Raw genomic sequence first — 55,674 nt, forward strand, 5'->3', positions numbered from 1 at the left:
TGCTCGCCCAGCGCCTGCCGTCCATCCTGCCGCCGCTGTCGCCGCGCGAATTGCTCGAAGTGTCGATGATCGCCTCCGTTGCCGGCGAGCTGGCCGAGGGCCGGCTGACCGACCGGCGTCCGTTCCGCGCCCCGCATCATTCGGCCTCGATGGCGGCTCTGGTCGGCGGCGGGCTGCGGGCGCGGCCGGGGGAAATCTCGCTCGCCCATCACGGCGTGCTGTTCCTCGACGAATTGCCCGAATTCTCGCCGCAGACGCTCGATGCCCTGCGCCAGCCGCTGGAAACCGGCGCCTGCATGATCGCCCGCGCCAATCATCGCGTCAGCTATCCGGCGCGCATCCAGCTCGTCGCGGCCATGAACCCGTGCCGCTGCGGCATGGCGGGCGAGCCGGGCTTCCGTTGCGCGCGCGGCGAGCGCTGCCGTACCGAATATCAGGCACGCATTTCCGGGCCGCTGCTCGACCGCATCGATCTCAGGATCGAGGTGCCGGCGATTTCTGCAACTGATCTGATCCGGCCCGGCAAATCGGAAACCAGCGCCTCCGTCGCTGCTCGGGTGGCGCGGGCCCGCGAGCTCCAGCGCGTGCGCTTCGAGGCATCGGGCGCGGACGGCGTGCTCACCAACGCCCAGTGCCCGCCGTCGCTGATCGAGACCGTTGCCGCGCCGGATCAGGCGGGGCTGGCCCTGTTGCAGGACGCCAGCGAAAAACTCGGCTTCTCCGGCCGCGCCTACCATCGCGTGCTGAAGGTGGCGCGCACGCTGGCCGACCTCGACGGCAGCGAGGACCTCGGGCGGATCCATCTGGCCGAGGCGATTTCCTACAGGATGGACAGCCAGCGTCTGGCGAATGCGGCCTGAAGCATTTTGCAGCCAGACGGAATCGTCTGGCGTTGCACAAATGCGGCTGGAAAACCAAGCTGGAGAACAGCGGCCGCGTTCGTCAGAACGCCCGCTGCTCCAGAGCATGTCGCCCGAACGTGGGAGCCGGTTTCGGGACAACGACATGCGTAAAAACAAAAGCTCAAAGCGTAGGAAACGAACCTGGAAGATCGCGACGCGCTTTAAGCGGATGAGAGGCCAGCCGTCACCGGCTGCTCGCGCTCACGCCTCTTCGATGCGCAGCATGTGGTTGTCCCAGACATGGTCGGGATCGTCGAGGGATTTGCCGTGGGTCCCGACGATGACGCCGCTGCCCGTGGTCGCCAGAAAGCCCTTGCCGTCCGGGGCGACGCCGCACACTTCGGTCAGGTCCTGTGCCGACAGCACTTTGGCTGTCGCGGCATCGATCACCGCCAGCGAATTGCCCTGCGGCGAGGTCACCGCCACGGTGCCCGACAGGGGGTTGGCGGCGACCGAGCCGACATAGTTGCGCAGGCTGTTGAGCACCTCCTGCGGCATGTCGATCAGCGCGATGCCCTTGTCGCGCGTGGCCTTGCCGACCAGCGGCGGACGGTCGGTCACCGGCCCGCGATACTGGCAGCCGAACCACACATTGCCGTCGGCGTCGGTGTCCATGTGGCGGATCGACAGCTTGTGCAGGTCGGCGGGCAGCTCGTGCTTCTCGATCAGGTCGCCGCTGATGCGGTCGACCAGCACATAGGAAGGCTGCATGGTGGCGATGTTGAGCTCGGCCCGGCCATAGTCGGGATGGGTTTCGATGCCGCCATTGGCGATGGCCAGCGTGCGTCCGTCGCCGAGCAGCAGCAATTCATGCGGGCCGACGCCGTAGGTGGGGAATTCGCCCACGCGCCGGAAGCCGGAGCGGGCGTCATAGACGCCGACCATGCCCTCGCCATTGTCGAAGTCGTTCTCGGTCGCGTAGAGCAGCGCGCCGTCCTGCGTGAACACGCCATGGCCGAAGAAGTGCCGGCCCGGCACGCTGGCAATGGCCAGCGGCTCCTCGCGGCCCTTGTGGTCGAAAACCATGGCGAAGGTGCCGGGCTGGCGCGCGAACACTACCGAGCGCCCGGAAACGGGGTCGAAGGTCACGTCATGGCCGCGATCCGGCAGATCGACCGTGTGCAGCACCTTGCCGGCTTCGGACAGCACCGCCGCGCCGTAGCTGCCGTCGCGGCGCACGAAGGCGGTGGCGAAAACGGCATCCGCCGCCAGCGTGCGCGCCCAGGCGGCGGGGGCAAGGGCCGCGGCGAAGCCGGCGCCTGCGGCGCGCAGGAAGTGGCGGCGGTCGATCAGTGGCGTGCGCATTGCGGTGCCTTTCCTGTTTCGGCCGTCTCCACGTGTCAGTCGCCGTCGAGCGACGAGAAACCGGCGGTCAGCCCGAACTCGCCGCTCAGCCTCACGCCGAACAGGTTGGAGAGGCTGGAGGTGACGGTGCCGTAGTAGTCGAGCTTTTCGCGCCGTGCCGGATCGGCCAGCACCTCCTCGACCGGGCCTTGCACGGAGCGTGCAGCTTCGGCGCCGTTGGTGAGCTGAATTTCGATGGATTCGGCGATCCAGCGCGCCTCCGGCGATAGGGCATCGGTAAGATGCGAGGCCCGGAACAGGCCGTGCAGGCCTTCGAGATTGGCGGCGAGCGAGGCGGTCGTGCCCTGCGAGCGCCAGTAGAGCGCCTGCTTCGGCTTGTCCTTTTCCGGGCGCGAGCCGAGGAAGCCCCTGAGCCGCACGTCGCGCACCATTTCGAGCCCGTTGATGAATACGCCCATCAGCTCGGTCACGGCTTCCGAACCGTTGCGATAGACGGGATTGTCCGGGCCGGGGCTGCCCCAGATGGCGGCGAAGCCGTCCGTCCGGTTCCAGGCGTCGCGCACCTCGGCGCTCACAGCGGCGATGTTGCCGGCCACCGCCGCGCCGAAGCTGCAGCGATAGGCCCCTTCGCTTCCGGCCAGCTGCCCGGAATCGGTGCCGAACAGCACATATTCCAGCGCCCCGAAGCCCTGCATGGCGACGCTCTTGCCGGCGATCCTGTCCGCGTCGGCGGCATCCGGGTCCTTGGCCGCAAGGGCGGCCTGCACCTGCTTGAGGCCGATGCTCTTGCGGTCCGGCCAGAACAGCAACCGCTCCAGCCGGTTGCCCTCGCGGATGGGGCCGAACATGATCAGCTCCACTTTCGACCAGCTTTGCGCGACCTGTCCGAATTCGGCGCGCGCGCTGTCGAGGGCGTCCTGCGAGGGGGTCTTGCACAGGGCCTCGACGGCCGTTTCGAGCGCGGCGGCGTGCTCCGCGAGGTCGCCATAGGCAGGGCGGACGAAGCCCTCGACCGCCTGTCCGATGACGTCGGAAGCCGGCATCGCCGCTTGGGTTGCGGCCGGTATGAAGAGGGAGAAGGCCAAGGCGAGCGCCAGGGATTTCATCTAGAGCGACTCCAGGAACTTGATCAGCGCCGCGCGGTCTTCGGCACCGGCGGCGGCAAAGCGGTCGCGCGCGCCTTGCGCCTCGCCGCCGTGCCACAATATGGCTTCGGTCAGGTTGCGGGCGCGCCCGTCATGCAGGAAGAAGGTGTGGTTGTTCACCCGTTGCGTCAGCCCGATGCCCCACAGCGGCGGCGTGCGCCACTCATGGCCGTCGGCGACGCCCACCTGCTGCCCGTCGGCGAGCCCTTCGCCCATGTCGTGCAGCAGGAAGTCGGAATAGGGCCAGATGAGCTGGAAGGCATGCGCCTTGTTCGGCGCATCGCGGCGGGTGACGAATTTGGGCGTGTGGCAGGAGGTGCAGCCCATGTCGTAGAACGCCTGCTTGCCGGCCAGGACCTCCTTGTTGTCGAGATCGCGGCGCACCGGCACGGCAAGGTTCTGCGAGTAGAAGGTCACCAGGTCCATGATCGGCTCCGGCGCCTCGGTGTCGCCGAGCCGCGCCTGCACGCCGGTCTGCATTTCGAGGCAGGTCTTCTGCGCCTCGGTGCAGTCGCCCCAATGGCGCGGCGCCTCGGGCGAGGAAATGCCGATGTCGCCGGCCAGCGCGTCGGCCGATTGCTGGCGGATGGTGGCCGCCTGGGCCTTCCAGCCGAAGCGGCCGAGCGTCGGCTTGCCGGTTGCGGGATCGGGCACGATCGCCGCCTTGCCGGAAATGCCGTCGCCGTTCGCATCGTCGGGGTCGGCATTGGCGAGGATGTCGGCGGGGTGGATCTGCTCGACGAGGCCGAGGCCGATCATCGGGTTGGCGATGCGCGGCGACAAGGTCGTGCGCTTGTCCAGCGGACCGTAGCCGAGGTCGTCGATCGCATAGCTCGGCTTGCGCAGCGAGACGGCGGTGCCGTCGCCGAGGGTGACGGGCACGTCCTCATAGGTGATGCGCATGCGCCCTTCGCTGACCAGCCCCGGCACGGCGAGGTCCTGCAACTGGGTGCCGTAGACCGGATCAGGGAAGTTCAGCACCTGGTGCGCGGCGACCGCCTGCTTCTCCTCTTCCGTCTCGGCTTCCCGGGCAAGGCGCAGGAACATGGAGGTGGCGTCGAGGCTGGCCTCCGGCGGGTGGCCGCGCCCGTCTTTGAGATGACAGCTCTGGCAGGCGCGGGCGTTGAACAGCGGTCCCAGCCCGTCCGAGGCCTGGGTGGAGGAGGGCGACGACACCCAGTTCTTGCGGAAGATGGCGTTGCCGAGCTTGAAGGTGCCTTCCTCCTCGAAGGTGATGTTGGCCGAGGAGTGCGAGAAGGAATTGGCGTTGATGCGCTTCTTCGCGGTGCCGGCGCCGCCCTGCATCAGTTCGAACTGTTCGGGCCTGGAAAAATCCGCGGTCGGCGTGGTGATCGCCCTGACGCGGGCAAGGTCCTTGGGCGTGAGGTCGTCGCGCACCGAAGGCGTGTCGGGCAGGTCGCCGGCCGTCGCCGGCGAGGCCGGCACCAGCAGCAGCGCCGCCAGGGCGCCCGCGCCCGTCCGAAGAAGCATGAGCCGCCACCCGCAGGGGGCGGCGCAGTCACACCCACCCGACGCCAGGCGAACACGCCTTGCGGCACCATGTCGTGCGGGCCCGGAGCCGGCTCCGGGATCGGAGGGATGCGGCAGGCCAGAGCCGGCCCGCCGCCGGCGGCGCAGAAAACCTAGTATGCGCCGCATTCCCGCATGTCCTATTCGGCCTCGTTGGCCGGGGCGGCGTTGAGAAGGCCGTATTTCTCTTCGCCGATCGAAGCGAGCAGGTCGAGCTGCGTCTCGAGGAAGTCGATATGCCCTTCCTCGTCCGAGAGCAGTTCCTCGAACAGCTTCATGGTGACGTAGTCGCCCAGTTCGTTGCAGATCTCGCGCGACCGCTTGTAGGAGGTGCGCGCGTCATATTCGCCGGCCAGGTCCGATTCCAGCACTTCCTTCACATTCTGGCCGATGCGCAGCGGGGCCACGGATTGAAGGTTCGGATGGCCTTCGAGGAAGATGATGCGCGCCACCAGCTTGTCGGCGTGATGCATCTCCTCGATCGATTCCTCGCGCTCTTTCTTGGCGAGCTTCTGATAACCCCAGTCTTCCAGAAGACGATAGTGCAGCCAATACTGATTGACAGCACCAAGCTCCAGGAAAAGAGCTTCGTTAAGCCGCTCGATGATTTGTGAGTCGCCTTTCATGGGTCCTGCTCCCGTATTGGATGCGCAATTCTCTTACGCGATCCAAGTGTGAAACGATGTCCACGCCGCCCGCCTCCGAGCGGACGTGGTACTCCTCGGTTACCCGAATGATCGTTTCGACCACATTTGGGAAGCAGCCGCAACAACGACCGCGCTTCTTCATATAATGATAGACTTTCGCCGGCACGATCAGCTGCCACGGATCGCTGTCCAGCAGATCGACGATTGCGTCCTCGATCTCCTTTTCGGTGATGATGTTGCAGTGGCAGATCAGCATGTCGTCTCGGCCTGGCTGAGCGGCGCGTAACAGCGCCGCCATAGCTGGAAGGGGAGGTGGGAGCGGTCCTTACTGGAAAACCTTGTCGGGAGCGTCGAGGCTGTCGGAGCCCTCGAAGGCGATGGCGTCGAGCTTCAGTGCGGCGACCACGCGTTCGATCGACTTGGTCTGGTCGACCAGCGCGTCGATGGCGGCCTGCACGGTGGCATTGCCTTCCGCGTTGCCCTCGCCGATCTGCTGGTCATAGGCCTCGCCGCCCTCGGCGCGCGCCTGGATGGCTTCCATCTTGGCCACGGTCGCATCCAGCTTGCCGGTCATCTCGGTGTCGAGCGCGGGGTCGATCCCCTTGACCATCTCGGACAGCGAGGGGCCTTCGACGGTCGAGCCGTCGATGCGCTTGTAGCTGCCCAGATAGGCTTCGCGGATGCCGGCCGCGTCGTAGAGATGCGAGATGTGGGTGTTGTCGGAGAAGCAGTCGTGCTCTTCCTCCGGATCGTGCAGCAGCAGGCCGAGCTTCATGCGCTCGCCGGCAAGCTCGCCATAGGAGAGCGAGCCCATGCCGGTGAGGATGGTCGACAGGCCGGTGTTGTCGTCGCCGTCGGTCAGCGCCTTGCGGGCCTCGCCGCCTTCCTTCCAGTTGTCGACCATTTCCTGCAGGTCCGAAACCAGCAGGGTGGAAGCCGCCTTCAGATATTCGGCGCGGCGCTCGCAATTGCCGCCGGTGCAATTGGCCTTGTCATAGTCGGTAAAGGGGCGCTCGCCGGCGCCCGGGCCGGTGCCGTTGAGGTCCTGGCCCCACAGCAGGAATTCGATGGCGTGATAGCCGGTGGCCACATTGGCCTCGATGTCGCCGGCTTCCTGCAGCGTGCCGGACAGGAATTCCGGCGTCAGCTTGGAGGCGTCGACTTCCTGGCCGTCGATCTCGATCTTGGTGTTGGCGATCACATTGGCGGTATAGAGGGTGTTTTCGTCGGATTCGGTGCCGTAGCTGGTGTCGACATAGTCGATCAGGCCCTCGTCCAGCGGCCAGGCATTCACCCGTCCTTCCCAATCGTCGACGATGGCATTGCCGAAGCGATAGACCTCCGTCTGCTGGTAGGGAATGCGCGCCGCCTTCCAGGCTGCCTTGGCCGCATCCAGCGTCTCGGCGGAAGGCGTGGCGAGCAGGGCGTCGATGGCCGTGTCCAGCGTCTTGGCGGTTGTCAGCGAGTCTTCGTATTTGGCAAGCGCGATGTCGGAATAGGTCTTGATGATCGCTTTCGCGTCGGTCTCCGCCCTGGCCGGCAGGATGAAAATGGCTGCCGTCAGCGCCGCGGTGGCGCCGATCGCCGCCATTCTGGCCATGTGGCGGGTCGAGACCCGGTTTCTCGTCATCACTCTCATCTCCTCAAGGAGTTCAGATGTCCGCTTGCCGGCGCCGGGGAGGCGAACCGGTGCCGGCTGCACGGACTGCTTCGACGGAAGGAGATGATGTCACGGTCGGCACGGCACCTTGCCGCGGACGGGGCAGGACAAATCCACGACGGACATTGCCGGCACGAAACAACACCGAAGCCTCCAATCGAAAGGGTTAAAGGCCCTCACATCAAAGGTATGCGCCAAAACGCACATTCTCATAAAGCTTCCCGTCTGCCGAAAGTCAATCAAAATCTCCAAAAAGGGCAATCAAAACAATAGTTTAGAATTATTCTAAACTGAAGGAGTCAGGTTTACAGGCGCAACGGCCGGCAATTGCCGGTTGACAGCCGGGCCCGGGCGGTGCGACGCCGGTCGCACCCTCTTGCCGCGCGGGGCGCCAGTCGCCATCTGGCGGGGGTAGGCCCTGTCCTCGAATGCTTGAAATCCGGGAAGCTGTGCGATGAAGAATGGTGCGATCATTGTGGGAACCGGCCATGCCGGAGTGCAGGCGGCGGCCAGCCTGCGCGAGGAGGGCTTCGACGGCCCCGTTCTGCTGATCGGCGAGGAAAACGAGCTTCCCTATCACAAGCCGCCGCTGTCCAAGACCTTCATCAAGGATGCCGAGGCGCGGCCCCAGCTTCTGCGCGGCGAAAGCTTCTACAGCGGCAACGCCATCGACTACCGGCCCGGGTTGCGCGTCACCGGCATCGACTTGGCCGGCCGCCGCCTCGAACTGGCCGGCGCTGCGCCGCTGGCCTTCGACCGGCTGGTCCTGGCCACCGGCTCGCGCCCGCGCAAGCTGCCCATCGACGGGGCCGGCCTGGCCGGCGTCGTCTCGCTGCGCGAGGTGGCGGATGCCCGCCTGATCCGCGAGCTCAGCGGCGCCTGCGCGGACGTGGTGGTGCTCGGCGGCGGCTTCATCGGGCTGGAGATCGCCGCCACGCTGCGCGCCGCCGGCCGCAACGTCACCGTGGTCGAAGCCATGGACCGGCTGCTCGGCCGCGTCGTGGCGCCGCCGATCGGCCAGCATGTGCGCCAGCGCCTGGCCGATATGGGCGTGCGCATCCTCACGGGCACGACGGTCAGCCGGCTGGAGGGCGAAAACGGCCATGTCTCGGCCGCCGTCACCTCCGCCGGCGAGCGCCTGCCGGCGCAACTCGTCATCGTCGGGGTCGGGGTCGTGCCCAATGTGGAACTGGCCGAGCAGGCCGGGCTTGCCGTCTCGAACGGCATCCGCGTCGATGCGCAGATGCGCACCTCGGTGCCCGAGGTCCTGTCGGTCGGCGATGTCGCGTCCTACCGCCACTGGTCCACCGGCGGCGACGTGCGGCTGGAATCGGTGCAGAACGCCACCGACCAGGCGCGGCTGGCGGCGCGCACCATCGTCGGCGGCGCGGACGCCTATGGGGCGGTGCCGTGGTTCTGGTCGGACATCGGCGACATGAAGCTGCAGATGGTGGGGCTGACCGCCGGCGCCGACAGCCATCTGGTGGTCGGCGAGCCGCAGGACAACAGGTTCTCCGTCTATCACTTCGCCGGCGACAGGCTGCTCGCCATCGAATCGGTCAACCGCCCGGCCGACCACATGCTCGGCCGCAAGATGCTGGGCGCCGGCTTCTCGCCGTCGCGGCAGGCGGTGCTGGAGGGCGCCGATGCGTTGAAGGCCGCTTTCGCGGCCGCAGGATGAAAAAAAGCCCCGGCCGCGGGACAGCCGGGGTGTTGATTGCCTGCCCTGTGAAGAAGCCTATTTGCGCGCCAGCAGGTCGCGGATTTCGGTCAGCAGGGCAACGTCGGCGGGCGGCGGGGCGTCCGCCGCCGCTTCGGGCTGGCGCTCCACGCGCTTGCGGATGCTGTTCACCCCCTTGACCATCAGGAAGATGATCCAGGCCAGGATCAGGAAGTTCAGGACCACGGTGAGGAAGGAGCCGTAGGCGAATACCGCGCCCTGTTCCCTGGCCGCGGCCAGCGAGGTTGCCGTCACCGTCGAGGACAGCGGCAGGAAGAAGTTGTTGAAGTCGAGGCCGCCGAAGACGGCGCCGACGATGGGCATGATGATGTCGTTGACCAGCGAATCGACGATCTTGCCGAAGGCGGCGCCGATGATCACGCCGACGGCCAGATCCATTACATTGCCTCTGGAAATAAACTCCTGAAATTCCTTCAGCATTTTCCTCTCCAATGTGTGCGGCACATGCCGCTTCGTTGCTGCCCCACCCGGTCGGTGCCCGTGCGACAATAGCAGAAACCGTGGGTTGAAAAACGGGGAAATCGCGGCCCGGTTCCCGCCAGCCCTGCCCGCCTGCCCTACACGCCGAAGGTCGCGGTGGACAGCCATGCCCGGCTGTGCTTGCCTCGTATCGTCAGGAAGCCGTGGAAGTCGAGCCGTGCTGGGCTGGTTGATCGTTGTCGCCGCCATTCTCTATGTGACGATGCTGTTCGCCGTCGCCGCCCTCGGCGATCGCCATGCGGCGCGGCGCGGCCCCATCGCCTCGCGCCCCTATATCTATTCGCTTAGCCTTGCGATCTACTGCACCTCGTGGACCTTCTTCGGCTCGGTGGGCCTCGCTTCCGAGCGCGGCCTCGAATTCCTGACCATCTATGTCGGGCCGATCCTGATCTTCATCTTCGGCTACCCGTTCCTGCGGCGGGTCATCCGGCTGAGCAAGGCCGAGAAGATCACCTCGATCGCCGACTTTCTGGCTGCCCGCTACGGCAAGAGCTTCGCCGTCGCCTCGATCGCCACCATCATCGCCACGGTCGGCATCATCCCCTATATCGCGCTGCAACTGCGCTCCATCGCCGGCTCCATCGGCCTGATGGCGGCCTTCTATTCGCCCGACGTGATCTCCGACGAATTCGTCTATCGCGACGTCGCCTTCCTGGTGGCCTTCCTGCTGGCCGCCTTCGCGGTGCTGTTCGGGACGCGGCATGCCGATGCGACGGAGCATCAGGACGGGCTGGTGCTGGCCATGGCGGTGGAGTCGGTCATCAAGCTGGCCGCCTTCCTTGCCGTCGGCATTGCGGTGACGCTGTTCTTGTTCAGCAGCCCCGACAATCTGTTCGAGGCCATGCAGGCCAACGAGATGGTGCAGGCCTCGATGGGCTTCCAGACCTCGCCGTCGACCTGGATCGTGCTGACCATGCTGGCCGGCAGCGCCATCGTCATGCTGCCGCGCCAGTTCTACATGACCATCGTCGAGAACCGTTCCGAGCAGGAGCTGAAGACCGCGAACTGGCTGTTCCCGCTCTATCTGGTGCTCATCAACCTGTTCGTGGTGGTCATCGCCTTCGGCGGCCTCACCGTGGTGGGCGGGCGCGCCAGCGCCGACCTCTATGTTCTGGCCGTCCCCCTGTTCAACGGCCATCACGTCATGGCCATGATCGCCTTCATCGGCGGGCTTTCGGCCGCCACCGCCATGGTGATCGTCGAAAGCGTGGCGCTGTCGATCATGATCTCCAACGACCTCGTCATTCCGCTGGTGCTGCGCCGCCTGCTGCGCTCGGCCTCGGGCGAGCGCGAGGACTGGTCGAAGGTGATCATCGTCATCCGCCGCGCGGCGATCTTCTGCATCCTGTTCGTGTCGTTCCTCTATTATCAGGAGATGGCCGACAATGTGCGCCTCGTCGCCTTCGGCCTGATCTCCTTCGCCGCCATCGCCCAGTTCGCGCCGGCCTTCGTCGGCGGGCTGGTGTGGCGCGGGGCCAACGCCCGCGGCGCGGTGCTCGGCATGGTGTTCGGCATTCTGCTGTGGGCCTATACGCTGTTCGTGCCCTCGCTGCTGCCGCCCGACACCTCCTTTCTGGTCGACGGGCCTCTGGGCATCGCGGCGCTGAAGCCGCAGGCGCTGTTCGGCACCAGCGGCGAGCCGCTGACCCATGGCGTGCTATGGAGCCTTGCCGTCAATGTCGTCTTCTACGTGCTGGGCTCGCTGTCGCGGGCCTCGCATCCGCGCGAGCGCATCCAGGCGGCGATCTTCGTGCCGCGCGAGACCAGCCCGATGCCGAGCCTGCGGCGGCTGCGCACCGAGGTCACCGTCAACGAGATGAAGGACACCATTGCGCGCTATCTGGGGGTGGAGCGCACCGAGCGCTCGTTCCAGTCGTTCGAGCAGCGCGAGGGACGCAGCTTTCCCGGCAACGCGCCGGCCACGGCCGAAACCCTGCGCTTCGGCGAGCAGCTCCTGGCCAGCGCCGTCGGGTCCTCCTCGGCTCGCCTCATCCTGTCCCTCCTGGTGCAGCGCCACGACCGCTCGGCCAAGCATGCCTTCCGCCTGCTCGACGATGCGTCGGACGCGCTCCAGCAGAACCGCGACCTGCTCCAGATCGCGCTCGACCAGATGGAGCAGGGCATCACCGTGTTCGACAAGGATCTGCGGCTGACCTGCTGGAACCGGCAATACCGCCTGCTGTTCGACCTGCCGGACGAGATGGGGCAGGTGGGGGTGTCGCTGGCCCAGATCTTCGGTTTCCTCGGCGACCGCGGCGACATCACCGGGGCCGAGGAGGTTGCGGCGCTCAACCGCCTGACGCGCTTCGGCGAGCCCTGGCAGCTCGAACTGCTCACCAGCGGGCGCATTCTCGAGCTGCGCTCCAACCCGATGCCCGACGGCGGGATCGTCGCCACCTATGCCGACATCACCCAGCGCATGCAGGCCGACCTCGCCCTGAAGCGGGTGAACGAGACGCTGGAACAGCGGGTGGTGCGGCGCACGGCCGAGCTGACGCAGGTCAACGAAGAGCTGGCGCAGGCGCAGAAGATCGCCGAGGAGGCCAATCTGGGCAAGACGCGCTTCCTTGCCGCCGTCGGCCACGATATCCTCCAGCCGCTCAACGCGGCGCGGCTCTACTGCTCCTCGCTGATCGAGAAGGCGCCGCGCGGCCCGCTCGGCGACGCGGCCGTCAACATCGAATCCTCGCTGGAATCGGTGGAGACCATCCTGGGCGCCGTGCTCGACATATCGCGCCTCGATGCGGGGGCCATGAAACCGGACGAGACCGTCTTCAGCCTGGACGGCCTGTTGCAGCAGATCGCCACCGACTTTCAGCCGATGGCCTCGGCCAAGGGGCTGCGGCTGCGCATCGTGCCCTCGTCGATCAGCGTGCGCACCGACCGCAACCTGTTCAGGCGGCTGGTCCAGAACCTCGTTTCCAATGCCATCAAATACACGCGCCGGGGCCGCGTGCTGGTCGGCGCACGCCGGCGCGGCGAGCTGGTCGAGATCCAGGTGATCGACACCGGCATCGGCATCGGGCCGGACCAGCTCAACACCGTGTTCCGCGAGTTCACGCGCCTCGACGAGGGCGCCCGGGAGGCCGAAGGACTGGGGCTCGGCCTTTCCATCGTCGACCGCATCGCCCGGGTGCTGCATCTGGAAATCCGCATCTCCTCGGTGACGGCGCAGGGAACCCGGTTTTCGGTGCTTCTGCCTGTCGTCTCCGGCGAGGCGGCACGACCCGTGCGGCGGCAGGTGCCGCCGCCACGGCCCTTCTCGACCCTGTCGGGCCTCGAAGTCCTGTGCATCGACAACGATCCCCGCATTCTGGAAGGCATGCGCCTGTTGCTGGAGGGCTGGGGCTGCTCGGTCACGGTTTTCTCCGGCTTGCGCGCATTCCTCGAGGCGCGCGACCGGCGGCCGCCGGTCGACATCATCCTTGCCGACTATCATCTCGACGGCGAGAACGGGCTCGATGCCATCGACCGCCTGCGCGACATCTACGGGATCGAGACGCCGGCCGTGCTGGTAACGGCGGATCGCTCGACCGAAGTACGCGCCGAGGCCGAGGCGCGCGGTGTCACGGTCATCAACAAGCCGGTGCGCCCGGCCGCCCTGCGCACCATGCTTTCGCGCGTGCGCCCGCTGGCGGCGGAGTAAAGCATGATCCCGAAAAGTTGCAGACTTTTCGGACAGGATCATGCGTCGGGCAAACAACCATGATCCCGAAAGGTGCAGCCTGTTCGGACAGGATCATGCGTCGGGCAAAGAATCATGGTCGCGAAAGGTGCAGGCCGTGCACGCCGGCGCTCAGGCGGCGGCGATGGAGTCGGTGCCGATCTTGGAGAGCTGGATCACGGCCTGCGTGCGGCTGTCGACGTCGAGCTTCTGCAGGATCGCCGAGACATGCGCCTTCACCGTGGCTTCCGATACGCCGAGCTCATAGGCGATCTGCTTGTTGAGCAGCCCTTCGCCGAGCATGGAGAGCACCCGCGTCTGCTGCGGCGTCAGCGTTTGCAGGCGCCGGATCAGGTTGGAGATTTCGGGGTCGCGCTCCTCGCCGAGGTCCATTTCCGCCGGCGCCGCGATGCCGCCGTCCAGCACGGTGCGCACCGCGCTGCGGATTTCCTCCATGCTGGCCGATTTGGAGATGAAGCCGGAGGCACCGAGATCCAGCGCCCGCCGGATCGTCACCGCATCGTCATGCGCCGAGACCACCACGATGGGCAGTGAGGGCTGGATGCCGTGCAGCGAGATCAGGCCCGAAAGCCCGCTGGCGCCCGGCATGGCGAGGTCGAGCAACAAAAGATCGATGTCGCCATTGCCGACCAGCACCGACTTGGCGCTCTCGAAATCGCCGGCTTCGAGAATGGACGGCTCCTCGCCGATGCCGGCGATCGCCTCCTTCAAGGCCCCGCGAAACAGCGGGTGATCATCGGCGATTACGAAGGTGTAGCCTGACGGCAATGATTCCTCCCCGCCACCGCTTGTCTGCCCGTTTCGACGGCAGCCGGCGAATTATGCGTCGGCGTGCCGTGTTTTCAAGCACAAACTTTACGCCGTCGGTTCGGCGCCTCCGTTCCGGCCCGCGGCCGTGCTCAGGTCCGGTCCGGCGCCGGCTTCGGTCCGGCGGTGTCCTGATTTTCCATGTCCTTGACGATGCCCATGAAGGAGCGGAAGAACCGCTCGACATAGCTCATCGTCTTGTTGAACTCCTCCTCCGTGGGCAGGGTGGATTCCAGCCGCGCGGCCAGCGAGTTCTCGAGCTTCGCCACCCGGTCTTCCAACGCCTTCACCTGGCTTTGCAGGCGCTCCATCTCGTCCTGCACGACGTTGCGCTCGTCGGCCGCCATGCGGCAGACAAGCTGGCCGGACTGCTCGCGGCAGGTCGACATGGCACCGGTGGTCGTGTCCATGCGCACGAAGCCGTCGTCGGTCTTTTCCATCCGGTAGCGCTCGGCCTCGCCCTGGGCCGAAGCCGGGATCGCCAGCAGGGCGAGCAAGGGCAGGGCGATCAGGATGCGGTCTCGCATGGAAGCCTCCTTCCGGCTGTTTGCCCCCAAATATGGTGGCCGGAGTATAGCAGCCATTGTGCCCGAAATGGGGATGGCCGCACAGGCGCACTTTCCATGGCCGGGGCTTGGCGGTATAGCCCGCTCATGTCGAGCCTCATCTACAAGATCGTTCCGCGCACCCTGTGGCGCGAAGCCGAGCGCACGGGAAGCTTCGCCGGTGCGCCGGTGGACCTGGCCGACGGCTATATCCATTTCTCGACCGCCGCCCAGCTGTGCGAGACCGCGGCAAAGCACTTCGCCGGGCAGGACGACCTGGTCCTGGTCGCCGTCGACGGCGCGGCTCTGGGCGAGGCCCTGCGCTGGGAGCCCTCGCGCGGCGGCGCGCTGTTTCCGCATCTCTACGCGGCCCTTGCCGTCGACGCGGCCCTTTGGGTGCGCCCGCTGCCGCTGGCGGAGGACGGGCGGCATCGGTTTCCCGAACTGGCCCCATTTTCTGAACCGCCCCCATTTTCCAAACCGGAGTAGGCATGAGCGCGCTGGATGCGATCGGCAGGAAGCTGCTGTTTTCCCTCGATCCCGAAACCGCGCACGGGCTTTCCATCGCCGCGTTGCGCTGCGGCCTGCCGGTCGGGCCGAAGCCGCCGCGTGATGAACGCCTCCGGGTGCGGCTGTGCGGCCTCGATTTTCCCAATCCGCTCGGCATGGCGGCCGGTTACGACAAGAACGCCGAGGTGCCGGATGCGCTTCTCGGCCTCGGCTTCGGCTTTGCCGAAGTGGGCACCGTCACACCGCTGGCGCAGCCGGGCAATCCGCGCCCGCGCATCTTCCGCCTGACCGAGGACGAGGCGGTCATCAACCGGCTCGGCTTCAACAATGAGGGCCATGAGGCGGCCGAGCGCCGGCTTCGCGCCCGCAAGGGCAGGGGCGGCATCGTCGGCGTCAATATCGGCGCCAACAAGGACAGCGCCGACCGCATCGCCGACTATGAGCGGGGCGTGGCGCGCTTTGCGCCGCTCGCCTCCTATCTCACCGCCAACATCTCCTCGCCCAACACGCCGGGCCTGCGCAACATGCAGGCGCGCGCGCAACTGGCCGAGCTTCTGTCGCGCGTCATGGCCGCGCGCGAGGCCGCGGCGGCAAGGCCGCCGGTCTTCCTCAAGATCGCTCCCGACCTGGTCGAGGCCGAGCTGGAGGACATCGCCGCCGAGGTTCTGGCCAGCGGCATCGACGGCGTCATCGTCTCCAATACCACCATCTCGCGCCCGCCGCTGAAAAGTGGCGCGGTCGCCGGCGAGACGGGCGGGCTGTCGGGCAAGGTGCTGTTCGAGCGCTCGACGGTCGTGCTGGCGAAGATGCGCAAGCTGCTGGGTCCCGAGATCGCCATCATCGGCGTCGGCGGGGTGAATTCGGCTGAGACGGCGCTGGAGAAGATCCGCGCCGGGGCCGACCTCGTCCAGCTCTATACGGGCATGATCTTCGCGGGCCCCTCGCTGCCGGCGCGCATGCTGTCGGACATGGCCGGTGCGTTGCAGCGGGGCGGGCACGCTTCGGTGCGGGAGCTGCGCGACGTCTCGCTGGAAAAATGGGCGGTAAAGTCGCTCTGAAGGCCGGCTTTACGAGACCGTTCGCGCAGGGCCGGGCGCGAAGGTCGCGCGTTCGCGTCTGGGCAGCATGGCGGCAAGGCCAAGCCCGCGCATCAGCAGGAAGATGTGCAACGCGATCCACAGGCCGTGATTGCCGAGCAGCGGAGTCAGCACCGTCATGGCCGCCGCGAAGGCAGCCAGCGCCAGAAGCATGATGTTGCGCATGTCCGTCGACCATGTCGCGCCGATGAAGACCCCGTCCATCTCGAAGGCAAGCACGGCGCTGACCGCGGTAAAGGCTGCCCAGGGCAGGAAGGCGGTGGCCATCGCGCGCACGTCCTCGGCGGTGGTGAGGAAGGCGATGAGACCGCCGCCCCAGGCAAGGAGCGCCGCCGTCGCCACGCCCGCCAGCACGAAGCCCCACACCGCGCAAAGCCGCACCGTGCGGCGGAAGGCGTTGCGGTCGCGGGCGCCGACGGCGCGGCCGGCAAGCTGCTCGGCGGCGGTGGCGAAACCGTCGAGGAAGAAAGCGGTTGCCATGAAGAAATTCATCAGCACGGCATTGGCGGCCAGCGTCACCGTGCCGAACTGCGCGCCCTGGCGGGCGAACAGGGCGAAAGTCGCCAGAAGCGCGAAGGAGCGGATCATGATGTCGCGGTTGAGCGACAGCATGCGCCCGACGGACGCCATGTCGGCGATGCGGGCAAGGTCGATGCGCGGCCCGGTGCGGAAGCGCGACAGCACGATGGCCATGCCGGCCAGCATGGCCGCCAGCTCGCCGCCGACCGTGCCCCAGGCGACGCCGGCCACGTTCCAGCCGAGATGGAGGCCGAGATAGAGCGAAAAGGCGATGTTGGTGCCGTTGAGCAAAATTTGCAGCCCCAGCGCGGCCTTGCCCTCGCCGCGCCCGAGCAGGTAGCCGAGGAGCGCATAGTTGATCAGCGCGGCGGGCGCGCCCAGCAGGCGGATGCGGACATAGGTGTCGAGCGCCCGGTTCACCGCCGGTTCGGCGCCGAGGAAGCCTATGCCGCCGGCCGCGACCAGCGGCGCCATGATGGCGATGAGCAGGCCCAGCCCCAAAGCGATGAGAAAGGCACGCCAGAACACGGCCTGTTCCTCGCCGGCATCGCCGGCGCCGAAGGCCTGCGCCACCAGCCCGGTGGTGCCGGAACGCAGGAAGTTCAGCGTGGTGAAGACGACATTGAACACCAGCGCGCCGGCGGCCAGCCCGCCCAGCAGCGCCGCATCGCCATACTGGCCGATGATCGCCGTGTCGGCGAGGCCGAGCAGCGGCGTCGTCATGTAGGCCAGCGTCATCGGCACGGCGATGGCCAGCACCGTGCGGTTGGAGACGGTGAAGCCGCGTGTGGGGCGAAGCGCCTTGCTGTCGATGCTCACGGTGTCCGCCCTGTTCCTCGCCGTGGCCGGCGATCCCCTGCCTACAGCCCGGCGTTCCCGCTATTTGCGATAATTGGCGATGCGGATGAGCAGGAAGGCCGGGATGACGATGGCGGCGCCGAGCAGGATGTAGCCGAGCACGCGGTCGATGGCGCGGAAGCCGAGGTTCCAGATGTCGAGGAAGAAATTGCGGATGCCGATGACGACATCGTAGGGCGACCAGCCGAAGGCGCTCATCACCAGCCCGACGAGGAACGAGACGACGAGCAGCTTGAGCAGGATGCGCAGCGGCGAATCGCCGAGGAAGCGGGTGAGGGCGGACAAGGTGTTCTCCTGAAAATCCGTTCCGGCCATGCAATAGGCAAACCGCACCCCATGCGCAAGAAAAACCCGCCCCATGCTTGTCGCGAAGGGGCAGGATGAAGCTATGTTGTTCTAAACGTTTTTCTGCCGGCGCAGGCGAGGTGCGAGCGTGATGGCAATCAGACCCACGGCGGCAAACAGCAATGCAAGGCTGATCGGCCGCGTGATGAAGGTTGTGGGGTTGCCGAGCGAAAGCAGCATTGCCCGTCTGAAATTCTCTTCGATAAGCGGACCGAGCACAAAGGCCAGGATCAGTGGCGCGGGTTCGGCCTTCCACTTCATGAACGCGTATCCGACAAAGCCGAAGAAGATCATCACATAGATGTCGAAGACATTGTTGTTCACGCTGTAGGCGCCGATACAGCAAAAAACCAGGATGGCCGGATAGAACAGCCGATAGGGGATCTTCAGCAGGGATACCCAGACCCCGATCAGGGGCAGGTTGATGATGACCAGCATGAGATTGCCGATCAGCATGCTGGCGATCAGGCCCCAGAACACGTCGGGGTTTTTCGTCATCACCTCCGGGCCGGGCTGGATACCATGGATGAGCATGGCGCCGGCCATCATGGCAATGGTCGGGTTCGACGGGATGCCCAGTGTCAATAGCGGCACGAACGCCGTCTGGGCACTGGCATTGTTGGCTGCTTCGGGGCCGGCCACGCCCTCAACGACGCCCGTTCCGAAGCGATGCGGATATTTCGAGATGCGCTTTTCCACCGTGTAGGCGGCGAAGGAACCCAAGGTGGGTCCTCCGCCCGGCAACAGGCCGAGGAAGGAGCCGATGAAGGTGCCGCGCAATGCCGAGGGGACGACCTTCCTGAACTCCTCGCGGCTGGGCATCAGCCGGCCGATCCTGCCTTTCAGGACCACCCGTTCTTCGGGGCTTTCGAGATTCTTGAGGATTTCGGCAACCGCAAACAGGCCCATGGCCAGCGGGACGAAATCGATGCCGTCGCTGAGATCGAAGAAACCGAAGCTCATTCGCTGCACGCCGCTTGAAACGTCGGTGCCGACAAGCGACAGCAGCAGGCCGACGAAGACCATCGCCAGGGCGCTGAGCACCGATCCTTGCGCCAGGATGACGGCGGCGATCAGCCCGAAGATCATCAACGAGAAATATTCCGCCGGCCCGAAGAACATCGTCAGCTCGCTGAGGCCGGTCGCGAATATCGCCATGAGAATCACCGCGATGAAGCCGGCGAACAGCGAGGAAAGTGCGGCGATGGAAAGCGCGGGCCCAGCCCGCCCGTTGCGTGCCATCTTGTAGCCGTCGAGGCAGGTGACCACCGATGAACTTTCACCGGGAAGATTGACGAGAATGGCCGTGGTCGATCCGCCATATTGTGCGCCGTAATAGATGCCGGCGAGCATGACCAGCGCGGCCACGGGCGGCAGATAGAAGGTGACCGGAAGCAGAATGGCTATGGTTGCAACAGGCCCGAGGCCGGGCAGGACACCGATCAGGGTGCCGATCAGCGCGCCGCTGAAACAGTAGAACACGTTCTGGATTTGCAGGGCGACCGAAAGGCCGGCGAACAGATTGGAGAAGGCGTCGAGCATCGTCCTATCCCATCACCCACAGAGGAATGGGAAGGCGCAGTGCAAATACGAAGACACCCGCCGAGAACACGGTGAGGCCAATCGCCAGAGCCAGAATTTCTCCCTTGCTGCTGTCGCGGTCGGCCAGACTGACGAGCACGACGAGCGCCGGCATCGCCACGAGCAGGCCCGCTCTTTCCACCAGCAGGCCGAAGGACAACAGACCGGCGAACAGGAAGACCAGCGGGCGTATCGGCCAGGAATGCAACCTGTCGCCGCCGAGGAAAAACGAGCGTAGGAGAATGCCCAGACCGGCGAGGGCAATAAGGCCGCACAATGCCGTCGGCATATATCCCGGGCCCATGCGCAGGATCGTGCCGATCCGCAAGCTGGAAATCTGCCAGTAGAGCAAGCCTGCCATCAACAAAAGCGTGGCCGCAAAGAGAATGTCGTTTGGATTCTTGATTGCACGCATGGAACCTCCCTTCCACTGGATCGGTCGGCTACCGGTGCAGGAAGCTGCCCGATGCCACACAAAGCGCAGATCGGTCGATCTGCATGAGCGAGCTGGAGCCGGCCAGCATCATGGTGCGCTCCAGTTCGGTTTGAAGGATTTCTACCGCCCTGGCCGCCCCCGTCGCACCGCCCGCCGCCAGGCCGTAAAGCATCGCGCGGCCGCACAGCACGGCCTTGGCCCCGAGGGCCAAAGCCTTGAAAATGTCACTGCCCCGCCTCACGCCGCTGTCCAGAATGATGTCGCAGCGCCCGTTCAGCGGCTTGCCGATGGCTGAAAGTACTTCGAGCGAGCTTGCCGTGCCGTTGAGCTGCCGTCCGCCATGGTTCGATACGACGATGGCATCGACGCCTCGCTCGGCGGCGGCGAGTGCATCCTCCACGCGCATGATGCCCTTGACCACGAGCTTGTGCGGCCAGATCGAGCGCAGCCAGTCGACGGTTTCCCAGGACAGGGCCGTATCCATCTGGGCGGAAATGAAGCGTGCGCCGTCGATGGCACTGGTTTGTCCGCGTGGCAGAAACTCGGCCAGATTGCCGAACCCTGGTGGGCCATGGGGCGCCACCACGTCGAGCAGCCAAGCCATGCGCCTGGCGACATCCAGTTTTGCGCCCCATGTCAGTTTGCCGGGGCTCGCGTAATTGTGCTTGTCGGTTTCGCGGTTCCCGAGCACGATGGCATCGCTGGTCAGCACCAGCGCTTCGCATCCCGCCTGCTGCGCCCGTTCGACCAGACGGCGGGTGATGGCGGTGTCCTTCAGCATGTAGAGCTGGAACCAATGCCGGCCGCCATCGATCACGCGGGCCACTTCCTCGATCGAACTGCTCGACATGGTGCTTTGCGTGAACGGGATGCCTGCCAGGCGCGCGGTCCGGGCCAGGACCAGGTCACCGTTCTTGGCCAGCAGGCCGTTGTAACCCGTCGGCGCAACCGCGAAAGGCAATTGCGAGGTTTTGCCGAGAATGTCGACGGACATATCGACCGCGCGAATGCCGGCCAGTTGCCGCGGCAGGATCCGCGTGGCGGCAAAGGAGGCGCGATTGGCCGCCATCGTCGTTTCATCCTCGGCACCGCCATCGACATACTCGAACGAGAAGCGCGGGACCCGCCGTCGGGCGAGACTTCGCAGATCATCGATATTGCGCGCCTGCGCCACGGCCCTTGCACTTGCCACTTCGAACCCTCCGGGACACGGGAACAACGGTGATCAGACGGTGCTGATCACGTAGCCCCTGCCGTTTTCGTCATTCGGATCGAGATGCCATTTGGCAAAGCCGACGATGGTCGAGCGGCCCTTGACGGTAGGGACCACCGCCCGGTTTCCGCCCACGGTCGTCTCGCGAACGATGCAGCCTTCGAATGTGCCGGAGCCCAGCAGTCCTTCCGCCTGTATCGGTTCGCCGATTTTTATCCGGCCGCGTCCCTCGAGCATTGCAAGCATGGCCGAGGTGCCGGTTCCGCCCGGTGAACGGTCCATCTTGCCGTTGCGATAGGTGTGGACGCAGCGATAGAACGCGCCGGGCCGCTGTGACGGTTGGTAGAAGGTCACCAGGTCGATTTCGGTGATGTGCGGCTTTTCCGGATGGACGAGCTGGATTTTCTCATTGATCTGGCGCTTGGCCAGCACGCCCAGCTTGGCGAGGATTGCCCCGTTCTCCGGCGCGATCCGGCAAAACGATTCCGGAAGCGGGATGGTGATGAAATAGTTGCCGCCGAAGGCAATGTCGGCCTGCACCGTACCGAGATCGCGGAGTTCCACGGGGATGTCGCGTTCGGCCAGGAAGGCCGGAACATTTTCGAAGCGGCACGACCTTACATCGTCGCCATCGACTTCGACTTCGGAGACAACGATCCCGGCGGGTGTTTCGATCCGGATCCGGTTGGGGCTCGACGACTGTGGGGTCAGGTCGAAAGCCGTCATGATCATCGAGGTGGCTATGGTGCCGTGTCCGCACATGTCGCCATAGCCGTCGCCATCCAGCCAGATGACGCCGACATCGGCCTCGGGGGTGGAGGACGGCACGATCAACGCGCCGAACAGGTCATTGTGTCCGCGTGGTTCATTCAGGATGGCCTTGCGCACCCAGTCGAAGCGCTTCCTGAAATGCTCGCGCTTTTCCAGAAGGGTGGTCCCTCCCGGAAAGAGGAATTGCCCGTTTATGATGCAGGTGGTTTCACCTTCGGTCTGTGTGTAGACGGCGTCGACGAACGTCGTTCTTCTCATGCAATTTCGCTCCAGATGTGAGATTTTACCGTTGAAAGACGCGGCAGGTTGCGGGATCGCCTCCCTGCCGCGCATGATGGTCGTCATCTCAGTCGAGCGTGATATTCGCCGACTTGACGAGGGCGCCGAAGCGTTCGATTTCCCCCGAGATGAAGGTCGCGAAATCTTCCGGTGAATTCGCCACCACCTCGATACCTTGCTTTTCCATCCGCTCGGTGAAAGCGTCCTGCTTCAACACTTTCTCCAGCTCCTGATGCAGGCGTCCGGTGGCTTCGGGTGGAATTCCGGCTGGCGCGACGAGGCCGTACCACTCATAGATCTCGACATTCTCCAACCCGGCCTCGGCCATGGTGGGAACATCTGGCATGACTTTCGAGCGTTGGGCGCTGGTTACGGTCAGTGGCCGCACCTTGCCGCCCTCGACCGAAGACATCACCGACGAGATCACGTTGAACATCATGGGAATCTGGCCGGCGATGACGTCGTTGAGACCCGGGGCGCCGCCGCGATAGGGGACATGGACCATGTCGACATTGGCCGCGAGCTTCATCGCCTCTCCGGCAAAATGCCCCGACAGGCCGTTTCCAGCGGAACCGTAGGGGATGGTGCCGGGGTCCTTCTTCGCCATTTCCAGAAGTTCAGCCAGCGTCTTGGCCGGAAACTGGGGATTGGTGACCAGGGCCACGCCAACGCGGGTGACCAGGGTCAGAGGCTGGGCATCCTTGACCGGGTCATAGGGCAGGTCGGGGACAAGATGGACGCTCGAGGCGTATGAGCTTGCGATGATGCCGAAGGTATGCCCATCCGCGGGCGCGCGCAGGATCGCCTCCGTGCCGGTAACGCCGCCTCCGCCGGTCTTGTTTTCCACCACGACCGGTTGCCCGAGCGCCTCACCGAGTTGTGGAGCGATCAAGCGGGCGATGGTGTCGCTGGTGCCCCCGGCCGGGTAAGGCACGATCAGGTGCAAGGGCTTGGACGGGGCCCATTCCTGTGCTGCCGACAGGCTCGAAAACGCCAGGGTAAAACCCAGCGCGATCAGAAACGGGATTCCCCTTGCGCTTTTCCGTGGTTGTTTCGTCATTATTCTTATACCTCCCTTTTTCATATCCTGCCTGGCCTCCGGGTTTCTGGGTGTCCCGCTCAAAGCCCGTATCGGTTCGCATCGGTTGTTTCGGCGCACTGCTTCCGCCGGCCGTGTCCGGCACGCACCCTTAAAGGTCGAGTACGAGGCGATCGCTCTTGGCCCGGGATACGCAAACCAGCATCACCTTCCCCGCTTCCTGATCGGCGCGGCTGAGAACGTCGTCATTGTGTTCGGGGACCCCGGAAAGCACGCGCACAAGGCAGGTGCCGCAAATGCCGGCACGGCAGGAATTGGTGACTTGGCAGCCATTTTCCTCAAGAATGTCGAGCAGGCTGCGATAGGGCGGGACGACAAGCCGGCGGCCGGATCTGGCCAGTTCGACCTCGAAGCTGCCCGCCTCCTTGAAGGCCGCCTTCTCGCTCGGGGCAAAGCGTTCCAGATGGAGGGCGCCGGCCCGCCATGTCTGGCATTTTTCCTCGACAGCGTTGAGCAGCGGACCAGGCCCGCAGCAATAGACGACCGCTTCCGGATCGTGCTGTCCGAGAAACCGATCCAGATCGAGCAGTCCGAATTCATCCTGCGGAACGATATGGATCTCGCCTCCGGGGATCTCCCCGATCTCTTCAAGGAAGGCCATCGAACGCCGGCTGCGCCCGCCATATAGAAGTGTCCATGGCTTTCCCTGCCCGGCGACCGTGCGGATCATCGGGATGATCGGCGTTATTCCGATGCCTCCGGCAATGAAGAGGTAGCGTTTCGAATCGACCAGGCCGAAATTGTTGCGCGGTCCGGCGACGGTGAGCCGGCCGCCCTCTTCCAGCTCTTCATGAAGATAGCTGGAGCCACCCCGGCTGCAGGGATCGTGCAGCACGCCGATGCGCCAGCGATCCGCATCTTCGGGGTTCCCACATAAAGAGTACTGGCGCACGATCTCTCCGGGCAGCAGCACATCGATATGCGCGCCCGGTCGCCAGGCCGGCAGGCGTTCTCCGTCCGGTGCAGCAAGCTCGATGCTCAGTACACCTTCGGCAATGCGATCGAGTCGCGTGATGACCAGGTCGAACAGTTTGCTCGCCTGTTCGAGCGACCAGGAGTCGAATGTCGTCATAAGCTCGGCCAATCTCGTTACGCAACCGGTTCGGCTTGGCTGAGATGTCGCCACCCGCGACATCTTCCGTGGTTCCAGATGATTTCGGGCAGCGGCCTCAGGCGCTCCGGGCCTGGGTGACGGATTCAGGCGTGAAGGTCTTCCATGCGAGGTCGCGCATGCCGCGCATGGCCCTCAGGATTTCCTCGCGGTCAGTGTCGGTCTTGGCATAGGCGGCCAGCACCTGCCGGCCCAGTCCGACATGAAACTTCTCGTCGTTCTCGATCTGCTTGTAGATCCGCACCACTTCATCGAAGCCATGGCGTTCGCCGGCTCTGAAAGTCGGCTCGAAGCTGCCGGATGCGGAGGTCTCGGAGCAGTTCCACGCGGCAATGGCGGCCAGCGGGTGGCGCTCCAGGCAATCCCACAGGAAGTCGCTCCACGGCTTGGCTTCGGGAGGCGTCGAGACGGGAACCTTGCCACCCAGGGATTCAATGGCCCTGCCCACCATTTCGTAGTGCTCGGCTTCCTGAAACGACTGTTTGGCCAGCAGCGTGATGTGGCGCCGCTCGAAGGCCAGGCCATAGCGCCGGATCTGTTCGTTCAGCAGGAAAACGTAGTCGATTTCACGCCAGGCGCGCGGCTGCAGCCATGCTGCGAGAATTTTGGGGTCAGGATTTTGATCGTAAGCGGCGAAGAACGCTTCCGTGGCCTGACGCGTGTTCTCGACGACCGAATCCAGAATCTCGTCGAGTTCGTCGTTGATGTCGTCCAGGCCTTCTCCGCCCCTGATCTTGCGCACGTCAACCAATGTCCATTCCTCCTTCGCAAAGCTGCGGTATTCGTCCGCACGACCGCGTCATCGAATGACCGATGCCGACCCGACCGTGCAGGATTGTGAATTGCTCTGTTGTCCGGGCTCTGAAATTCGCCTGCTCGCCTGATCCCTGCGAACTGCCCTTCTGACAACCGGATGATAGCCCCGGACCCAACCGGAGCAAAACGATTGCAATTGCGCTCTGGTTTAGTTTTACTAAATCAAAATAAAAAAGAGGGAACGGGTGTGAAAAAACTCCCACCATTGCGGGCGGTGCAGGCGTTCGAAGCGTTTGGCCGCCATGGAAGCGTCAGGGCGACCGCCGACGAACTGGGCGTGACGAGTGGTGCGGTAAGCCAGCAGATCCGGCGTATCGAGGATATGCTCGGACTGCGGCTGCTTGAACGGCACGGCAAGGTCATTTCGCTGACGCCGTGGGGACGTATCTACCACAGCCGGATCAGCGGGGCGTTCGACCAGTTGCGGGAAGCGCAGGCCGAATTGCAGGTCTTGCGGGAGGAAAGCAGCCTGGTGGTCAGTTGCCTTCCTTCATTGGCCAGCAAGTGGCTCGGCCCCCCGCTTTTCGACTGGCAGATGAAGACCGGCGCCCATGTTCGTCTGGTGGGAACCGGCGCCGAACCGCAGCGCGGGGACGAACCCGTCGATTTCCGAATTTCCTACGGAGATCGGGTCAAGGCGTTCGAACACTATGCCGAGCTGTTCACCGACTGGGTCGTGCCGGCGTGTTCGCCTGCATTCCTTGCCGCAAATCCTGTGCGGCAGCCGGCCGATATTCTGCGCAGGACATTGTTGGGCATCGAATGGGATTCCGGCTACCAGCAGCCGCCGAGCTGGAGGGACTGGGCGGAAAGTATCGGCGAACGGCCGCCCAACGCACCCAGGGATCTGCGGTTTTCGATTTCCAGCGCCGCCATCGATGCCGCCGTCAACGGGCGTGGATTTGTCCTGGCCCAGCTTTCGATGGTCCGCGACGACCTGATGGCCGGCCGCCTGGTCGCCCCCTTCGATCTGCGCCTCAAACTGGCGCAAACCTATTTCCTGGCATGGGAGCTTTCCGCGCTCGACAAGCCGCTCGGCGCAGAACTGCGGGCCTGGATCGTCAGGATTTCGCGCCGTCAGGCCGCCTTGAACCGGGAGTTGCTGCCCGGTGGGCCGGTTCCTTCCGGCGGCCAGGATGGAGGCCAACTGAAAAAAATTTAGCGGGAAAACCCGGGCCCGCCAGATTTTGCTCGCCTGTGCGCGCGCTCGCGTAACATAAATTTTTGGGAATGCATACAAAGTAATCGATATTGCATGCGATAAACTTTTGAGTATCGTTTGCGTTGGTCCGGATGAAGTTTGCCCGGCAAGGCTGAATCGCAAGAACCCGGCCGGCGCAGGACGGACCACTGCATCTACATGATGGGAGGGAGTTATGGCGGAAGCCCCGAAAGCGATGCAAAGGCGCGTGGCCATTGCAAGCCTGATAGGAACGACTATCGAATTCTATGATTTTTACATATACGGCATCGCCGCAGCACTTGTATTCAGCAAGATCTTCTTCCCGAGCCTTGATCCTGTAGTTGGAACCATCGCGGCTTTTGCCACCTTTGCGGTGGGCTTCGTTTCGCGCCCTCTGGGAGCGGTCGTGTTCGGCCATTTCGGCGACCGCATCGGCCGCAAGGCCATGCTGGTCGCCTCGCTGGTGACCATGGGCGTCGCGACGGTTCTGATCGGCCTCCTGCCGACCTACGATTCCATCGGCATTACCGCACCGGTCCTTCTATGCCTGCTGCGCTTTCTTCAGGGCATAGGCCTGGGTGGCGAATGGGGCGGAGCGGCGCTGGTCGCGACCGAATTCGCACCCAAGGGGCGGCGGGGGCTGTTTGGTGCTCTTCCGCAGCTCGGCAGCGCCCCCGGCTTCCTGCTTTCCAACGGCATCTTCCTCGGCCTCAGCCTTTTCCTCAGCGACGAGCAATTCATGAACTGGGGATGGCGAATTCCGTTCCTGCTCAGCACCGTCCTCATCGTCTTCGGCCTGTATATCCGGCTCAGCATAGCCGAGACGCCGGTCTTCCAGCGGGTGCTCGATAAGGAAGCCCAGTCGTCCGCGCCGATCGTAAGTGTCCTGAAGACCAATTCGGTTCAGGTTGTTCTGGGAGGCATGTCGACGGCCATTACCTATGTGCTGTTCTTCACCACCGGAACTTTCGGCCTCTCCTATGGGGTGCAGACACTTGGCCTCGAGCGCTCCCATATGCTGAGCCTGACGATGGTTGCGGTTGTCGCCATGGCCACATCGACGCTGGTTTGCGGCATGCTGGGCGATCGCTACGGCCGTCCGCGCGTCATCACGATTTCGGCCTTCGTCGCGATCATCTGGTCGTTCTTCTTTTTCCCGATGCTCGACACCGGCAATTCCTGGCTCATTGCGCTGGCGTTGTCCATGACGCTGGCCGTCATGGGAGGAATCTATGGTCCGATGGGCGCCTTCCTGCCGGAATTGTTCAAGCCCAGCCTGCGATATACGGGTGCTGCGCTCGCCTACAGCCTGGGCGGGATATTCGGAGGGGCGTTGGCGCCTATCATCGCCACGGACCTCGCGGCCACCTACGGTTCGCACTCCATCGGCTATTACCTCGCGGCCATGGCGGTGCTGAGCATCATTTGCGTCGCAATCTTGCGCCGTCGCATGCCGAAGGACTTTGGGGAAGAAACCGACGCGGCCGAGGCATCGACTGCGTCCAAAGGCTCCGTCGGGTCGGCTCTCTCCACCGGCTGACTGATCACGGTGAGGCGGGCGGCGATGTTGGTCGCCTGTCTCAGAATAAATCAAGTATTTATGTTGCTGCCAAAGAATATCAGGAGCATTTCAATGAAAACGCGTGCCGCTGTTGCCGTTGGAGCAGGCAAGCCTCTGGAGGTGATGGAGGTTGACCTTGAGGGCCCGCGCGAGGGCGAGGTGCTGGTCGAGGTCAAGGCGACCGGCATCTGCCACACCGACGAGTTCACCCTGTCGGGGGCCGATCCCGAGGGTATCTTCCCGGCCATCCTCGGCCATGAGGGGGCGGGCGTGGTGGTCGATGTCGGCAAGGGCGTGACCAGCCTGAGGAAGGGCGACCACGTCATCCCGCTCTACACGCCCGAATGCCGGTCCTGTCCGTCGTGCCTGTCGCGCAAGACCAACCTGTGCACGGCCATCCGTTCGACCCAGGGGCAAGGCTTGATGCCCGACGGCACCTCGCGCTTTTCGGTCGGCGGCGAGACGATCCACCACTATATGGGCTGCTCGACCTTCTCCAACTTCACCGTGCTGCCCGAGATCGCGCTGGCCAGGGTCAACCCGGACGCGCCCTTCGACAAGATCTGCTACATCGGCTGCGGGGTGACGACCGGCATCGGGGCGGTGATCAACACCGCCAGGGTGGAGATCGGGGCGACGGCGGCGGTGTTCGGGCTGGGCGGCATCGGCCTCAACGTCATCCAGGGGCTGCGGCTGGCCGGGGCCGACATGATCATCGGCGTCGATCTGAACAACGACAAGAAGGAATGGGGCGAGCGGTTCGGCATGACCCATTTCGTCAACCCGAGCGAGGTCGAGGACGTGGTGGCCGAGATCGTCAACCTGACCAGGCGCGGGGCCGATCAGATCGGCGGGGCCGACTACACCTTCGACTGCACGGGCAATGTCAAGGTGATGCGCCAGGCGCTGGAGGCCTCGCATCGCGGCTGGGGCAAGTCGGTGGTCATCGGGGTTGCGGGGGCGGGCCAGGAGATCGCGACGCGGCCGTTCCAGCTGGTCACCGGGCGCAGCTGGATGGGCACCGCCTTCGGCGGCGCGAGGGGCCGCACCGACGTGCCGCGGATCGTCGACTGGTACATGGAGGGCAAGATCCAGATCGACCCGATGATCACCCACACCATGCCCCTCGACGACATCAACAAGGGCTTCGACCTCATGCACAGGGGCGAAAGCATCCGAAGCGTCGTGGTATATTGAGGCTGCGGCGGCTGGCCTTCGATGTCCGGGACCGCGAACAAGCAAAAAGGCGGAGGAGGAACTCATGACAAGTACCGTGACGATACATCCGGCCCTCGACGGCGGGGTGAAACAGGGCAGCGCCGGCTTCGAGGGGGGCACGCTGGTATGCGCCTGCGCCAGCCGGCCGGTGAAGGTGGCCATCAAGGGCCAGATCGCCCACAACCATGCCTGCGGCTGCACCAAGTGCTGGAAGCCGGAAGGAGCCGCCTTCTCGATCGTCGCGGTGGCCGCCCACGAGAATGTTGCCGTCGTCGAGAACGGCGACAAGCTTGCGGTGGTTGATGCCTCGGCGCTGATCCAGCGTCATGCCTGCAAGGAATGCGGCGTGCACATGTACGGCCCGGTCGAGCGCGACCACCCGTTCAAGGGGCTGGATTTCATCCATCCGGAGCGCTTCGGGGAGAGCGGCTGGCCCGAACCGGGCTTTGCCGCCTTCGTCTCCTCGATCATCGAGGCGGGCGTCGACCCTGCCGAGATGGATGGCGTGCGCGCTCGGTTGAGGGAACTCGGCCTCGAACCCTATGACTGCCTGTCGCCCGGATTGATGGACTACATCGCCACTTGGACCGCCAGGAAATCCGGCGTCCTCAAGCAGTGACGGCCCGGCACATGGGCCGTCCGGGCAAGTGAGTGCACCCGGACCTGGTTGAAAGTACGGACAGACGCTTTCGTCCGACCGGGACTGGACGAAAGTTCCATGCGTTGTGACTGCCTGGCCAAGACAGCAAACGCGCCGGTCGCCTTGCTACAGCAGCCGGCCGGTTCGCAAAAAATCGCTGTACTTTGCCCGTTGCGGCGGGCAGCCCGCGCATGCTAACGAAGCGCGGCGCGGGTATGATGTAATGGTAGCCTGTCAGCTTCCCAAGCTGAACGCGCGGGTTCGATTCCCGCTACCCGCTCCAAGTCATCCGCGCGGTTTTCCCTGCGTCGAGCATTTTTCCGCCAGACGGAATCGTCTGGCGTTGCAGGAATGCGGGCCGGAGCTGCGGGTGGCGTCCGCCAGTATGCCCGCGGCCCCTTGGTCCTGCGGCTTAGTATTGGCCGCGATAGTAGCGCTCGTCGCATTCCGCGACATAGACGCGGCCGTCCGGCGCGCGATAGCGGCACATCTGGCGGTCGCCCGGCTGCGGGCCGCCCGAGGTGGCCACAACGGCTCCGAGCAGCGCGCCGGCGCCGGCACCGATCAGCGTGCTCTTGGTGTCGCGGCCGATGGCCTGGCCGACCAGCGCGCCACCGGCACCACCCAGTGCCGCACCAGTGGTGGCGCGTTGCTGCTGGGGCGTCTGCGAGCAGCCGGCAAGACCGATCGTCAGGGCTACGGCGCCCATGGCGGCAAATTTGAGGATGTTCATCTGGTCCTTCTCCTTGTCTGAAAGCCGGCCCCACATTGCACAACAAACATGAACGCAGCCTGACCGCAATGGGTTCCCCGGGCCTTCATGCATCGGCCGTGGCAGGGGATGGAGAGCCGGGAAGGCATCCGCGCCATGCGCGGATGCCCGTGTCGATAGGGGAGGCGGCAGCCTCCGCTCAGAACGCGCCCGAGAGCGAGAGGAAGTAGGCCCTGCCCGGTTCGTTGAACGTGTTGGCCCCGTCGCCGGTTCGGAACAGCCTCTCGTCGAAGATGTTGTTCACGCCGGCGGCGAGCTTGAGATTTTCGTTCAGTCGGAAGTCGAGGCTGGCGTTGACGACGGTGTAGGCCTTGCGGGCGTTCAGCTCATCCCCTTCACGCGGTTCACCGCTGGTGGAGTTCCAGGTGAGCGGCTTGATCCTGCCGTAATGCGTGGCCGACACGGTGAAGCCGAGGTCCTCGGTCGCCTGGTAGTTCAGCGCCGTGTTGATGGTGTACTCGGGCACCAGAGACAGGGGCTGTCCGTTGGAGTCCTTGGACTCGATCATCCTGGTGGCGTTCGTCGTCCAAGTCAGCTTGTCGAAAACCGGAACGGCGAGATTTGCCTCCAGACCGGAAATGACAGCAGGTCCGCCATTCTCCCAGCGGTAGAGACGGGTGCCTTCCGTGGGACGGTCGGGGAACTGGAACCAGATCGGCTCGTAGCCGGTGATGATCTTGTTCTTGTAGTCGTTGTGGAAGTAGGTGATGCCCGCGTTCCAGCCGGCATCGTCGGTGTAGTTGATGCCGATTTCCTTGTTGACGCTGACTTCCGCGTCGAGATCGGGGTTGCCGATGATGTAGCACGACATCCCGAAATAGGGTGCCCGGCATCCGAAGCCGCGGCTCGTATAGACATAGTTCGGGTTGAGCTGGAAGAGGTTGGGCGCCTTGAAGGCCCGCGCGATGCCGGCCTTCAGCGTGATCTCGGGTGTGAAATTGTAGGACGCATTCAGGCTCGGGCTCCAGTTCAAGCCGAACTTGTCGTGGTAGTCCACCCGCAGTCCCGGCGTCAGGATGAAGTCGTCGGAGATCATGATGTTGTCTTCGGCATAGATGCCGAACATGTGAGCCGAGGATTTCGGGTCACGGTCTTCCGGGTTGTTTGGAATGCCGAAATCGATGCCGTTGCTGATCGTCTGCCGGATCGAAATGGGATCGTCCATCAGCTCGCCGCGATAGTCGACGCCGAGCGTCAGCTTCTGGTCGAAGTGGAGCGAAACCGGGATGTTGAACTCGCTCTTGGCGTAGATGTTGTCGAGCGTCGCCGTGCCCCAGGTCGGGCCGTCCCCGCCGGTGGAGATGGTGCCTTCGCCGCCGCCGGCAAGGCCCTCGTTGAGGCGCTTGTTGACGGTATGCTCCCACTGGATGGAGCTTTCCGACGTGCCGAAATCATACTGGCCGTAGTGGGTGGCGGCGAGCGCCGAGCGGGTCATGCGGTTGGTTTCGTCACCGTTGCGCGCGATCTCCTTGAGGATGTCGCTGCCGGTGCCGCCATATTGCGTATCACCCGCATACTGGTTGCTCTGCCGGCTCCAGTTCGCCTCGAAGTCGAGCCGGTGGGACTCGTTGACCTCCCAGGACAGCAGGCCCTTCAGGTCCTTGTTGACGACGCCCTCGCGGCCGGCCGGCGCCGTGACCCCGTCTGTTTCCCCGCCGTTGATGCTGAGCTTGTCCGGCTCCTGCTCGCCGATGCCGGCAAAGAAGCGGTAGGACAGAAAATCGTTGATCGGGCCGGATGCCAGAAGGTTGGCGCGCCTGCTGCCGCCTTCGTCCGAATGCTCCGGGACGTTGAAATAGGTGTTGACGCTGTAGGTCGCCTTGTCGGGACGCTTGGTGATGATGTTGATCACGCCGCCCGATGCGCCCGACCCGTAGCGCGCCGCCGCCGGTCCGCGAATGACCTCGATGCGCTCGATGGCTTCTGCCGGCACCCAGTTGGAATCGCCGCGCGTGTCGCGTTCGCCGTTCATGCTGTAGCGCACGGCGTTGCGCGACAGAACCGGCTTGCCGTCGATGAGGATCAGCGTGTTCTCCGGCCCCATGCCGCGGATGTCGATCTGGCGATTGTTGCCGCGAACGCCGGTCGCTGAGTTGCCGGTCAGGTTGATGCCGGGCATCTTGCGCACGATCTCGGATATGTCGTTGGTGGGCGGTGTCTTGGCGATGTCCTCGGCGGATATGTTGGAGACACCGGGTGCCTGTTTGAGCTGCTCCTTTGCCGACAGAACCGTGATTTGGTTGAGGACGATATCGCCGGATGCCTGTTGGCTGGCTGTTTCTTCCTCGTCTTCGGCCGTCGAGTTCGCCGTCTGGGCCAGCGCCGGAAAAACAGAAAGCGATAGCAGCAGGCCCAAGGCTGTTACCGTTCGAGATGTCGGGCGGAAATGCATTTCGATAGTCCCTCACTTCAGATGTCCGACAGGCGCGATCCGCCCCACAGGGAGAGTTCCCATGCGGCTGGTCGGTCGACTGGCTGAAGTGGAGGGGAGACGGTGCCGGCAGAAAAGCCGTTGCGGTTCAGTGTTCGATCATGTGCATCGGCGTTTGACATTCGCCGCACAGGCGGGAAGGCCCGTCCGGCAGTTCTCCTGCTCGACCGCTCTGCACGATGGCCGAGCGGGCGTTGAAAAAACATGACTTTAAAAGTCAACAAATCCTATAGGTCGGACCCGGAAAAATAGGAAGGAGAGATTTGCGCCGGCCGGACAAAGAGGGGGAGAGTGGCAAAAAGGCCGCAGTTTTCACCGCGGCCTTTTGCGTCCGGTCCCGGAGACAGGCTTCGATATCAATAGATGTCGAAGTCGAAATACTTGTCCTGGACCTTCTTGTAGGTGCCGTCGGCAACGATGGCGTCGATGGCTGCGTTGAGCTTCTCGCGCAGCTCGTTCTCGCCCTTGCGGATGGCGATGCCGGTTTCCAGCTCGGTTCCCGCGACGTCGCCGATCATCTTGCAGCAATCGGCATCGGCCGAGTTCTTCAGCCAGTCGACCATCACGAACTTGTCGGAGACGACGGCATCGAGGCGACCGTTGATGAGGTCCTGCACCGCCTCTTCCTGGGTCGGATAGAGTTTTACGTCGGCGCCGGCCTTGGCGTAGTGGTCCTGGGCGTAGATCGCCTGCGTGGTCGCCGCCTGCGCGCCGACCGTCTTGCCGGCGAGGTCTTCGGGCGTGGTGCCCTTGAGGTCGCTGTCCTTGACGGCGGCCACGGCCAGCGGCGTCACATAGTATTTGTTGGTGAAGTCGACCTGCTCCTTGCGTTCGTCGGTGATCGACATGGAGGCGACGATGGCGTCGAACTTGCCGGCCTGCAGGGCGGGGATGATGCCGTCCCAGTCCTGCACGACGAATTCGCATTCCACCTTCATCTGGTCGCACAGCGCCTTGGCGATGTCGACGTCGAAGCCTTCGAGCTTGCCGTCGGCGGTCAGCGTGTTGAAGGGAGGATAGGCACCTTCGGTGCCGATCTTGAGCTTGCCCCCTTCCTGTGCCGCTGCCTGCCCGGCAGCAAGGGCGACCACGGCTGCCGTGGCGACGCCCGCGAGCCATCCGGAAATTCGCATAGTGAACCTCTTCCCAAAAATCACAGGCCCCCTTTGGCCTGGAGGGCAGCCAAGCACAGCCATCGGCCCGACACAAGCCGAAAGCTTTAGGGTGAAAGCAGTGCGGGCGCTGACCTTGCGTCAGGAGGCGCTGCGGAAATGCTTGGACAGTTTCAGGCCCTGCGCCTGGTAGTTGGAGCCGAGATCGGTGCCGTAGAGCGCCTTGGGGCGCTTGAGCATGTGCTCATAGACCAGCCGGCCGACGATCTGGCCGTGGTCGAGGATGAAGGGCACCTCGTGGCTGCGCACCTCCAGCACGGCGCGGCTGCCGGTGCCGCCGGCGGCCGAATGGCCGAAGCCCGGATCGAAGAAGCCGGCATAGTGCACCCGGAATTCGCCCACCAGCGGGTCGAAGGGCGTCATCTCGGCGGCATGCAGCGGCGGCACATGCACCGCCTCGCGGCTTACCAGGATGTAGAACTCGTCCGGGTCCAGCACCAGTTCGGCGGCGCCGCGATTGTAGAGCGGCTCCCAGAAGTCGAGCACGTCGTGCGCGGCGCGGCGGTCCACGTCGATCAGGCCGGTGTGGTGCTTGGCGCGGTAGCCGATCAGCCCGCCGGCGTCGCCCTCGAGGTCGATCGACAGGGCGATGCCGCCACCCGAAATGTCGGGCGGCTCGGTGGCGACCAGCGTCTCGCTGCGATGAAGCGCGCTGAGTTCATCTTCGGACAGCAGCGCATTGCCGGTGCGGAAGCGGATCTGCGACAGCCGCGAGCCGGTCCGGGCGATGATGGGGAAGGTGCGCGGGCTGACTTCCAGATAGAGCGGGCCGTGATAGCCGGCGGCGATCTTGTCGAATTCGGCGCCGTGGTCGGTCATCACCCGCGTGAAGATGTCGAGCCGCCCGGTGGAGCTTTTCGGATTGGCCGAGGCCGAGACGCCGGCCGGCAGCGCCAATGTCTCCAGAAGCGGCACGATGTAGACGCAGCCTGTCTCCAGCACCGCGCCCTGCGTGAGGTCGATCTCGTGCAGTTGCAGCCGGTCGAGCTTCTCCGCCACGCTGTGGCCGGGACCGGGCAGGAAGGAGGCGCGCACCCGCAACGCCTTTTCGCCGAGCCGCAGGTCGAGGCTGGCCGGCTGGATCTGGTCGGCGTCGAGCGCGCGCGGCGCGGCCAGCGCGCCGCTTTCGAACAGCGCGGCGATGTCCTGATCGGGTAGAATGCCTGTCTGACGCAAGGGTACGCTCCCGGCCGATGATCGGGCCACAATCGCGAATGTCTTAAACATACGGCCGATTGACGCAAGACGGAGCGGGGTTTAAAGGAGGCTTATCCCGTGGTGATTTGGCCGGTCGGCTTGCAGCCACGTTAAACAAGTCGCTAAAGGACCGTCTGGCCTCAAGGCCGTCTGTACCGGTTGCGACTTTCGTGACCGGTTTTTTTGTTGTTGGAAGAGAGCCATGACATCAGACAAGACACGCAATTGGAGACCCCGCACCACGCTGGTGCACGGTGCAACGCTCAGGTCCCAGTTCGGCGAGATGTCGGAGGCGATCTTCCTCACGCAAGGCTATGTCTACGAGACGGCCGAGTCGGCCGAGGCCCGCTTCAAGGGCGAGGTGCCCGGCTTCATCTATTCGCGCTACGCCAACCCCACCGTCGACATGTTCGAGAAGCGCATGTGCGCGCTGGAAGGCGCGGAGGACGCCCGCGCCACCGCCTCGGGGATGGCCGCCGTGGCCGGCGCCATCCTGTGCAGCCTGAAGGCCGGCGACCATATCGTGGCGGCGCGCGCCCTGTTCGGCTCGTGTCGCTGGATCATCGATGTCCTGGCGCCGCGCTACGGCATCGAATCCACGCTGGTCGACGGCACCGACATCGCCAACTGGGAACAGGCAGTGCGCCCCAACACCAAGCTGTTCTTCCTCGAAAGCCCGACCAATCCGACGCTCGAGGTCATCGACATCGCCGCCGTCGCGGGACTGGCCAATTCCATCGGCGCGCGCCTGGTGGTCGACAACGTCTTCGCCTCGCCGCTGTTGCAGCGGCCGCTGGATCTCGGCGCCCATGTCGTCGTCTATTCGGCGACCAAGCATATCGACGGGCAGGGCCGCTGCCTCGGCGGCATCATCCTGTCCGACAAGGACTGGATCGACGAGAACCTGCACGACTATTTCCGCCACACCGGCCCCTCGATGTCGCCCTTCAACGCCTGGGCGCTGCTGAAGGGGCTGGAGACGCTGCCGGTGCGCGTCGACCAGCAGATGCGCTCTGCCGCCCGCATCGCCGATTTCCTGGCGCAGAACCCCCATGTCGAGCGGGTCGTCTATCCGGGCCGTCCCGACCATCCGCAGGCCGACATCATCGCACGGCAGATGTCGGGCGGCTCGACGCTGATCTGCCTCGATATCAAGGGCGGCAAGAAGGCGGCATTCGCCTTCCAGAACGCGCTCGACATCGTGCTGATCTCCAACAATCTGGGCGACGCCAAGAGCCTGATCACCCATCCGGCGACCACCACGCACAAGAACCTGAGCGAGGAGGCGCGCGCCGAAAGCGGCATCGGGCCGGGCACGCTGCGCTTCTCGATCGGCCTCGAGGACGCCGACGATCTGCTGGAGGACATCGAGCAGGCGCTGTCCGTAGCCGCCAAGACGGCCTGATTGTTCCGGCCCCGGAGGCGGGCTTCAGCGGCCCGCCTTCGGTGCGACGGAACGCCAGGCCATGGTCATGGCGTGGCGCAGCGTGGCTTCATCGGCGCCGGCGAGCGCCACCTCGGTCCAGCCTTTGCGGCCCCATGCGCCGGCGGCGGGCGAGAAGATGTCCGCCGCGGTTTCCATGAGAAGCCCTTGCTGGTCGGGCGCGAGCTTCAGCACCGCCCGTCCGTCGCTTTCGCGCCATGTCGCGAATATCCGGCCCTTCACGCGGAAGTCCGTGACATCGAAATGACTGCCTTCGGCGGCGCCCTCGAAGGACAGCGCCATGTCGCGAAACTGTTGTCCTGTCGTCATCGGCGTGTTCCCTGCTCCCATCATGCCAAAAGCCGCATCAGGATGCGAGGCCGGCAAGGTAGGGGCTTGACCGGCCGCGGGCGGAGGCCAATTCTTCCTGTCGGGAGGGCGAAGCATGTACAGCGCCACCACACGTGACATCGAGGTCAGGGTCCGGCCCTTCTATCTGGAGGAGCGGTCCGATCCAGCGGAAAGCCGCTATGTGTGGGGCTATCGGGTGACGATCTGGAACCACTCGGGCGAGTTCGTCCAGCTCATGTCGCGCTACTGGCGCATCACCGACGGCACCGGACATGTGGAGGAAGTGCGCGGCGCCGGCGTGGTCGGCGACCAGCCCGAACTCGACCCCGGCGACAGCTACGAATACACCTCCGGCTGCCCGCTCACCACGCCGTCCGGCTTCATGGTCGGCAGCTACACGATGCGCAACGCCAAGGGCGAGACCTTCGACGTCGCCATTCCGGCCTTCTCGCTCGACCTTCCCGGCGAGCGGCGAACCGTCAATTGAGGCTTTTTCAGAAAAAAGCCGGCCCGTTGTGGCGCGCCGGCGGGTTGGTGATCAGTCTGCGGCCGGCAGGAACTCGGCCGGGTCGAACTCATAGGCCTTCGAGCAGAACTGGCACTCGACGCGGATGCGCCCGTCCTCGATGCTGTCGCGCACCTCCTCGGCGGTGAAGCCGTCGAGCATGCCCTTGATCCGCGCCTGCGAACAGGAGCAGCGGTCGGTGACCTCGACGCCGTCGAAGACGCGCACGCCATGTTCGTGGAACAGCCGGTAGAGCAGCCGCTCCGCGCCCACCGTCGGATCGATCAGCTCGGCCGGCTCGATGGTGCCGACCAGCGCCAGAAGCTCCTGCCAGGCGTCGTCCTGCGGATGGTGGCTGGGCTCGGTCTCGTCGCCGTCGCCGCCGTTGAGGTCGGGCATGCGCATGCGCTCGGGCGCCTGCGGCAGGAACTGCGCCAGCAGGCCGCCGGCCCGCCACTGCTCGGCGCCGCCGGCCACGACCTGCTTGGCGACGGCGAGCCTGAGGTCGGTCGGGATCTGTTCCGACTGCCGGAAATAGACGCGCGCGGCCTCCTCCAGCGAGATGCCGTCGAGCTGCACGATGCCCTGATAGCGCTGCATATGCGCGCCCTGATCTATGGTCAGGGCCAGCACGCCGGAACCCAGCAGGGCGATGTCGTCAGTCCTGCCCTCGGCTTCGAGCGCGGCCACCTTGTCCGCATCGAAGCGGGCATAGGCGCGCAGCGCATCCGGCGTGCTGAAGTCGGCCACCAGCATGTCGACCGGCCCGTCGGTGCGCGTCTGCAGGATGAACTTGCCCTGGAATTTCAGCGACGTGCCGAGCAGCACGGTGAGCACGCCGGCCTGGGCCAGCAGCCGCGCGACGGGCTCCGGATAGGCATGGCGCGACAGGATGGTGTCGAGCATGGCGCCGAGCTGCACCGCGCGGCCGCGCACGTCGAGCGCGGCGACCTCGAAGGGCACGACATGGTCGTCGCCGGCATGGCCGAATTCACCAAGCTTTTTCTCGCGGGGCTTTGCTTCGTGTCCGGTCACTGTCATGGATTCCAGCATGGCTTGTCTCCGGCCGCGGGCCCCGCCTTAGCAAGCAAGGCCGGCCCCTGGCATCGTCGTGGTGTGGGATGGTGCGCCGGAGATAGGCACCGACCCCGACGGATTCAAGCGCTGCCGCTAGGCGCCCGCGTCCAGGCACCAGGCCAGGATGGCCTTCTGGGCGTGCAGCCGGTTTTCGGCCTCGTCGAACACCACAGAATTCGGGCCGTCGATCACCTCGTCGGTGACCTCCTCGCCGCGATGCGCCGGCAAGCAGTGCATGAACAGCGCGTCCGGCTTGGCCCTGGCCATCAAGGCGGCGTTGACCTGATAGGGCAGGAACACGTTGTGCCCGCGCGCCCGGTGCTCCTGGTTCATCGACACCCAGGCATCGGTGACGACGCAGTCGACCCCGCTCACCGCTTCCTCGGCGGTCGGGAAGAAGGTCACCGAAGCGCCGTTGGCGCGCGCCCAGTCGACATAGCTCTGCATCGGCTCGCTGCCTTGCGGCACGGCGACGTTGACGTTGAAGGAGAAGCGGGCGGCCGCCTCCATCAGCGAGTGCAGCACATTGTTGCCGTCGCCGGCCCAGGCGAAGGTGCGCCCCGCCACTGGGCCGCGATGCTCCTCGAAGGTGAGGATGTCGGCCATGATCTGGCAGGGATGGGTGTCGTCGGTCAGCGCGTTGATGACCGGCACGCTGGCGCTCTCGGTCAGTTCGATCAGCCGTTCATGGTCCGTGGTGCGGATCATGATCGCGTCGACATAGCGCGACAGCACCTTGGCGGTGTCGGCGATGGTTTCGGAACGGCCGAGCTGCATCTCGGTGCCGGTCAGCATGATGGTCTCGCCGCCGAGCTGGCGCATGCCGACATCGAACGACACGCGGGTGCGGGTCGAGGGCTTGTCGAAGATCATCGCCAGCACCTTGCCTTCGAGCGGGCGGGTGCGTTCACCGGCCTTGAGGCGCGCCTTTCGCCGTGCCGCATCGTCCAGCATGGAGCGCAAATCCTGCGCTGAAACGGTGGACAGGTCGGTGAAGTGGCGCAGGCTCATCTATCGGCTTCCAATCACTTTGCTTCTGCGGGCACCCGGGCCAGGCTGGCTGCCCCGGCGCGGATGCGGGCAAGCCCTTCCTGGATCTCCGCATCCGTCAGGGTCAGCGGGGGCAGCAGGCGGATGACGTTGTCGCCGGCCGGAACGGCCAGCAGCTTGTGGTCGCGCAGGGCGGCGTTGACCTCGCCGGCCGGCAGCACGCATTTCAGCCCCAGCATGAGACCGGTGCCCCTGATGCCTTCGATCACGCCCGGGAACTCGTCGGCGATGGCGGCAAGCCCCTGCTTCATGAGCAGCGCCTTGCGCTGCACTTCCTCCAGGAAACCGTCGGCCAGAACCACGTCGAGCACCGCGTTGCCGACCGCCATAGCCAGCGGGTTGCCGCCGAAGGTCGTGCCATGCACGCCGGCGACCATGCCCTTCGCTGCCTCTTCCGTGGCGAGGCAGGCCGCCATCGGGAAGCCGCCGCCGATGCCCTTGGCGATCGCCATGATGTCGGGCGCGACACCGCTCCACTCGTAGGCGAACAGCTTGCCAGTGCGGCCGATGCCGCACTGGACCTCGTCATAGATGAGCAGCAGGCCGTGCTTGTCGCACAGGTCCCGAAGCCGCTTCAGCGACTGGCCGGGCAGCGGGCGGATGCCGCCTTCGCCCTGCACCGGCTCGACCAGGATGGCGGCGGTTTCGGGCGTGATGGCCTTCTCCAGCGCTTCCCTGTCGTCGAACGGCACCTGGTCGAAACCCTCGACCTTGGGGCCGAAGCCCTCCAGATATTTCTGCTGGCCGCCGGCCGCGATGGTGGCCAGCGTGCGGCCGTGGAAGGCACCCTCGAAGGTGACGATGCGATAGCGCTCGGGCTGGCCGTTGGCGTAGTGATAGCGCCGCGCCGTCTTGATCGCGCATTCGAGCGCCTCGGCGCCGGAATTGGAGAAGAACACCTTGTCGGCGAAGCTCGCCGCGACCAGCCGCTCCGCCAGCCGCGTCTGCCCGGGGATGTCGTAGAGGTTGGAGACATGCCAGAGCTTGCCGGCCTGCTCGGTGAGCGCGGCGACCAGATGCGGATGGCCGTGGCCCAGCGAATTGACGGCGATGCCGGCGGCGAAATCCAGATACCGCTCGCCCTTGTCGGTCACCAGCCACGAGCCTTCGCCGCGCTCGAAAACCAGAGGTATGCGGGCGAAAGTATCGTAAAGCGCCGAACCGCTCATTATATGCGTCTCCGGGACCGGAAATTAAAAAGCCGCCCATTCGGCGGCTCCCAGCGCTTATCATGGTTTTGGGGTGCGCTGTCAATGGAAAGTCGCCCCCGCCATGCGGGCCGGATGGCCCCCGTCCGGCGGCGGGTTGCGGCCCGAAATGACGGGTCAAGTTGGGGAAAACCGCAAAAACTGATTCGGGTTTCGATCCCGACTCTTGTCACCGAGTCCATGCATATTGTAGTTATGGACGTGAAATAACTAGATTTCGTGCGGCATACCCAATCATCCACATAGATGTGGTGCCTGACCGGCTTTTGTCGGAACGGGAAGGGATTCCGAGGGCCGCACGTCCAAAGGAGCGCAGTCTCATGAACTGGACTGACGAGCGAGTTGAGCTCTTGCGAAAATTGTGGGCGGAAGGGCTGAGCGCCAGCCAGATCGCCGCGCAGCTGGGCGGCGTCAGCCGCAATGCGGTGATCGGCAAGGTGCACCGGCTGAAGCTGTCCGGCCGCGGCCGCACCACGGCCGCGCCGGCCCGCCAGAAGAAGACCTCCTCGCCTTCGGTGTCGAAGCCGGCGCGTTCGGCCAGCCCGGCCCGCAGCGCGGCGCCGACCGTCGGCGCGACCGCGTTGCAGGTCCAGTTCGACGCCGAGCCGGTGGCGCGCCAGCACCTGCGTGCCGTGGAGAACGTTGTCGTGCCGATCTCGCGTCGCCTCGACCTTACCGAGCTCACCGAGCGCACCTGCAAGTGGCCGAACGGCGACCCGCTGTCGGAGGATTTCCATTTCTGCGGCAACGAGGCGGGCGAATCCGGCCCCTATTGCGCCTATCACGCCCGGCTTGCCTTCCAGCCGGCCTCGGAGCGCCGCCGCCTGCGCTGATCGCAGCACGACTTTGCTGCCCTAACCGGAACCCCGCCGCGAGGCGGGGTTTTTCGCGTTGCGGGCCTGACGGCTGGCATGTCGGAAAAAACATGCTAGCATCGCCATGTCCGATGGAAAAAATCAACAATCGGGGGGTTGAGTTGGTCAGTCGGGTCTTCATAAGGCGGGTTTCGCCAAGTTGGGTTTTAACCGGGCGCGGTAGGGGAGCCCTATCCCTGCCGTTCGCGGGCAATAGATCGACGGATCGGGGGACGTTGCCTGTACGATCCTGAGGTGGCCGGAATCCTGTTTCGGCGGGTGGTCTGAGGGTCGCTTTCAGCATTTCACGACAAACCGGTGTGCTTCCAGCGGTCGACGGCTGTCGGCCAGGGGCATGGCGCCTTGCGCGGCCTGTCTCGGCGGGCAGTCGGCTGTCGGCGAAACAGGACCTGCGGCCGCAAGCAATGTCATGGATGACCAGCTTGGATGGCACAGGCTTGGACGACAAAGGGGGGAGGTGTCATGCATCGAACGGTCATCGAGATCGGAGGCGGCGCCGGCGGGGGCCGTGGTTCCTATCCCAGCCGGGAGCGGGCCGGGACGGTTTCGGGTCCCGCCATCCGGGCACGGGTCGACGGCTGGAGCACGGTCGAGGAATGGCGGCCGGTGTTGCGGCGGCTGGCCATTCCGCCGCCGGTGGCGGCGCGGCTCCTGCGCACGCGCGGGGCGCGCAAGGATGTCCTGTCCGCATTGACCGCATCCGGGGCCCCGACCAGAGGCGAGGTCATCCGGGCCCTGGCCGATGAAACGGGCCTGCAGTGGCTCGACGCCATCGACCCGCAGCGGCTGGTGCTCAGCGACGACCAGCTTCTCACGCTCCTGCGCGGTGATGGCGACCACCTGCCGGTGAGATATCTGGAAGGCGGGAGTTCGGTTTCCCTCCTGCTTCCCTCAAAGCTCATCCGCCCCGGACGCATGTGCGCCTTTCTGCGCGCTCGTCCGGGCCTCGCGCCGCGGGTGAGGATCGTCGATGAGAAGTCGCTGCGCGCGGCGCTGGTCGAACGCGGGCGCCCGCTTCTGTCCCGCATTTCGGTCAACGGCCTGTCGGACCGCCGTCCCGACATGTCGGCCCGCGTCGTCGCCAATGCCTGGCAGGGCTATGTCGTGGGCATCGTCATGGCCCTGCTGCCGGTCGGGCTGATACTGGCGCCGACGCTGGTGCTGGCGCTTGTCCATGTGCTGGCGACGTTGTTTTTCTTCTCCTGCGTGGCGCTGCGCCTCCTCGCCGCCCTGATGTCGGGCTCCGTGGAACATGAGCCGCCGCCGGCACCGGCCGGAAACCTGCCGACCTATTCCGTCCTTGTCGCCCTCTACAAGGAAGCCGATATCGTTCCCGACCTGCTGACCGCGCTCGACTGGATCGTATGGCCGCGAGACAAGCTGGAGATCAAGCTGGTCTGCGAAGCCGACGACCATGAGACGCTGGCGGCGATCCGCGCCGGTCCGCTGCCTGCCCATATCGAGGTGGTGGAGGTGCCCGATATCGGCCCTCGCACCAAGCCCAAGGCGCTTTCCTATGCCCTGCCGATGACCAGCGGCGAGTTCGTGGTGCTCTACGATGCCGAGGACTGGCCGGACCCCATGCAGCTTGCCGAAGCCTGGGCCCGTTTTCGCAAATGCGGGCCGGACGTCGCCGTGCTGCAGGCGCCGCTTGAAATCTCCAACGGGCCGGAGAGCCTGGTGGCGCGCATGTTCGCCTTCGAGTACCGGGCGCTGTTCCGAGGCCTGCTGCCTTTCCTCGCGCGCCATCGGCTGATCCTGCCGCTCGGCGGCACCTCCAACCATTTCCGCCGCGCCGCACTGGAAGAGGTTGGCGGCTGGGATCCGTTCAACGTCACCGAGGATGCCGATCTGGGATTGAGGCTGGCGCGGTTCGGCTACCGGGCCGAGACGCTGTCGTCGCCGACCTACGAGAAGGCGCCCCGCAGGCTCGGCATCTGGGTGCCGCAGCGCACGCGCTGGTTCAAGGGCTGGGCCCAGACCTTCCTGGTGCATATGCGCCATCCGGTGCGCCTCGCCCGCGATCTCGGCCTGCCTTCCTTCCTTGCGGCGCAAGTGCTTCTGGCCGGCATGCTGGCCTCGGCGCTGCTGCATCCGTTCCTGCTGGCGACCTTCCTTGTCAGCGGCGCGCGGCTGCTGCTCGGCGTTTCGAAGGGGGCGGCCTATCCGGTGCTGATGGCGCTCGATGTGGTCAATGTCACCTGCGGCTACCTCTCCTTCCTGCTGCTCGGCTGGCGAACCATGGGAAAGGGACAGAGGCGTGGTTTCTGGAAGGTCGTTCTGCTGACGCCCGCCTATTGGGCGATGATGTCCTGGGCCGGCTGGCGCGCGCTGTGGCAGCTCTGGCGCCAGCCGTTCCGCTGGGAAAAGACGCCGCACGAAACCATGCTGGCAACGCTGGCCGGCAACGTCCGCAGGCAGTGACGCCCTGCTGGTTTACGCCATCAGCAGGGACGAGCCTTCGCCGATGATCTTGCCGTCCTCCTCGCCGATGACGGCGAGGTCGCGGCCGTCATAAGGCAGCGAAAGCAGCACGCGGCGGATGACGGCGAGCCGGGCCCGGCGCTTGTCGTTGGCGCGCACTACGGTCCATGGCCCGGCCTTGCTGTGGGTGGTCTCGATCATCAGGTCGCGGGCCTTGGTATAATCGTCCCAGCGGTCGATGCCGGCGATGTCGATCGGCGAGAACTTCCAGTTCTTCAGCAGGCTGTGGCGGCGATCGTGGAAGCGCTCGAGCTGCGTCTCCTGGCCGATGTCGAGCCAGAACTTGAACAGATGGATGTCCTCGTCGCGGATCATCTGCTCGAAACGCGGCGCTTCCTCCAAGAACTGCCTGTGCTGCTCGGGCGTGCAGAAGCCCATCACCGGCTCGACGCCCGCCCGGTTGTACCAGGAGCGGTCGAAGGACACGAACTCGCCGGTGGTGGGGAGGTGCGCCACATAGCGCTGGAAATACCATTGGCCGCGCTCGGTCTCGGTCGGCTTGGTCAGCGCCACGGTGCGCGCGGTTCTGGGGTTCATGTACTGGTGCAGCGCGAAGATCGTGCCGCCCTTGCCGGCCGCGTCGCGCCCCTCGAACAGGGCGATGACGCGCTGCCCGGTCTCCTGCATCCAGGCCTGCGCCTTGACCAGCTCGATTTGTAACGCCTCCAGCGTGGCCTCGTAGTCGTCCTTCTTCAGCTTCTTGTCGTAGGGATAGCCGCCCGCGGTCAGCTTGTGCTCTTCCACCCAGTCGGGCAGCTTCGGGTCGTCGATGTCGAACAGCCGCTTCTTCCCGCCGACCTTGATCTTCAGGGGTTCGGCCCCTGTTGTCATCGCAGTGTCATCGGAGTTTTTCATTCAGGCGAACCTTTCGCGGATGGAAGTTCGTGCTAGGACAGGATGCGGACCTATAGGAGCAATCTGCCGGACATCATGGCCGATTTGAGTGACCGACAGAAATATGGCGCACAGCGCTTCGTGCGCAACCTGTGGCAGGCACGCTGGCTTCTGGCCGCCACGTTCGTCGCCCTGTTCGCGGTGCAGTGGTTCGCGGAACTGCCTGTCGTGGTCATGCCTGCCGCCGTCGCCGCCTTGCTGCTGGTTGCCGGCATCGCCGGCGGCGCGACGGATGAGGACGGGGAGCGCAAGGCGGGGGCGGAGGCCGGCGGACTGCAGAGCCTTTCGGCCGAGAACCTTGCCGCCGCCGTCACCGATCCGCTGATCGTCTTCGACGACAGCGCGTCGGTCATCCATGCCAATGCCGCGGCCCTTGCGGCGTTCGGCGACCTCAGGCCGGGCATGTCGCTGCAACTCAAGTTCCGGGCGCCGGAAATGCAGGCGCTGATCGATGCGGCTCTGACCGGCAACGGCTCGCAATCCGCCGACTTCATCGACAAGCTGCCGGTCGAGCGCGTCTACCGGGTCACCGCCTCGGCGGTCGGTCACGGTTCGCGCCTGCATGTGCTGCTGTTCAAGGACCAGAGCGAGGCGCGCCGCATCGACCGCATGCGGGCCGACTTCATCGCCAATGCCAGCCATGAGATGCGCACGCCGCTCGCCTCTATCGCAGGCTTCATCGAGACCCTGCGCGGCCCGGCCCGCAACGACCCGGCCGCGCGCGAGCAGTTCCTCCAGATCATGCAGAACCAGACCGGCCGCATGGCCCGCCTGATCGACGACATGCTGTCGCTTTCCCGGCTGGAGATGAAACCCTACCTGAAGCCGGGCACCGAGGTCGACCTGCGGCAGGTGATCGAGAGCGTCGTCGACTCCCTGGCGCCGCTCGCCCGGGAAAACGGCCTCGTCATCGAGCGCGACTTCGCCGACGGGCCGCTGCTGGTGCCCGGCGACCGCGACGAACTTCACCAGGTGTTCGAGAACCTGCTGGAGAATGCCTGCAAATACGGCCAGGACGGCGAGCGCGTCGTCGTCTCCATCGCCCGCAGCGACAAGGCCCCGCAGCCGGGCATCGAGGTGACGGTGCGCGATTTCGGCCCCGGCATCGCCGAAGAGCACATTCCGCGCGTCACCGAGCGCTTCTACCGCATCGATTCCGAAACCGTGCAGTCGCGCAAGGGCACCGGGCTCGGCCTTGCCATCGTCAAGCACATCCTCACCCGCCACCACGGCCGCCTGTCGATCCGTTCCGAGCTCGGCAAGGGCGCCGCCTTCACGGTTCATTTGCCGGCCAACTAGATTTGCGCGGCGGCCCGCATTAGGGTGGGTGGCGGAAATCCTTGCCGGCTTTCGCGCAATTGTCATGTGATTGGCGTACTGGAAGGGAAGAGATAGGGCCGAATCGCGGTCGCGGAGGATGCCGTCAATGCAGTCGGTGCATATCGTCAGCGCCTATGACGAGGAACTGAAATATCTGTCGAAGCGCATCGCCGCCATGGGCGGCCATGCCGAGCGTATGGTCGAGCAGGCCGTCGCCGCCCTCGTCAACGGCGACCCCGATCTCGCCCGCAAGGTCGTCGAGGACGATGCCATCCTCGACCAGGGCCAGCGCGAGGTCGACGACAAGGCGATCCTGCTGATCGGCAAACGCCAGCCCATGGCCACAGATCTGCGCGAGGTGATCGGCGTCATCCGCATTTCGGCCGATCTCGAACGGGTCGGCGATCTGGCCAAGAACGTCGCCAAGCGCGTCGCCTCGGTGGGCGAGGGGGCGCAGCCGGTGTCGCTCTACCGGGGCATCGAGGCGCTGGCCGACCTGGCGCTGACCCAGCTCAAGGAAGTGCTCGACGTCTATGCCTCGCGCTCGGTGGCGACGATCGGCTTCGTGCGCGACCGCGACGACCAGATCGACGCCATGTACACCTCGCTGTTTCGCGAGTTGCTGACCTACATGATGGAAGATCCGCGCAACATCACCCCCTGCACGCATCTCTTGTTCTGCGCCAAGAACATCGAGCGCATCGGCGACCACGCGACCAACATCGCCGAGACGATCTATTTCATCGTCACCGGCGATCAGATGCCGGTGGAGCGCCCGAAGGGCGACAAGACAGACCAGATCGTCATTCCCGCGAAATAGGCTCGAACCAATTCGTTCCGGGCAAACGGCGCGAGGCCTACCGGCTTTCCTGGAACACCACCCGCGTCTTGTCGGAAGATGCCGCCAGCGCCCGCTCGAGCAGCGACTCTGCATGGGCGTTGCGCTCGCGCGCCGTGTTGGCGCCCATCACCACCACGATGTAGCGGCGTCCGTCGGCGCTGTAGGAGGTGACGATGTTGAAGCCGGAGGCGCGGACATAGCCGGTCTTGATGCCGTCGACGCCGTGCACGCGGCCGAGCATGTCGTTGTGGCCGCGCACCAGCTTGCCGCGGAACATGAAGTCGCTGGCCGAGAAGTAGTGGTAATATTGCGGGAAGCGGTTGCGCAGCGCGATGCCGAGAACCGCCATGTCGCGGGCCGTGGTGAACTGGCCCTCGTCCGGCAGGCCGGACGCGTTGCGGAAGGTGGTGTCGCGCATGCCGAGCTGGCGCGCCCTGGCGGTCATGGCGGCGGCGAAGGCTTGCTCGCTGTCGGCGAGATATTCGCCCACCGCCGCCGCGACGTCGTTGGCCGACTTCACCGTCAGGGCCCGGATGGCGGTGTCGACGTCGATCCGCTCGCCGGGCCGCAGGCCGAGCTTGCTGGGCGGCCGTGAGGCCGCGTAGGCGGAAACCGGGATCTCGGCGTCCTTCTCCACGCGCCCGGCCGTCAGCGCCTCGAACAGCATGTAGAGCGTCATCATCTTGGTCAGTGAGGCCGGATAGCGCGGCGAGGTCGAGTTCATCTCGAAAAGCTGCTTGCCGGTGCGCGCATCGACGACGATCGAGGCGTATTTCTGCGGCGCGGCCGGCACCGCAAGCACCGCCTCGGGCGGCATGGTGGTGCTGCAGCCGCCGATCAGCGCCATAAGGGTGAACAGGACGACGAGTTTGTGGAGCAGTCGGGACAAGTGCTTGCCGTGAAAAACAGTGCTGGCAGGAGAATGAAGGCGGAAACCGGCGCGGACCCTAGCCCAAGCCGTTGCGTGCGTCCATCGCTTCGCCATTGCCAGCCGCATGCGGCTTGCGCATTGTGGCCCCCGTGCAGCAGGTTTCGGAAAGGGCAGGCATGGAAAACATCACTTTCGGTGCGGAGGGCATTTCGGTGTCCGTCGATCTTGCCGTCGGGCATATCGCCGACCTTGTCATCGAAAGGGACGGGCGCAGGCTGAAGCCGCTGCACCGCGCGCCATGGATCGGCGAGCCGCGCGAGGCACTGCCGGGCACCCTGCCGGACGGCGTCCTGCGCCTGTCCGGTGATTTCCTGTGCGCGCCGTTCTCGCGTGCCGACGTGGAGCCGGCGCCACTGCATGGCTGGCCGGCGAACAGCGCCTGGGATGTGACCGGCTGCGCCGCCACGCCGGACGGCTGGCGGGCTTCGCTGCGGCTGCGGCGCAAGGTGATGGGCGCGACCGTGGACAAGATTCTCGTGCTGCGTCACGGCCACCCCTTCCTCTATCAGGAACATGTCTTCACCGGCGGCGAGGGGGCGATCTCCGTCGCCCACCACGCCATGACCGTGATGAAGGAGGGCGGCCGCCTCGCTTTCTCGCCCAAGCGCCTTGCCGGCACCGGGGACGAGGCGCTGGAGCCGGACCCGGCGCGCGGCCGCTCGCTGCTGGCCTATCCGGCCCGCAGCACCGACATCACGCGCTTTCCGGCCGCCGATGGCGACGCAGTCGATCTGCGCGACTACAGGCCCGAGCGCCTGCAGGAGGATTTCGTCACGCTGGTCGAGGCCGAACCGGCGGGGCTGGGCTGGACGGCGGTGGCCCGCAAGGCCGAGGACGATCTCGTCCTCGTGCTCAAGAATCCGGCCGAACTGCCGGTCACCATGCTGTGGATCAGCAATGGCGGCCGTGACTATGCGCCGTGGAGCGGCCGCCATCGCGGCGTGCTCGGCATCGAGGACGGCCGCGCCGCCGTCGGCCATGCGGCGTCGCTGGGCGACAACTGGCTGAAGCGGGAAGGAGTCGCCACCGCCTTCGAGCTGGGCGGCCGCGTTGCCTTCCGGCAGGTCATCGGCGCGTTGCCGGTGGGGTCGTCGCAATTGCCGGACAGGGTAGAGGCGCAAGCCGGCAGCCTGCGTCTTGCCACGGCCGGCGGGGGCCGGATCGAGGTGCCCTTCGATGCGGCTTTCCTGTGTATCCGGGCGGTGGAACCCGTATGATGGTTCTGGCGTTCCTGTAAGGAAGAGGGTCCCATGTCCGCCATAGCGTCCATTGCTTCCGCCATCTTCAAGCGCGCCGGCAAGTCCGGGCGGTTCGTCGTCGCCATTGCCGGGCCGCCGGGTGCGGGCAAGTCGACACTGTCGCAAAAGCTGCGCGAACTGCTGCCGGAGGGCGCGGTGGAAGTGGTGCCGATGGACGGCTTCCACTTCGACGACCGGGTGCTTGAAAGCCGGGGCATGCGGGCGCGCAAGGGCAGTCCGGAAAGTTTCGACTTCGCCGGGTTCGAGGCGCTGCTGAAGCGCATCAGGGCCGGCGAGCCCGACATCGCCATTCCCCTGTTCGACCGCGGCATGGAGTTGTCGCGGGCCGCCGCGGCCATACTGGGCACGGAGGTTCGTTTCGTGCTGGTCGAGGGCAACTACCTGCTGCTCGACGAGGAGCCATGGGCGCGGCTGGCGCCGCTGTTCGATTTCTCGGTCTTCCTCGACGTGCCGCAAGGAGTGCTGGAGCGCCGGCTTCTGGCGCGCTGGCAGGAGCATGGCTTGCCCGACGAGGAGGCACGCGCCAAGGTCGCCTCCAACGACCTGCCCAATGCCGAGCGTGTCCTCACCCGCCGCCGCGCCGCCGACATGATCATGGGCGACGGCGAGGAGTTGTAGCCTGCCCGGGCCGGCGCGGCGTTCTTACGGGCGCTTGGGGATTTCCAGCCCGGCCTGCACGGCGGGGCGGGCAAGGCCGCGCTCCAGCCATGCGGCGACGGCCGGGAAGTCGTCGAAGCCGACCAGTTCGCGGGCCTCATAGAAACCGATCAGGTTGCGCACCCAGCCCAGCATGGAGATGTCGGCAATCGTGTAGTCGTTGCCCATGATCCATTTGCGGTCCTTCAGACGCCCGTCGAGCACGCCGATCAGGCGGCGCGATTCCACGCGATAGCGCTCCAGCGGGCGCTTGTCGGCGATCTCGCGGCCGGCGAACTTGTGGAAGAAGCCGAGCTGGCCGAACATCGGCCCGATGCCGGCCATCTGGAAGAACACCCACTGGATGGTCTCGTAACGCCTGGCCGGGTCGGCGGGGATCAGCTTGCCGGTCTTTTCGGCGAGATAAAGCAGGATGGCGCCGGATTCGAACAGCGCCAGCGGCTCGCCGTCCGGTCCCTTGGGGTCGATGATCGACGGAATCTTGCCGTTGGGGTTCAGCGACAGGAATTCCGGCGTCCAGCTCTCGTCCTTGCCGATATCGATATAGTGCGGCTCGTAAGGCAGGCCGAGTTCCTCCAGCGCGATCGAGACCTTCACCCCGTTCGGCGTCGGCGCCGAATAGAGCTGGATGCGGTCGGGATGCTGCGCCGGCCAGCGCGTGGTGATGGGGAAGGCGGACAGATCGGCCATGGAGGAGCTCCTGCAAGCTGGGATGCCGGGACGGCGGAGGCGGGAGCCCCAAGATGGGGACCGCCGCCCGGGTAATCAACGGGTCACACGGCCTTGAATGCCAGCACGGCATTGGTGCCGCCGAAGGCGAAGGCGTTGGAGATCGCGGCTCGCACCTTGCGCTCGCGCGCCACATTGGGTGTCACGTCGAGATCGCAGTCGGGATCGGGCTCGCGGTAGTTGGCGGTCGGCGGCACGATGCCCTCGCGGATGGCCATCACGCAGGCGATCAGCTCCAGTGCCCCGGAGGCGCCGAGGCAGTGGGCATGCATGGACTTGGTCGATGACACCGACAATTTGTAGGCGTGCTCGCCGAACACGCGCTTGATCGCGGCGGTCTCGATCTGGTCGTTGGCCTTGGTGCCGGTGCCGTGGGCGTTGAGGTAGTCGATGTCCTGCGGCTCGAGGCCGGCATCGGCGAGGCAGGCCCGCATGGCGCCTTGCGGCCCTTCCACGGTGGGCGCGACGATGTCGGAGGCGTCGCCGGACAGGCCGGTGCCGACGATCTCAGCCAGGATGTCGGCGCCGCGCCCGCTGGCGTGCTCGTAGCTTTCAAGAACGACCATGCCGGCCCCTTCGCCCAGCACCAGCCCCTGCCGGTCGGCCGAGAACGGGCGGCAGGTGTCGGGCGACAGCACGCGAAGCGCCTCCCAGCCCTTCAGGATGCCCCATACCATCGGCGCGTCGCTGCCGCCGGTCAGCATCACGTCGGCCCGGCCGAGCCTGATCTGGTCCACCGCCGAGGCGATGGCGTGATTGGCGGAGGAGCAGGCGGAGGTGACGCCGAAAACCGGCCCGCGCAGGCCCAGATGCATGCTGACCTGACCGGCCGGCGCACCGGGCATCGCCCTCGGCACGGAGAAGATGCCGGCCCGCGATTTGCCCTCGAGCAGGATCGCCCGGTAGTTCTCCTCGATGACCTCCCAGCCGCACACGCCGACGCCGACCGTGGCGCCGATGCGTTGCGTGTTGGTCTCGTCGATGACCAGCCCGGCCTGGCGCACGGCCTCGCGCGCGGCGATCACCGCCAGCAGGCTGAAGCGGTCCATGGCCACGAGCTGCTTGCGGTCGATGCCGTGCTCGGGAAGCTGCCTGATCTCGCAGCCGGTGGCGACCTTGACGTCGTGGATCGCGGGATTGGAGATCGGGCCGATGGCCGGCCGCCCGGCCCGCATTTCGCCCCAGATGGTGGCGGCATCGGTGCCGAGCCCGCAAAGCCCGCCCATGCCGGTGATGACGACGCGCTTGCGCATGTGGGGACGGATCAGCCTTTTTGCGCGATCAGGGCGCGAACCGCCTCGATCATGTCGCCGACATTCTTCAGATTGCTCCAGGCCTCGACCGTGTTCATCTCGATCTCGATGCCGTACTTCTCCTCGAGGTCGAAGATGATCTCGGTGAGTTCCAGCGAGTGGATGCCGAGCGAGGTGAGTTCCGTGTTGACGGTTATCTCCTCGGCGCCGGGCTCGGCGTGTTCCTTGATCTTGTCGATGATTTCGGTCGCGAGCTGGTCGGCCATCCGGTTCCTTTCCTGTTGTTCCGATCCGGTGCCGCGGCTTCCGGCGCTGCGGCCTTGCGGTTCTCTCGGCAGATCATCGTTCCAACTGCCATTTTCTCCGGTTCGGAGCAGGCTCATCTCTCTATAGGAACCCAGGCGTGCCGAGGCAACAGCATTGTCGGGCCCGCGCTGGCGGTTCATGGTGCCCCCACCGGCCGGACGGGATGTGGCCGGAAACGGCATCCTGAAACCCTGTGGCGGAAGTTTCTGCGATGTTGCCCGATGCCGGAACGTTCACTTCGCGGATATGTTCCAGATTGAAAAGGCGTTTCGCCGCAGCTTCTTGACGCAAAACTGGCCTCCATACTATTTAATTCAAGGACACATGAGCTTTACCGAACAGCATTGCGCGTGGGAGGCGCTGGATCTGGACGGATCGGACGCGCATGATCTGGTGCGCTGCATTTGCGGAAAGTTGTCTTGATGAACACAGTACCTTCCTTGAACACGGCCGAAGCCAAGCCGGTCCAGTTTCCCATTCCGGCCAATGTCTATGCCGAGACCGTGGTGTCGGTGAAGCATTACACCGACCGGCTGTTCGCTTTCCGCATCACCCGCCCGCAATCGCTGCGTTTCCGCTCCGGCGAGTTCGTCATGATCGGCCTGCCGAACGCCGAAAAGCCGGTGTTCCGCGCCTATTCCGTGGCCAGCCCCGCCTGGGACGACGAACTGGAATTCTTCTCCATCAAGGTGCCGGACGGTCCGTTGACCCAGCATCTGCAGAAGATCCAGCCGGGCGACACCGTTCTCATGCGCCAGAAGGCCACCGGCACGCTGGTGCTGGATGCGCTGACCCCCGCCAGGCGCCTGTTCATGATTTCCACCGGCACCGGCATCGCGCCGTTCGCCAGCCTGCTGCGCGATCCCGACACCTATGAGCGGTTCGAGCATGTCTACCTCACCCATACCTGCCGCGACCGCGCCGAACTCACCTATGGACAGGAGCTGGTCGCCTCCTTGCAGGACGACCCGCTGATCGGCGAATTCGCCGCCGGCCGCGTCACGCTCTACAATTCCACCACCCGCGAGGAAACGCCGGTGATGGGCCGCATCACCACGCTGATCGAGACCGGCAAATTCTACAGCGATCTCGGCATCGAGCCGCTGAACCGGGAAACCGACCGCGTCATGATCTGCGGGTCGATGCACATGCTGCGCGACGTCAAGGACCTCGTCGAGGCGCGTGGCTTCGTCGAAGGCTCGCTGAACAGCCCGGCCGACTTCGTGGTGGAACGCGCCTTCGTCGGCTGAGGAACTGCGCCGCATGGCCGACAGACACACGGCCGTGCGCCTTTCCGCTTATTGAAGCCCGTACATCTTGTCGCGGTCGAGCTTGTAGCTCCACGGCAGGCCGGCGTTCTTCCAGCCGTTGACGCTGCGGGTGCCGGCCTTGTCGCCGTCCCTGGCCATGTCGCCCTCGAACCCTTCGACGATGCTGTAGACCTGGGTGAAGCCCGCCTCGGCCAGAAGGTTGGCGGCGGCGGCGCTGCGCTCGCCGGACCGGCACATGACGATGACCGGCGCTTCCGGCGTCAGCCCCTTGGCGTCGAGGCGGGAGCGCACCGCAGCCACGAAATCGGGATTGGCTTCCAGCTTGAAGGTCGACTTCTCCTCGTCCCATGACGGGAAATCAGGCAGCATCATATAGGGAATGTTGGCATCGGCATCGGCCGGCATGCCCACATAGGTCACCTCGGCCGGGGTGCGCACGTCGACGAACAGCACCTCGGACGGCGTCGCCTCCACCTTCTCATGGGCCTCGGCAGGCGTCAGGTAAAGGCCGAGGCTGGTCTGCTTCGACTTCGGCACATCGGTCCCTTCGGCCGCATGCAGCGACGGCCCCGCAAGGGCCAGGATCGCGAGTGCCGTGAGGATGGCGCGCATGGTTGATACCTCCCGTGCATAAACATTCAAATATCGATATATGTTATATGGTAAGGCCTGGCCATGCAAATGTCGGCCGAATTGCCGTAAGAACACGGAAAAAGGGGTGTTCCTGCATTTTTTGGGAAAAGCGGAAATGCGTTACCGCCCCGGCATGTGTCTATGGCGCGGCGCGGGCAGGCGCACATGCTCCGGTCGGAAGCCGAGGCCGATCAGGCGTCCGGCAAGGTGGGCGAGCACCGGCCAGCGGGCGATGCCGCGCATGAAGGCCGGCGGTCCGCTCCGCTTCCTGCCGTCGTCCTCGCGCTTGCGGCGGTCCGAGCGCATCATGAGCTGCAATTTCTGCGTCGCCCTTGTGGGGAAGCGCCGGCGCGCCTCCACCGCCGCCAGATGGCGGTCGGCCAGCTTCCTGCTGCGCAGCGGCGGGCCAAGAATGTTGGCGGCGGCGACCGCATCCTGGACGGCCAGGTTGACGCCGAAGCCGCCGATCGGCGACATGGCGTGCGCGGCATCGCCGATGCACAGCAGGCCCGGCCGCCACCAGCGCTTCAGGCGGTCGATACGCACCGAAAGCAGATGCACGTCATCCCACGCCTGCACCTCCTGCATGCGCTCCGCCGGCAGCGGCGAGACGGCGGCGACGGCATCACGGAAGGCATCCAGCCCGCGCGTCTTGATCTCGGCGAAGGTATCCTTGCGCACCACATAGCCGCATTGCCAGTAGTCGCCCCGGTCCACCATGATGAAGCCCTGGCGCGGTCCGCCATGGCCCATCACATAGGGCGGATCGTCCGGCTGGTGCGAAAGCTTCATCCACAGCACCTCGCTGGGCTTGCCGAAGCTTTCCACTTCAAGCCCCGCCTTTTCGCGCACGATGGAGTTGCGGCCGTCGGCCCCGATGGTCAGCGGCGCGCGCACGGCCAATGGGCCTTCGGCGGTGGAGGCCCGGACGCCGGCGATCCTGCCCTTGTCTTCGATGACGTCTTCGACGGTGGCGTTCATGACCAGCCGGAAGTTCGGATAGCGCGACGCCTCGCGGGCGAGGAAATCGAGGAACTCCCATTGCGGCATGAAGGCGATGAAGCGGCAGGCGGCGGGCAGGCGCGAGAAATCGGCGATGGTGATGTCCTTGCCGCCGATCTCGGCATGCAGGCGCGGCGCCTGGGTGTGGGGCAGCTTCAGCACCTCGTCCAGCAGGTCCAGCTCCTTCATGACGTTGAGCGTCGAGGGGTGGATGGTGTCGCCGCGGAAGTCGCGCAGGAAATCGCCGTGCTTTTCCAGAACGGTGACGTCGACGCCGGCGCGCGCCAGGATGAAGCCCAGCATCAGCCCGCCGGGGCCGGCGCCGACGATGGCGCAACCGGTCTCGATC

At 65.4% G+C, this 55,674-nt stretch carries 50 protein-coding genes, 1 tRNA gene, 1 pseudogene and 1 riboswitch (2 of these 53 only partly in view); of the genes and pseudogenes, 19 read left to right on the top strand and 33 right to left on the bottom strand.

The window, feature by feature from the left end:
- Window positions 1–860 (top strand): annotated as a pseudogene (locus ABID37_RS10755) (YifB family Mg chelatase-like AAA ATPase); its annotated part reaches 445 nt to the left of the window's first position; the annotation flags it as partial.
- A 243-nt stretch (window positions 861–1,103) separates the two neighbouring features.
- Here ABID37_RS10755 and ABID37_RS10760 read toward each other — a convergent pair.
- From ABID37_RS10760 to ABID37_RS10785, 6 genes are all read right to left on the bottom strand, one after another.
- Entirely contained in the window at window positions 1,104–2,207 is a 1,104-nt protein-coding gene (locus ABID37_RS10760; protein ID WP_354194497.1) for a DUF1513 domain-containing protein, read from the bottom strand.
- A 35-nt stretch (window positions 2,208–2,242) separates the two neighbouring features.
- Entirely contained in the window at window positions 2,243–3,313 is a 1,071-nt protein-coding gene (locus tag ABID37_RS10765; protein WP_354194499.1) for an imelysin family protein, read from the bottom strand.
- Complete coding sequence (locus tag ABID37_RS10770; RefSeq protein ID WP_435521552.1) at window positions 3,314–5,011, bottom strand: di-heme oxidoreductase family protein; 1,698 nt, start codon at window positions 5,009–5,011, stop codon at window positions 3,314–3,316.
- Between the two features lie 11 nt (window positions 5,012–5,022).
- Window positions 5,023–5,508 (bottom strand): bacterioferritin, encoded by a 486-nt coding sequence (bfr, locus tag ABID37_RS10775; RefSeq protein ID WP_354194503.1) that lies wholly within the window; start codon window positions 5,506–5,508, stop codon window positions 5,023–5,025.
- Entirely contained in the window at window positions 5,474–5,785 is a 312-nt protein-coding gene (locus ABID37_RS10780; protein WP_354194505.1) for a (2Fe-2S)-binding protein, read from the bottom strand. Before ABID37_RS10780 ends, bfr begins: the two co-directional genes overlap by 35 nt.
- 69 nt (window positions 5,786–5,854) lie before the next feature.
- The gene (locus ABID37_RS10785; protein ID WP_435521555.1) at window positions 5,855–7,129 is read right to left on the bottom strand and encodes an imelysin family protein; all 1,275 of its coding nucleotides are present in this window, start codon (window positions 7,127–7,129) and stop codon (window positions 5,855–5,857) included.
- A gap of 514 nt (window positions 7,130–7,643) precedes the next feature.
- Here ABID37_RS10785 and ABID37_RS10790 point away from each other — a divergent pair.
- Complete coding sequence (locus ABID37_RS10790) at window positions 7,644–8,870, top strand: NAD(P)/FAD-dependent oxidoreductase (protein WP_354194509.1); 1,227 nt, start codon at window positions 7,644–7,646, stop codon at window positions 8,868–8,870.
- A 57-nt stretch (window positions 8,871–8,927) separates the two neighbouring features.
- Here the strand turns inward: ABID37_RS10790 and mscL are convergent, their stop codons facing one another.
- Window positions 8,928–9,350, bottom strand: a complete 423-nt coding sequence (mscL, locus tag ABID37_RS10795; RefSeq protein ID WP_354194511.1) for a large conductance mechanosensitive channel protein MscL — start codon at window positions 9,348–9,350, stop codon at window positions 8,928–8,930.
- Between the two features lie 217 nt (window positions 9,351–9,567).
- Here mscL and ABID37_RS10800 point away from each other — a divergent pair, with 217 nt between their 5' ends.
- Entirely contained in the window at window positions 9,568–13,056 is a 3,489-nt protein-coding gene (locus tag ABID37_RS10800; RefSeq protein WP_354194513.1) for a hybrid sensor histidine kinase/response regulator, read from the top strand.
- A gap of 150 nt (window positions 13,057–13,206) precedes the next feature.
- Here ABID37_RS10800 and ABID37_RS10805 read toward each other — a convergent pair whose 3' ends face one another.
- Together ABID37_RS10805 and ABID37_RS10810 are read right to left on the bottom strand one after the other, a co-directional pair.
- Window positions 13,207–13,863 (bottom strand): response regulator, encoded by a 657-nt coding sequence (locus ABID37_RS10805; RefSeq protein WP_354194515.1) that lies wholly within the window; start codon window positions 13,861–13,863, stop codon window positions 13,207–13,209.
- A gap of 131 nt (window positions 13,864–13,994) precedes the next feature.
- Window positions 13,995–14,429: a hypothetical protein gene (locus ABID37_RS10810; RefSeq protein ID WP_354194517.1), complete on the bottom strand. Its 435-nt coding sequence runs from the start codon at window positions 14,427–14,429 to the stop codon at window positions 13,995–13,997.
- 126 nt (window positions 14,430–14,555) lie between these two features.
- Here ABID37_RS10810 and ABID37_RS10815 point away from each other — a divergent pair, with 126 nt between their 5' ends.
- Together ABID37_RS10815 and ABID37_RS10820 are read left to right on the top strand one after the other, a co-directional pair.
- Window positions 14,556–14,936, top strand: a complete 381-nt coding sequence (locus ABID37_RS10815; RefSeq protein ID WP_354194519.1) for a DUF952 domain-containing protein — start codon at window positions 14,556–14,558, stop codon at window positions 14,934–14,936.
- A gap of 2 nt (window positions 14,937–14,938) precedes the next feature.
- The gene (locus ABID37_RS10820) at window positions 14,939–16,015 is read left to right on the top strand and encodes a quinone-dependent dihydroorotate dehydrogenase (RefSeq protein WP_354194521.1); all 1,077 of its coding nucleotides are present in this window, start codon (window positions 14,939–14,941) and stop codon (window positions 16,013–16,015) included.
- A gap of 9 nt (window positions 16,016–16,024) precedes the next feature.
- Here ABID37_RS10820 and ABID37_RS10825 read toward each other — a convergent pair whose 3' ends face one another.
- From ABID37_RS10825 to ABID37_RS10865, 9 genes are all read right to left on the bottom strand, one after another.
- Window positions 16,025–17,311 carry an MATE family efflux transporter gene (locus ABID37_RS10825; protein ID WP_354194763.1) on the bottom strand — a complete coding sequence of 429 codons (1,287 nt, stop codon included), beginning with the start codon at window positions 17,309–17,311 and terminating at the stop codon, window positions 16,025–16,027.
- A 141-nt stretch (window positions 17,312–17,452) separates the two neighbouring features.
- A complete protein-coding gene (locus ABID37_RS10830; protein ID WP_354194523.1) occupies window positions 17,453–17,746 on the bottom strand; it encodes a DUF6460 domain-containing protein in 294 nt (97 codons plus the stop codon).
- Window positions 17,747–17,827: 81 nt separating this feature from the next.
- Window positions 17,828–19,318 (bottom strand): tripartite tricarboxylate transporter permease, encoded by a 1,491-nt coding sequence (locus tag ABID37_RS10835; protein WP_354194525.1) that lies wholly within the window; start codon window positions 19,316–19,318, stop codon window positions 17,828–17,830.
- A 4-nt stretch (window positions 19,319–19,322) separates the two neighbouring features.
- The gene (locus tag ABID37_RS10840) at window positions 19,323–19,772 is read right to left on the bottom strand and encodes a tripartite tricarboxylate transporter TctB family protein (protein WP_354194527.1); all 450 of its coding nucleotides are present in this window, start codon (window positions 19,770–19,772) and stop codon (window positions 19,323–19,325) included.
- 28 nt (window positions 19,773–19,800) lie between these two features.
- Window positions 19,801–20,967 (bottom strand): alpha-hydroxy acid oxidase, encoded by a 1,167-nt coding sequence (locus ABID37_RS10845; protein WP_354194529.1) that lies wholly within the window; start codon window positions 20,965–20,967, stop codon window positions 19,801–19,803.
- Between the two features lie 51 nt (window positions 20,968–21,018).
- Window positions 21,019–22,035, bottom strand: a complete 1,017-nt coding sequence (locus ABID37_RS10850) for a proline racemase family protein (protein WP_354194531.1) — start codon at window positions 22,033–22,035, stop codon at window positions 21,019–21,021.
- A gap of 88 nt (window positions 22,036–22,123) precedes the next feature.
- Window positions 22,124–23,116, bottom strand: a complete 993-nt coding sequence (locus ABID37_RS10855; RefSeq protein WP_354194533.1) for a Bug family tripartite tricarboxylate transporter substrate binding protein — start codon at window positions 23,114–23,116, stop codon at window positions 22,124–22,126.
- Between the two features lie 130 nt (window positions 23,117–23,246).
- Window positions 23,247–24,227: a PDR/VanB family oxidoreductase gene (locus ABID37_RS10860; protein WP_354194535.1), complete on the bottom strand. Its 981-nt coding sequence runs from the start codon at window positions 24,225–24,227 to the stop codon at window positions 23,247–23,249.
- A gap of 97 nt (window positions 24,228–24,324) precedes the next feature.
- Window positions 24,325–25,008, bottom strand: a complete 684-nt coding sequence (locus tag ABID37_RS10865; protein ID WP_354194765.1) for a hypothetical protein — start codon at window positions 25,006–25,008, stop codon at window positions 24,325–24,327.
- Between the two features lie 171 nt (window positions 25,009–25,179).
- Between ABID37_RS10865 and ABID37_RS10870 the strand changes: the two genes are divergently transcribed.
- The 5 genes from ABID37_RS10870 (at window position 25,180) to ABID37_RS10890 (ending at window position 29,967) form a co-directional block, all read left to right on the top strand.
- Window positions 25,180–26,244: a LysR family transcriptional regulator gene (locus tag ABID37_RS10870; RefSeq protein WP_354194537.1), complete on the top strand. Its 1,065-nt coding sequence runs from the start codon at window positions 25,180–25,182 to the stop codon at window positions 26,242–26,244.
- 214 nt (window positions 26,245–26,458) lie between these two features.
- Window positions 26,459–27,805 (top strand): MFS transporter, encoded by a 1,347-nt coding sequence (locus tag ABID37_RS10875; RefSeq protein ID WP_354194539.1) that lies wholly within the window; start codon window positions 26,459–26,461, stop codon window positions 27,803–27,805.
- Between the two features lie 93 nt (window positions 27,806–27,898).
- Window positions 27,899–29,023 carry an S-(hydroxymethyl)glutathione dehydrogenase/class III alcohol dehydrogenase gene (locus ABID37_RS10880; RefSeq protein WP_354194541.1) on the top strand — a complete coding sequence of 375 codons (1,125 nt, stop codon included), beginning with the start codon at window positions 27,899–27,901 and terminating at the stop codon, window positions 29,021–29,023.
- A 64-nt stretch (window positions 29,024–29,087) separates the two neighbouring features.
- The gene (gene gfa, locus ABID37_RS10885) at window positions 29,088–29,663 is read left to right on the top strand and encodes an S-(hydroxymethyl)glutathione synthase (protein WP_354194543.1); all 576 of its coding nucleotides are present in this window, start codon (window positions 29,088–29,090) and stop codon (window positions 29,661–29,663) included.
- Window positions 29,664–29,893: 230 nt separating this feature from the next.
- Window positions 29,894–29,967: transfer RNA gene (locus ABID37_RS10890), tRNA-Gly, on the top strand.
- Between the two features lie 129 nt (window positions 29,968–30,096).
- Here the strand turns inward: ABID37_RS10890 and ABID37_RS10895 are convergent.
- The 4 genes from ABID37_RS10895 to ABID37_RS10910 form a co-directional block, all read right to left on the bottom strand.
- Complete coding sequence (locus tag ABID37_RS10895) at window positions 30,097–30,417, bottom strand: YMGG-like glycine zipper-containing protein (RefSeq protein WP_354194545.1); 321 nt, start codon at window positions 30,415–30,417, stop codon at window positions 30,097–30,099.
- Between the two features lie 178 nt (window positions 30,418–30,595).
- Window positions 30,596–32,812 (bottom strand): FepA family TonB-dependent siderophore receptor, encoded by a 2,217-nt coding sequence (locus tag ABID37_RS10900; protein ID WP_354194547.1) that lies wholly within the window; start codon window positions 32,810–32,812, stop codon window positions 30,596–30,598.
- Between the two features lie 431 nt (window positions 32,813–33,243).
- The gene (locus tag ABID37_RS10905; protein WP_354194549.1) at window positions 33,244–34,020 is read right to left on the bottom strand and encodes an ABC transporter substrate-binding protein; all 777 of its coding nucleotides are present in this window, start codon (window positions 34,018–34,020) and stop codon (window positions 33,244–33,246) included.
- A 120-nt stretch (window positions 34,021–34,140) separates the two neighbouring features.
- The gene (locus tag ABID37_RS10910) at window positions 34,141–35,235 is read right to left on the bottom strand and encodes a 2'-deoxycytidine 5'-triphosphate deaminase (protein WP_354194551.1); all 1,095 of its coding nucleotides are present in this window, start codon (window positions 35,233–35,235) and stop codon (window positions 34,141–34,143) included.
- An 89-nt stretch (window positions 35,236–35,324) separates the two neighbouring features.
- Window positions 35,325–35,402: riboswitch (SAM riboswitch) on the top strand.
- Between the two features lie 56 nt (window positions 35,403–35,458).
- Between ABID37_RS10910 and ABID37_RS10915 the strand changes: the two genes are divergently transcribed.
- On the top strand, window positions 35,459–36,661 hold the full coding sequence (locus ABID37_RS10915; protein WP_354194553.1) for an O-succinylhomoserine sulfhydrylase: 1,203 nt from the start codon (window positions 35,459–35,461) through the stop codon (window positions 36,659–36,661).
- 24 nt (window positions 36,662–36,685) lie between these two features.
- On the opposite strand, the gene ABID37_RS10920 is transcribed toward ABID37_RS10915, so the two are convergent.
- Window positions 36,686–37,009, bottom strand: coding sequence for an MmcQ/YjbR family DNA-binding protein (locus ABID37_RS10920; RefSeq protein ID WP_354194555.1), 324 nt, complete (start codon window positions 37,007–37,009; stop codon window positions 36,686–36,688).
- 115 nt (window positions 37,010–37,124) lie between these two features.
- Here ABID37_RS10920 and apaG point away from each other — a divergent pair, with 115 nt between their 5' ends.
- Window positions 37,125–37,517: a Co2+/Mg2+ efflux facilitator ApaG/CorD gene (gene apaG, locus ABID37_RS10925; protein WP_354194557.1), complete on the top strand. Its 393-nt coding sequence runs from the start codon at window positions 37,125–37,127 to the stop codon at window positions 37,515–37,517.
- Between the two features lie 51 nt (window positions 37,518–37,568).
- On the opposite strand, the gene ABID37_RS10930 is transcribed toward apaG, so the two are convergent.
- From ABID37_RS10930 to ABID37_RS10940, 3 genes are all read right to left on the bottom strand, one after another.
- Window positions 37,569–38,588 carry an Hsp33 family molecular chaperone gene (locus ABID37_RS10930; protein WP_354194559.1) on the bottom strand — a complete coding sequence of 340 codons (1,020 nt, stop codon included), beginning with the start codon at window positions 38,586–38,588 and terminating at the stop codon, window positions 37,569–37,571.
- Window positions 38,589–38,705: 117 nt separating this feature from the next.
- Window positions 38,706–39,623: an ornithine carbamoyltransferase gene (gene argF, locus ABID37_RS10935; RefSeq protein ID WP_354194561.1), complete on the bottom strand. Its 918-nt coding sequence runs from the start codon at window positions 39,621–39,623 to the stop codon at window positions 38,706–38,708.
- A gap of 14 nt (window positions 39,624–39,637) precedes the next feature.
- Window positions 39,638–40,831 (bottom strand): aspartate aminotransferase family protein, encoded by a 1,194-nt coding sequence (locus ABID37_RS10940; protein WP_354194563.1) that lies wholly within the window; start codon window positions 40,829–40,831, stop codon window positions 39,638–39,640.
- A gap of 359 nt (window positions 40,832–41,190) precedes the next feature.
- Here ABID37_RS10940 and ABID37_RS10945 point away from each other — a divergent pair, with 359 nt between their 5' ends.
- Window positions 41,191–41,703 carry a GcrA family cell cycle regulator gene (locus ABID37_RS10945; protein ID WP_354194565.1) on the top strand — a complete coding sequence of 171 codons (513 nt, stop codon included), beginning with the start codon at window positions 41,191–41,193 and terminating at the stop codon, window positions 41,701–41,703.
- A 504-nt stretch (window positions 41,704–42,207) separates the two neighbouring features.
- Window positions 42,208–44,169 carry a glycosyltransferase gene (locus tag ABID37_RS10950; protein WP_354194567.1) on the top strand — a complete coding sequence of 654 codons (1,962 nt, stop codon included), beginning with the start codon at window positions 42,208–42,210 and terminating at the stop codon, window positions 44,167–44,169.
- Window positions 44,170–44,181: 12 nt separating this feature from the next.
- On the opposite strand, the gene ppk2 is transcribed toward ABID37_RS10950, so the two are convergent.
- Window positions 44,182–45,060, bottom strand: a complete 879-nt coding sequence (gene ppk2 / locus ABID37_RS10955) for a polyphosphate kinase 2 (RefSeq protein ID WP_354194569.1) — start codon at window positions 45,058–45,060, stop codon at window positions 44,182–44,184.
- 66 nt (window positions 45,061–45,126) lie between these two features.
- Here ppk2 and ABID37_RS10960 point away from each other — a divergent pair, with 66 nt between their 5' ends.
- Window positions 45,127–46,422 carry a sensor histidine kinase gene (locus tag ABID37_RS10960; protein WP_435521553.1) on the top strand — a complete coding sequence of 432 codons (1,296 nt, stop codon included), beginning with the start codon at window positions 45,127–45,129 and terminating at the stop codon, window positions 46,420–46,422.
- A 127-nt stretch (window positions 46,423–46,549) separates the two neighbouring features.
- On the top strand, window positions 46,550–47,263 hold the full coding sequence (gene phoU, locus ABID37_RS10965; RefSeq protein WP_354194571.1) for a phosphate signaling complex protein PhoU: 714 nt from the start codon (window positions 46,550–46,552) through the stop codon (window positions 47,261–47,263).
- A gap of 37 nt (window positions 47,264–47,300) precedes the next feature.
- Here the strand turns inward: phoU and ABID37_RS10970 are convergent, their stop codons facing one another.
- Complete coding sequence (locus tag ABID37_RS10970) at window positions 47,301–48,131, bottom strand: D-alanyl-D-alanine carboxypeptidase family protein (RefSeq protein WP_354194769.1); 831 nt, start codon at window positions 48,129–48,131, stop codon at window positions 47,301–47,303.
- A gap of 200 nt (window positions 48,132–48,331) precedes the next feature.
- Here ABID37_RS10970 and ABID37_RS10975 point away from each other — a divergent pair, with 200 nt between their 5' ends.
- Window positions 48,332–49,432, top strand: a complete 1,101-nt coding sequence (locus ABID37_RS10975; protein ID WP_354194573.1) for a hypothetical protein — start codon at window positions 48,332–48,334, stop codon at window positions 49,430–49,432.
- Between the two features lie 33 nt (window positions 49,433–49,465).
- On the top strand, window positions 49,466–50,092 hold the full coding sequence (locus tag ABID37_RS10980) for a nucleoside triphosphate hydrolase (RefSeq protein ID WP_354194575.1): 627 nt from the start codon (window positions 49,466–49,468) through the stop codon (window positions 50,090–50,092).
- Window positions 50,093–50,116: 24 nt separating this feature from the next.
- Here ABID37_RS10980 and ABID37_RS10985 read toward each other — a convergent pair whose 3' ends face one another.
- The 3 genes from ABID37_RS10985 to ABID37_RS10995 form a co-directional block, all read right to left on the bottom strand.
- A complete protein-coding gene (locus ABID37_RS10985) occupies window positions 50,117–50,821 on the bottom strand; it encodes a glutathione S-transferase family protein (RefSeq protein WP_354194577.1) in 705 nt (234 codons plus the stop codon).
- Between the two features lie 83 nt (window positions 50,822–50,904).
- Window positions 50,905–52,113 carry a beta-ketoacyl-[acyl-carrier-protein] synthase family protein gene (locus ABID37_RS10990; RefSeq protein ID WP_354194579.1) on the bottom strand — a complete coding sequence of 403 codons (1,209 nt, stop codon included), beginning with the start codon at window positions 52,111–52,113 and terminating at the stop codon, window positions 50,905–50,907.
- An 11-nt stretch (window positions 52,114–52,124) separates the two neighbouring features.
- A complete protein-coding gene (locus ABID37_RS10995; protein WP_354194771.1) occupies window positions 52,125–52,379 on the bottom strand; it encodes an acyl carrier protein in 255 nt (84 codons plus the stop codon).
- Between the two features lie 462 nt (window positions 52,380–52,841).
- Here ABID37_RS10995 and ABID37_RS11000 point away from each other — a divergent pair, with 462 nt between their 5' ends.
- Entirely contained in the window at window positions 52,842–53,669 is an 828-nt protein-coding gene (locus ABID37_RS11000) for a ferredoxin--NADP reductase (protein WP_354194581.1), read from the top strand.
- A gap of 48 nt (window positions 53,670–53,717) precedes the next feature.
- On the opposite strand, the gene ABID37_RS11005 is transcribed toward ABID37_RS11000, so the two are convergent.
- Window positions 53,718–54,302 carry a rhodanese-like domain-containing protein gene (locus ABID37_RS11005; RefSeq protein ID WP_354194583.1) on the bottom strand — a complete coding sequence of 195 codons (585 nt, stop codon included), beginning with the start codon at window positions 54,300–54,302 and terminating at the stop codon, window positions 53,718–53,720.
- A gap of 141 nt (window positions 54,303–54,443) precedes the next feature.
- Window positions 54,444–55,674: the 3' portion of an FAD-dependent oxidoreductase gene (locus ABID37_RS11010; RefSeq protein WP_354194585.1), read on the bottom strand. 41 nt of this gene lie beyond the right edge of the window; 1,231 of the gene's 1,272 nt are visible here — the last part of the coding sequence; its start codon lies beyond the right edge, outside the window; the stop codon is at window positions 54,444–54,446.

Source organism: Aquamicrobium terrae (genome assembly GCF_040545735.1).
Taxonomy (GTDB): Bacteria; Pseudomonadota; Alphaproteobacteria; order Rhizobiales; family Rhizobiaceae; genus Mesorhizobium; species Mesorhizobium terrae_A.

Excerpts from the sequence above, each read along its gene's own strand:
- ABID37_RS10760 (WP_354194497.1), bottom strand. The coding sequence starts at position 2,207 with ATGCGCACGCCACTGATCGACCGCCGCCACTTCCTGCGCGCCGCAGGC.
- ABID37_RS10765 (WP_354194499.1), bottom strand. The coding sequence starts at position 3,313 with ATGAAATCCCTGGCGCTCGCCTTGGCCTTCTCCCTCTTCATACCGGCC.
- ABID37_RS10770 (WP_435521552.1), bottom strand. The coding sequence starts at position 5,011 with ATGCGGCGCATACTAGGTTTTCTGCGCCGCCGGCGGCGGGCCGGCTCT.
- bfr (WP_354194503.1), bottom strand. The coding sequence starts at position 5,508 with ATGAAAGGCGACTCACAAATCATCGAGCGGCTTAACGAAGCTCTTTTC.
- ABID37_RS10780 (WP_354194505.1), bottom strand. The coding sequence starts at position 5,785 with ATGCTGATCTGCCACTGCAACATCATCACCGAAAAGGAGATCGAGGAC.
- ABID37_RS10785 (WP_435521555.1), bottom strand. The coding sequence starts at position 7,129 with ATGGCCAGAATGGCGGCGATCGGCGCCACCGCGGCGCTGACGGCAGCC.
- ABID37_RS10790 (WP_354194509.1), top strand. The coding sequence starts at position 7,644 with ATGAAGAATGGTGCGATCATTGTGGGAACCGGCCATGCCGGAGTGCAG.
- mscL (WP_354194511.1), bottom strand. The coding sequence starts at position 9,350 with ATGCTGAAGGAATTTCAGGAGTTTATTTCCAGAGGCAATGTAATGGAT.
- ABID37_RS10810 (WP_354194517.1), bottom strand. The coding sequence starts at position 14,429 with ATGCGAGACCGCATCCTGATCGCCCTGCCCTTGCTCGCCCTGCTGGCG.
- ABID37_RS10815 (WP_354194519.1), top strand. The coding sequence starts at position 14,556 with ATGTCGAGCCTCATCTACAAGATCGTTCCGCGCACCCTGTGGCGCGAA.
- ABID37_RS10820 (WP_354194521.1), top strand. The coding sequence starts at position 14,939 with ATGAGCGCGCTGGATGCGATCGGCAGGAAGCTGCTGTTTTCCCTCGAT.
- ABID37_RS10825 (WP_354194763.1), bottom strand. The coding sequence starts at position 17,311 with ATGACGCTGGCCTACATGACGACGCCGCTGCTCGGCCTCGCCGACACG.
- ABID37_RS10830 (WP_354194523.1), bottom strand. The coding sequence starts at position 17,746 with ATGGCCGGAACGGATTTTCAGGAGAACACCTTGTCCGCCCTCACCCGC.
- ABID37_RS10835 (WP_354194525.1), bottom strand. The coding sequence starts at position 19,318 with ATGCTCGACGCCTTCTCCAATCTGTTCGCCGGCCTTTCGGTCGCCCTG.
- ABID37_RS10840 (WP_354194527.1), bottom strand. The coding sequence starts at position 19,772 with ATGCGTGCAATCAAGAATCCAAACGACATTCTCTTTGCGGCCACGCTT.
- ABID37_RS10850 (WP_354194531.1), bottom strand. The coding sequence starts at position 22,035 with ATGAGAAGAACGACGTTCGTCGACGCCGTCTACACACAGACCGAAGGT.
- ABID37_RS10855 (WP_354194533.1), bottom strand. The coding sequence starts at position 23,116 with ATGACGAAACAACCACGGAAAAGCGCAAGGGGAATCCCGTTTCTGATC.
- ABID37_RS10860 (WP_354194535.1), bottom strand. The coding sequence starts at position 24,227 with ATGACGACATTCGACTCCTGGTCGCTCGAACAGGCGAGCAAACTGTTC.
- ABID37_RS10870 (WP_354194537.1), top strand. The coding sequence starts at position 25,180 with ATGATAGCCCCGGACCCAACCGGAGCAAAACGATTGCAATTGCGCTCT.
- ABID37_RS10875 (WP_354194539.1), top strand. The coding sequence starts at position 26,459 with ATGGCGGAAGCCCCGAAAGCGATGCAAAGGCGCGTGGCCATTGCAAGC.
- ABID37_RS10880 (WP_354194541.1), top strand. The coding sequence starts at position 27,899 with ATGAAAACGCGTGCCGCTGTTGCCGTTGGAGCAGGCAAGCCTCTGGAG.
- gfa (WP_354194543.1), top strand. The coding sequence starts at position 29,088 with ATGACAAGTACCGTGACGATACATCCGGCCCTCGACGGCGGGGTGAAA.
- ABID37_RS10895 (WP_354194545.1), bottom strand. The coding sequence starts at position 30,417 with ATGAACATCCTCAAATTTGCCGCCATGGGCGCCGTAGCCCTGACGATC.
- ABID37_RS10905 (WP_354194549.1), bottom strand. The coding sequence starts at position 34,020 with ATGCGAATTTCCGGATGGCTCGCGGGCGTCGCCACGGCAGCCGTGGTC.
- ABID37_RS10915 (WP_354194553.1), top strand. The coding sequence starts at position 35,459 with ATGACATCAGACAAGACACGCAATTGGAGACCCCGCACCACGCTGGTG.
- ABID37_RS10920 (WP_354194555.1), bottom strand. The coding sequence starts at position 37,009 with ATGACGACAGGACAACAGTTTCGCGACATGGCGCTGTCCTTCGAGGGC.
- apaG (WP_354194557.1), top strand. The coding sequence starts at position 37,125 with ATGTACAGCGCCACCACACGTGACATCGAGGTCAGGGTCCGGCCCTTC.
- ABID37_RS10930 (WP_354194559.1), bottom strand. The coding sequence starts at position 38,588 with ATGCTGGAATCCATGACAGTGACCGGACACGAAGCAAAGCCCCGCGAG.
- argF (WP_354194561.1), bottom strand. The coding sequence starts at position 39,623 with ATGAGCCTGCGCCACTTCACCGACCTGTCCACCGTTTCAGCGCAGGAT.
- ABID37_RS10940 (WP_354194563.1), bottom strand. The coding sequence starts at position 40,831 with ATGAGCGGTTCGGCGCTTTACGATACTTTCGCCCGCATACCTCTGGTT.
- ABID37_RS10945 (WP_354194565.1), top strand. The coding sequence starts at position 41,191 with ATGAACTGGACTGACGAGCGAGTTGAGCTCTTGCGAAAATTGTGGGCG.
- ABID37_RS10950 (WP_354194567.1), top strand. The coding sequence starts at position 42,208 with ATGCATCGAACGGTCATCGAGATCGGAGGCGGCGCCGGCGGGGGCCGT.
- ppk2 (WP_354194569.1), bottom strand. The coding sequence starts at position 45,060 with ATGACAACAGGGGCCGAACCCCTGAAGATCAAGGTCGGCGGGAAGAAG.
- ABID37_RS10960 (WP_435521553.1), top strand. The coding sequence starts at position 45,127 with ATGCGGACCTATAGGAGCAATCTGCCGGACATCATGGCCGATTTGAGT.
- phoU (WP_354194571.1), top strand. The coding sequence starts at position 46,550 with ATGCAGTCGGTGCATATCGTCAGCGCCTATGACGAGGAACTGAAATAT.
- ABID37_RS10970 (WP_354194769.1), bottom strand. The coding sequence starts at position 48,131 with ATGGCGCTGATCGGCGGCTGCAGCACCACCATGCCGCCCGAGGCGGTG.
- ABID37_RS10975 (WP_354194573.1), top strand. The coding sequence starts at position 48,332 with ATGGAAAACATCACTTTCGGTGCGGAGGGCATTTCGGTGTCCGTCGAT.
- ABID37_RS10980 (WP_354194575.1), top strand. The coding sequence starts at position 49,466 with ATGTCCGCCATAGCGTCCATTGCTTCCGCCATCTTCAAGCGCGCCGGC.
- ABID37_RS10985 (WP_354194577.1), bottom strand. The coding sequence starts at position 50,821 with ATGGCCGATCTGTCCGCCTTCCCCATCACCACGCGCTGGCCGGCGCAG.
- ABID37_RS10990 (WP_354194579.1), bottom strand. The coding sequence starts at position 52,113 with ATGCGCAAGCGCGTCGTCATCACCGGCATGGGCGGGCTTTGCGGGCTC.
- ABID37_RS10995 (WP_354194771.1), bottom strand. The coding sequence starts at position 52,379 with ATGGCCGACCAGCTCGCGACCGAAATCATCGACAAGATCAAGGAACAC.
- ABID37_RS11000 (WP_354194581.1), top strand. The coding sequence starts at position 52,842 with ATGAACACAGTACCTTCCTTGAACACGGCCGAAGCCAAGCCGGTCCAG.
- ABID37_RS11005 (WP_354194583.1), bottom strand. The coding sequence starts at position 54,302 with ATGCGCGCCATCCTCACGGCACTCGCGATCCTGGCCCTTGCGGGGCCG.